The organism is Alphaproteobacteria bacterium (assembly GCA_026400645.1).
Classification (GTDB): Bacteria; Pseudomonadota; Alphaproteobacteria; order Paracaedibacterales; family CAIULA01; genus JAPLOP01.
Genome location: JAPLOP010000009.1, coordinates 57,672 through 115,342, shown reverse-complemented (window position 1 = coordinate 115,342; position 57,671 = coordinate 57,672). Strand labels below are relative to the sequence as shown.

The window sequence follows — 57,671 nt, the reverse complement described above, 5'->3', positions numbered from 1 at the left end:
GCTGGTACATAAATGGCCTGAACGCTGGTGATCGACCCTTTGAGGGTTGTCGTGATGCGTTCCTGCAGTTGTCCCATTTCCGTAGCCAACGTTGGCTGGTATCCAACTGCTGACGGAATCCGCCCCAGCAATGCCGATACCTCGGCCCCGGCTTGCGTAAACCGGAAAATATTATCGATAAAGAACAGCACATCCATCCCGGCCACATCCCGAAAATATTCGGCCACCGTCAAACCAGTCAGGGCAACACGGGCACGGGCCCCAGGGGGTTCGTTCATTTGTCCATAAACAAGGGCGGCTTTTGATCCGTCCCCGTCCAGCTTATTAACCCCGGATTCAGCCATTTCTTTGTACAGGTCGTTACCTTCGCGGGTGCGTTCCCCAACGCCAGCAAAAACGGAATACCCACCATGTTCCTTGGCGATATTGTTAATAAGTTCCATGATCAAAACGGTCTTGCCAACGCCGGCCCCACCAAAAAGGCCGATCTTGCCCCCGCGCGGATACGGTGTTAATAAATCAACAATTTTAATGCCGGTACTTAATGGTTCAGTGACCGGGGATTGTTCAATAAATTCAGGGGGCGATCGGTGAATGGACATGTAGGTATCAGTTATAATGGGACCACGTTCGTCGACGGGTTCCCCAACGACATTCATCACGCGCCCAAGTGTACCGGGCCCAACCGGCACCGTAATTGGCCGACCTGTGTCATATACATGCACACCGCGCGACAACCCATTTGTGGAATCCATGGCGATCGTACGGACGATATTTTCACCCAGATGTTGTGCAACCTCTAGGACCAATGGTGATACCCCTTCGTCCTTGGATGGAATCATCAATGCATTCAAAATCGAGGGAATGTTTTTTTCAAAATAAACATCAACAATGGCCCCAATAACCTGGGAAACAATACCATATTCCGAGGGGTCGTTTATTTTGTTTTTCTGGGATAGCTCTGTTGTCATAACGTCTCCTATATGTTCTTGCTTATGATGTCTCTGCGCCCGATATGATTTCCATCAATTCGTTCGTGATGCGGGCTTGTCGCGTTCGATTATAAAACAGCCTAAGTTTTTGGGCCATCTTATCTGCATTTCTTGTGGCACTGTCCATGGCTGTCATGCGCGCCGCTTGTTCGCAGGCGGCGTTCTCTAGTAGGGCTTGGTAAATTTGCGTTGTTAGATTATGAATCAGAACGCTTTGTATCAAATCGGATGTTTTTGGTTCCAGGATGATATAATCGGAATTTTGTGGATGATTTTCCCTGTCTGAGGACACAAACGGAACCAAAGGAACCTCCGTAACCTTTTGAACCATCGTGTTGACCAGCTGCGCCCCAATGATCGATGCTGACCCTATGGCGCCCTGATCCAGCAAATCAATCAATTTTTCTGCCAATCTTTTCGCTAAACACAGGGTGAAATCCCCCTTGGTTACGGGGCTATCGTCAAACAGATTCATCATTAACGGGGCATAGTCGCGCTTTAGAATCGTAAAGACCTTGTGACCAATAAAGGAAAGACAAAAAGGTTTGTCATCATCAACAAGATCCTGGGCGGTTTTTCGAACCTTTTTTGCAATCGATGAATTGTATCCACCGCACAATCCCCTGTCGGAGCTAATGATCAAAATCAGGTGCTTGCCCTTTCCGCCAACATGCAATACGGATTGGATTTCTGTGTCAATTTCCTGGGAAAGCAGATCATCAACCATTTGGACCGACTTTGCCGCATATGGGCGAATCATGTTTACGCGGACATAATTTTTCCGGAATTTTACCGCCGCCACCATTTTCATGGCAGAGGTCACCTTTTGTGTTGTGTGGACAACCTTAATTTGATCCCGAAGCGCTTTTAAGCTTTTCATGTTATGCCCTTATTTTTAATTCTGGCGTCTTTCCAATTTCTTAACCCCGCCCATGTACGGCACCAAAACATCCGGAATCGCAATCGATCCATCGGATTCCTGGTAATTTTCCATAATCGCGACAAGGGCGCGCCCCACAGCAACGCCGGATCCATTAAGCGTGTGAACAAACTGTGGCTTGTTGTCACCCCCCCCTGGACGGTACCGCGCATTCATTCGACGTGCCTGAAACGTATGACACCGTGAACAACTGGAAATCTCGCGGTACGCATTTTGTCCCGGCAACCAAACGTCCAAATCATATGTTTTCTCTGCGCAAAATCCAATGTCCCCCGTGCACAGGGCAACAACCCGGTATGGCAACCCTAAACGCTGTAATACTGTTTCGGCCGCGGTTGTCATGCGTTCATGTTCAGCCACGGATTGTTCTGGTGTTGTGATACTGACCATTTCAACCTTGCCGAACTGATGTTGGCGAATCATCCCACGCGTGTCACGCCCGGCGGCGCCGGCTTCCGCCCTAAAACACGGGGTATAGGCCGTATATCGCAGGGGCAATTCAGCCTCCGACAAAATCTCACCAGCGACTAAATTGGTCAAGGCAACCTCTGATGTTGGGATCAGCCAATGCCCAGATGCGCTTTCCCCAATCATGGTCTGGAACAGATCATCCTGAAACTTGGGCAGCTGCCCGGTTCCAAATAGGGCAGCATCCTTAACCAACAGAGGCACGTAAACTTCCTGATAGCCAAATTCAGTTGTGTGAATGTCCAACATAAACGTCGCAAGCGCCCGTTCCAATCGCGCAAGACCATCGTACAGCACAACAAAACGCGCGCCCGACAATTTGGCCGCCCGTTCAAAATCCATCAACCCTAGGGATTCGCCCAATTCATCGTGGTTCAGGGGCGTAAACGCAAATTGACGCGGGGTCCCAATACGGCGAATTTCAATATTGTCATCCTCTGACTTTCCATCAGGGCAATCAAGGGCGGGCGTATTGGGCAATTCGGACAGAATCGTGTGTAATTCCCCTTCTAGCGATTGGACAAGACCCTCCAGTTCGGAAATTTTTTCTTTTATTTCCTCGCTCTGTTCAGTTAGGGCGGATACATCCCCCCCTTCCCGCTTTGTCTTTCCAAAATCCTTGGCCAGCTGATTGCGACAGGCTTGCAAGGTTTGAAGCCCTGTCAAAAAGGTGCGATGTTGTTCATCAAGCTCAAGGATAGACGCCGATAAAGGCTGCTGGCCACGTCGCACCAAGCCCGCATCAAACAAGTCAGGAGAGTTCCGGATAAATCGCAAGTCAAACATCGTTCATTGTCTTTCGTAATCGATAATTTTCTAAAGCCCTGATCATTATAATGGACAAACCGTAAAGAATAATCAATGGCAACGCTAACCCCAACATACTTAAAATATCAGGTGGTGTAATAAAGGCTGCAATGACAAAGATCACAACGACTGCAATTCGCCACCGTTGGATCAGGCTTTGATGACTAACGACGCCAATGCTGGCCATCAAGGTTAGGATAACGGGCAGCTCAAAACAAATTCCAAATGCAAAAATCAACCGCATGACAAACGACAGGTATTCATTGACTTTGGCCTCTAATTCAATGGGTAGACTTCCATTGATGCCGGGTGATTCAAAGCTCAGGAAAAATTGATACGCTGTTGGAAAAATCACAAAATACGCAAATGCTGCTCCCAAGAAAAACAAAAGCGGGGTGGCCGCCAAAAGGCTAACGAATATTTTTTTTTCATTTTGATAAAGACCAGGCGCCACAAACAACCAAACTTGCGTGGCAATCACCGGAAAGGAAACAAATGCCGCAGAGAAAGCCGCCACCTTGATATAGGTCAAAAAAGCCTCCGTCAGGCCTGTGTAAATCAGGCGCCGGCTACCCCCCTTTGATTGGAGGATGTTTGCCAAAGGGTGAACCAAGAACTGAAAAATCGCCTCAGAAAAATAATAACATACCGCAAACATCAAAAAAAACCCACACAGGGCATAGATAAGCCTTTGCCTAAGCTCGATCAGGTGATCCATCAGCGGTTGCGGTTCATCGTTCATAACATTTTTTTCGTTTTTATGGATCATGTTAACGGTAAATTAAGAAACAATGGGTATCATTTAAGTATAGGACCTCAATTTTATAGTAAAATTATGGATTTTTTAAATGCAAATTCTCATCGCAGTGATTTAAATTATGTTCGTACTTTTATGAATATGCCCTTTCTTGAGAGAGAGAAAGAGCAAGAGCTTGCCTATGCGTGGAAAGAGGACAGAGATGAAAAAGCACGTCATGAATTGATCTGTTCCTATATGCGGTTGGTTATTAGCACGGCCATTCGGTATCGACATTATGGTCTACCATTAAGCGATTTAATCCAAGAAGGCAACATGGGATTAATGCATGCCGCCGAAAGGTTCGAGCCGGTTCGCGAAGTTCGATTTTCAACCTATGCCAAATGGTGGATACGCGCCAGCATTCAGGAATTTATTCTGCGCAATTGGTCAATTGTCAGGGCGGGCACCACAAGCGCCCACAAGGCCCTTTTTTTTAATCTGAACCGCCTGCGTGCACAATTATCCCAAACAACAGCGGATCCAATGAATCACGATGAACGGTGTGAAATTGCCGATCTGTTGCAAGTCTCCATCCAGGATGTGGAAATTATGGGAAATCGTCTATCCGGGCATGATTTATCCCTCAGCAATCCGATAAGTGAATTTGGGGATGATGATTGGCAGGCCCAAATTTCCGATACGCGACCAACCCCAGAGGAAGCCAGCATGGAGGAGGATGATACCCAATCCCGTCGGTCATGGATTACGGGTGCAATGCAGTGCTTGGATGATCGCGAGACATATATCATTTCAAAACGACGATTGATAGATCCCCCAAAAACACTGGAAAGTATTGGAAAAAAACTATCCATCACAAAAGAAAGGGCCCGCCAAATCGAAGCAAAAGCGTTGCGCAAGATGAAGTATTATTTATTGGAAAGCATCCATGATGTGAAATATATCATCAAGCGATAAAAAAACAGTGGCTTTTCACTTTTATAGGTAGTATAGTTCCCGCGAAACTAACTCCCCTCTAGGAGAGTACCATGCGTTTTATAAAAAACAGCTTTTGCTGTGTTGCGTTTAATGTGAATGAGTTTTTAAAAACCCCCTTGTTTTCACCCACAATGTCATCGATCATCCCGGCGTCCAAGTCAGAGAGGGTATCATGAATAAGCTGACCCGCGAACAAAAGGAGGCAATTGGCCTTTTGCAAATCGGGACATTCCTTGAATATTTCGATTTTATGTTATATGTGCACATGGCTGTGTTGCTGAATGAGCTCTTTTTTCCACCAACCGATCCTCATACGGCTTCCTTACTAACCGCCCTTGCGTTTTGTTCCACGTGGGTGTTTCGTCCATTTGGGGCCTTAATTTTTGGATACATTGGTGATAATATTGGTCGAAAAACAACGGTTATTATTACAACCGTGATGATGGCCATATCCTGCATTGTCATGGCCAACTTGCCCACTTACGCACAAATAGGGATCGGCGCGGCATGGATTGTTACAATTTGCCGCATTGTGCAGGGGTTTTCGTCCATGGGAGAGATTATAGGGGCGCGAATCTATGTTGCCGAGATCACAAAACCACCCGTTGCCTACCCTGCAGTTTCTTCTATAGGAGTCGCTGCGGCCTTTGGATCAATGGCTTCCGTTGGTGTTGCAGCGCTAACAACGTCCTATGGGTTTAATTGGCGAATGGCCTTTTGGATTGGAGCGTGCATTGCTGTTGTTGGATCTGTGGCCAGAACACGCCTACGAGAAACTCCCGAATTCGTAAATATGAAACTTAAATTAAATCTACTAATCGAAAAATATGAAAAAACAAATTCCGGAAAAGCGGAAAAATTATCGCTAGATGTTCATAAATTCCATAAAGAAAAAATCGCACGACCAACGATCTTTAGTTACTTCCTTCTTCAGTGTGGTTGGCCAATTTCGTTTTATCTGGCATATATGTACTGCAACCCTTTTCTAAAAAGCGTTTGTCATTATTCATCAAGCGATATCATCTTTCATAATTTCATGCTAACCATCGTACAGACTCTGCAGGCCTTTATATGGTGCGTCGTCAGCTATTATATTCACCCTTTAAAAATTATACGCGCAAAAGGTTTGGTTTTTTTGGGGCTGGCCTTTCTTTTACCTGTTTGTTTGTTTTATCAAGTAAGCGCATTATCGGTGTTTTTGGTACAAGCTCTTATTATGTTATTTAATATCGGCGAAGGTCCCGCTCAATATATTATATTGAAGCAACTGCCTGTTTACAAACGCTTTACCGCTAGTGGGTTTATCTATGCATTAGGGAGGGCTGTGACTTATATTATCACGTCATTCGGGTTTGTTTACTTGACGAAATGGTTCAATGCCTGGGGAACCCTTGTTATTACATTGCCATTTTGTCTAGGTTTTTTCTGGAGTGTGCGTCACTTTGAAAAACTAGAAAACCTTAGGCCCAATGAACACCTTCTAAGGCCAACAAACCATGCCGAACACAGTCACGCAGCTTGAGATATACCCCCATTTCCGATGATTTTCCACGGAACAACCCTCCCGTCCTCCCGTGGCTTGACCACGGGGTCCATATGTGTGGATCCCGCGATCAAGTCGCGGGAGGACGTGTGGGGGAAATCGTTGAAAATGAGTGTATACCTCTCCCAATCATAAAGCATAACTCAATGCTTCCTGGATGGCCACGCTTCACTCCGTTCGCTCGCCATGACGTCATAGCGAGAAGGACGAAGTCCGACGCGGCTATCCAGAAATTGAACGATCGATTCATGGTTTATGAAAATGGCACAAGGAAAATCCATTGCCACAACCCCGCATTCGCAACACTTAGCCACAATAATTTCTATCTAAATATCTTGTCCCATGATAAATTATTCGTGAATTTACACTACTAGGTCAGGTGATGCCATGCCCCATTTAGAAAAAGGAAAGCGATATCCCGTCCTTCCCCTGCGCGATATCGTTATATTTCCCCAAATGATTGTTCCCCTATTTGTGGGGCGGGAAAAATCCGTCAGCGCCCTAGAGGAAGTTATGCATACGGACCAAAAGCAAATCCTGCTGGTGACGCAAAAAAATGCGGCCCATGATGCCCCAGAACCGGACGATCTGTACCGGATTGGGACCATCGGTACGATTTTACAAATACTCAAGCTTCCCGATGGAACAGTCAAAGTTCTGGTCGAGGGGGGTCCCCGCGCACGAATTGTGGATTTTTATGGGGACGTAGATTATCTGGTGGCAACGGCCGAAGAAATCAAGGACACCACCCGAAAACCAGACGAGCTAGAGGCATTAAGCCGAACGGTTGTGTCGCAGTTCGAAAACTATATCAAGCTCAACAAAAAGATCCCCCCTGACGTTTTGATTTCTATCAATCAAATCGAGGAGCCAACGAAACTGGCGGACACGATCGCATCTTATTTCACGTTAAAGATCCCTGAAAAGCAGGCTCTGTTGGAAATGGGGAACGTCAATGACCGATTGAAAAAAATTCTGACATTTATTGAAACGGAAAATAATGTTCTGCAGGTTGAAAAGCGCATTAAAACGCGCGTCAAAAAACAGATGGAAAAGACCCAGCGTGACTATTATTTAAATGAACAATTAAAGGCAATTCACAAGGAACTTGGCGAGGGCGAAGACGGCAAGGATGAGCTTACCCTGCTTGAGGATAAAATTAAAAAACTGAAACTACCCAAAGAAGCAAAAGAAAAAGCAAACGCAGAAATTAAAAAACTTCGGGCGATGAATCCAACCTCGGCAGAGGCGACAGTTGTCAAAACGTACCTTGACTGGCTGCTGTCTGTTCCCTGGTACGCGCGGTCCAAGACCAAAATAGATCTACAGAAAGCAGCCGATATCCTGAACAAAGATCACTATGGATTGGAAAAAGTCAAAGAACGGATCCTTGAGTATCTGGCTGTGCAATCCCGTGTGGGCAAGGTCAGGGGGCAGATCCTGTGCTTAGTCGGCCCGCCCGGAGTTGGAAAAACATCGCTTGGCAAATCAATAGCCGAAGCCACAAGTCGGAATTTCGTTCGTGTGTCCCTGGGCGGGGTTCGCGATGAATCAGAAATCCGGGGACACCGGCGAACCTATATCGGATCCATGCCGGGTCGTATCATTCAGGGTATGAAAAAAGCCAAAACATCAAATCCACTTTTTCTGTTGGATGAAATCGATAAACTTGGCAGCGACTGGCGCGGGGATCCATCATCTGCATTGCTGGAGGTTTTAGACCCCGAACAAAACTCCACGTTTAACGATCATTATCTAGAGGTTGATTATGATTTGTCGGATGTTATGTTTGTGACGACGGCCAACACCCTGAAAATGCCGCAACCTTTGTTGGATCGTATGGAAATCATTCGAATCCCAGGCTACACAGAGGATGAGAAGCTAGTCATTGCCCGGCAGTATTTGACGCCAAAACAAAAAACCCTGCATGGCCTAAAGGATGATGAATTGTCGATCAATGACGATGCGATCACCGTTCTGATTCGAAATTACACCAGGGAGGCGGGCGTTAGAAACCTTGAGCGGGAAATCGCAAATTTGTGCCGCAAAGCAATTAAGGAAATCCTGACAACTCAGGTTTCGTCGATTTCTGTGACGGCGGAGACCGTTGGAAAATATGCGGGCATCCCCCGATATCAATATGGCCAGGTGGAATCCGATGATGCCATTGGTGTCACAACGGGCCTTGCCTGGACAGAGGTTGGCGGTGAATTGTTATCCATAGAGGCGGTCGTTTTGCCCGGTAAAGGAAAACCCCTGTTTACGGGAAAACTGGGTGATGTGATGCAGGAATCAATTCAGGCAGCCTTAAGTTATGTTCGAACGCGGGCTTTTCAGTTTGGTTTAAAACCCAGCATTTTCGAAAAGCGCGACATTCATATTCACGTACCAGAGGGCGCCACTCCAAAGGATGGCCCATCGGCTGGTGTTGCGATGTGCACGTCAATCGTTTCGGCCTTTACAGGGATTCCCATAAAGCGCGATGTTGCCATGACGGGGGAAATCACCCTACGGGGGCATGTTCTGGCAATTGGCGGATTAAAGGAAAAGTTATTGGCGGCCCACCGTGGTGGCATCAAAATCGTCATTATTCCCTATGATAATGAAAAAGATTTGGCCGAAATCCCGGATAACGTCAAAGCGGGCCTGACCATTATTCCGGTTCGAACCGTTGATGATGTTTTAAAAATTGCATTGACGCGGCAACCCGTCCCAATCCCGTGCGATGACATGGACGAATCTATCCCCGGCAGCGTGTTCGAAAGGGCGCAGGGCGATGATAGGATTATGTCTGTTATGTAAAAGAATGATAGGTGCGTGACGTGCTTTTTTACAATGAAACACAATTTAAAGGATTACGATTTACATGAAATTAACAGTTGAAAAAGGGCCATTTTTAAAGGCCTTATCACACGGGCAAAGCGTTGTTGAAAAACGGACAACCGTCCCCATCCTGAGTCATGTTCTGGTGTCTGCCTCTGCCGAGGGGTTGTCGTTAACGTCGACCGACATGGATATGGCCCTAATCGAAACAATCCCAGCCCAGGTCGAAGAATCGTCAACCACGTGTGTTCAGGCCCATTTACTGCACGAGGTTGTCCGAAAACTAAGCGATCGCACGCCAATCAGCCTGGTCGTTGATCATGAAAAAGGGCACATGGTGATCACATCGGGACGGTCCCGGTTCGAGCTTCCCTGTCTGGATCCGACAGACTTCCCCCAAATCACACAAAGCGAACTGTCGCATTACTTTCCCCTGCCGGCACCGGTTCTAAAGCTCCTTATCGACAAAACAAAATTTTCCATGTCCGGGGAGGAAGCACGATTCCATCTAAATGGGATTCATTTCCATCAGTTGAAATCGGATGATGGGCGGGAAATTCTGCGCACCGTTGCAACTGATATGCATCGCCTGGCTTGCGTTGATTGCGACAGTCCAGAGGCTGCCATTGGTATGCCCGGCGTTATTGTGGGGCGCAAAACAATCACCGAAGTCCGCAAATTATTGGATGAAGCCAACAAACCCATTACCGTCGGATTATCAAATGCGCGTATCGAATTCGCGATCGAGGGCGATGGAACGCGGTCCGTGCTCAGCTCGCGCTTGGTTGATGGCACATTCCCCGACTATCAGGGTGCCATAACGGTCGAAAATGACAAAAGCCTGATTGTGCACACAAAAGCATTCGCAGAGGCCGTAGACCGTGTTGGAACCGTGGTCAATGATAAAGTACGCGCGATCAAGGCAAGGGTGACAGAAAATCAGGTGTTGATATCAGCCGTCAGTAATGAATTGGGCAGCGCCACAGAGGAATTAGACGTTGATTTTGCATACGAAGAACCCATCGAAGTTTGTTTTAATGTGCGGTATCTAATGGATATTGCACAACAAATTGAAACCGAAGAAATGGAGATTTTATTGGCTGACGGAGATTCGCTAGCGTTAATTCGCGCTGCGGGCAAGAATGCGGCTGAGAATAATAATGCAACGTTTGTATTGATGCCGATGCGAGTGTAGGAGGCACGTAACCATGGTTTCTTGATCTCATTCCAGTTTCCCTATGGCTTGGCCATAGGGTCCAGAACGTCGTATATGTAACCAGAGTTCGACGTAAGAGCCGTATCAAGCAGCGCCCACCGTAGTTTTCCTTCGGCTTGACCGGAGGATCCAGTTGATAAAGATCAATTTCTTTCTCTGGATCCTATGGTCAAGCCATGGGGGAAACTTGATTTTGTCTGGATTTTATTAGCTTGTTACGTCGAACTCAGGTTAGCTAGGATGTCGCGCTCACTATCTCAGAGTTTATTCAGATTAAGTATTTTTATGTATAAATTAATTATTTATTAATGTGTGTGTGTCCTATATTAGTAAGTGTACAATTGGACTTAAAAAGGATTGTAATAATGAAAAATAAATTATTAATGACAACGCTGATACTTGGCCTGTCTGGCACAGCATTGTATGCCGCAGGCGATCTTTCTGAAATGCAGACAGGAACAGCGCCATTACAGGGGAATGCTAATCATCCTCTGGCCGCACCAAACGCAGATATGCTACTGTCGTTCCCGTGTAGGCGGTGGGTCATTGATCACCTCCTGCTCGAGGTGACAGTCATTTTGGACGCAGCCCCCTCAAAATAACACAGCACTAACAAAGGTCCATGCAAAACGCGGTTTCTTATTTATCACTTTATAATTTTCGAAGTTACTCATCGCTATCCCTATCGATAACGCCGGATCCCGTTGTGTTCGTGGGGGCAAATGGGGCGGGTAAAACGAATCTGCTAGAAGCACTTTCTTTGCTCGCGCCGGGTCGGGGGTTGCGGGGGGTAAAATCGGATGAAATCGCCCTGAATGGGTCACCTACCGCCCCAACAAATCCGTTGCGATGGGCGGCCGCCGTTACCTTGTTAAACGATGTTCATCTTTCAACGGGGCTGGAGCTCACCCCCCATGGGACAGAAAAAAGACTGTATAAAATTCAACACGAACCAGTCAAATCCCAGGCTGCCATCGCGGAATGGTTAACCGTATTTTGGTTGACGCCCGAAACCGATCGATTGTTTTTGGAATCCCCATCAGTCAGGCGAAAATTCATTGATCGCCTGGTTTACGCAAATGACCCCCTGCATGCAACACGGTTAACGCGTTATGACCATGCCCTGAAAGAACGTCTGCAAGTCCTGCGCCAAGGGGGTGACCCGATTTGGTTGACGTCCCTCGAGGAAAATCTGGCCAATTACGGCGTTGCGATTGCTGCCGCCCGTCTGGAACTGATGAAAAAACTCAATCGCGGCCAGGATCACCTGCATCCGTTATTTCCCCGATTTGTCAGCTCAATAAACGGCGACGTCGAAAACTGGCTTTTGGCTGATTATGCGGTCACGGTCGAATCACAAATAAAAGAAAAGTTACATCAAAATCGGATGATTGACCGGGAATCCGGCATGACACGCCTTGGCCCCCACCGAAGCGATTGGAATCTTGTGCATCTGAAAAACAACAGAAGCGCCAACCAATGTTCCACTGGGGAACAAAAAATTCTGATCTTGGCGGCCTTGCTATCGTTCCTTCATGATCATTCCAAAAATGGGGATACCCAAAATCGCGAAAAATTAACAGTTTTATTGCTGGATGACGTTGTTGCCCATTTAGATTTTCATCACCGTATGGTATTGTTTGAACAAATTGGGATTTTGCAAAATAACAGGAAAGAAGACACCCATGAAGATCCGCGCGGAAGTTCGGTTCATACATGGTTAACGGGAACAGATCCACTGCTATTTGAACATCTTACGGGTCACGCCCAGTTCTTTAACGTGCATCAATCAACAGTCACCTTATCTTAAAAAATAATTTACTTAAAAGTAATTGTGAGAATTATGACCACCCCTATACCAGACAATAGTTATAACGCCGATTCTATTAAAGTATTAAAAGGGCTTGATGCTGTCCGCAAACGCCCGGGCATGTATATTGGCGACACAGAGGATGGAACGGGCCTTCATCATTTGGTGTATGAGGTTGTTGATAACGCGATCGACGAAGCCCTGGCCGGGCATTGCGACCTTGTGACCGTTACATTGGAATCTGACGGATCGGTTTCCGTTGCCGACAATGGACGCGGGATCCCTGTGGATATTCACACAGAAATGGGCGTTTCCGCAGCCGAAGTCATTATGACTCAGCTTCATGCGGGTGGTAAGTTTGATCAAAATTCGTACAAAATTTCAGGCGGCCTCCACGGTGTTGGGGTGTCGGTCGTTAACGCGTTGTCGGAAATTCTGGACCTAGAAGTTTGGCGCGGTGGCAAGCATTATCAAATGCGTTTCCGTCATGGCGTTCCGGATGCACCCCTGGCCATGATAGGCGATGCAGATGGGAAAAAGGGCACCCGCGTTCGTTTTTTGCCAGCGATTGAAACATTCAAGGATATCACGTTTGACCGCGCCACAATTGAACACCGCCTTAGGGAGCTTGCCTTTTTGAATTCTGGTGTTCGCATTCTGTTAAAAGATGAACGGCCTGATTCGGTTGATGAAATTATCCTTCATTACGAGGGCGGTTTGGCAGAATTCACCAAATATCTGGACCGGGCAAAGACCCCACTTCATACTCCGCCCATAACGGCCAAAATCACGATTGATGCCATCACCGTGGAAATGGCTTTGGAATGGACGGACAGCTATCATGAAACAATGTTATGCTTTACCAACAACATTCCACAACGGGATGGCGGTACCCATCTGGCCGGATTCAGGGGCGCGCTAACCCGAACGGTTGGGGCCTATGTGGCAGATTCAGCCCAAGGGAAACGCGATGTTGGGAAACGGGGATCTGACAAAAAAGACACAGCCAGAAAAGATTCAAAACTGACATTAACTGGCGATGATGCCCGCGAAGGATTAACCTGCGTTTTGTCCGTAAAAGTACCGGACCCCAAGTTTTCGTCCCAAACAAAGGACAAGCTGGTTTCATCCGAAGTTCGTCCCGTGGTAGAGGCCGCCGTCAGTCAGGCTTTGGACCAATGGTTCGAGGAACACCCGGCCCAGGCCAAAATTATTGTCGCAAAAGTATTGGAGGCCGCATCCGCACGCGAAGCTGCCAAGCGGGCCCGTGAATTAACGCGCCGCAAGGGTGTGTTGGATTTTGCATCATTACCTGGAAAACTGGCAGACTGCCAAGAACGCGATCCAACAGCCAGTGAGATTTTCATTGTCGAGGGGGAATCCGCTGGTGGTTCTGCAAAGCAAGCCCGTGATCGTAAATTTCAGGCGATCCTTCCGATCAAGGGTAAGATATTGAATGTGGAGCGTGCGCGTTTTGATAAAATGTTGGCATCAGCCGAAATTGGGACGCTGATCACAGCCCTTGGGACCGGAATCGGACAAGAAGAATTCGCGGTCGACAAAATTCGATACCACAAAGTCATCATAATGACCGACGCTGACGTTGATGGCAGCCACATTCGGACCTTGCTGTTGACATTTTTCTATCGCCAAATGCGACCCCTGATTGAGCGTGGGTATTTGTATATCGCCCAACCCCCTTTGTACAGGGTTAAACGCGGCCAATCAGAAGTATACCTAAAAGATGAAAAGTCGATGGAAACGTATCTGTTGGATGCGGCAACGATCGATGGACGATTGGTTTTGGGGAACGGCAGCGTGATGGTCGGTCAAGATTTACGGTCGTTTGCCGATTTGATTATAAAGGCGATGCATACGATTTTGGCGCTATCCAGACGTTTGAATAATTTTTATGTACTGGAACAGCTGTTGTTTTCGGGATATTTGGATGATCCAACCATGGTAACAGAGGAGGCAATTCAGGCGCGTCTGCAAAAGAATGAACTGACTTCGGCACGATGGTCCATCATAAAGGGCGATCAAACAACAACGATAAAACGGACCCAATCGGGCGTTAGCGAAAGCTGGGTTATCGATCAGACATTGCTGCAGATGCCAGAAATCAAGGCGCTGATCAGCCTAAAGCCACGCCTGATGGAGGTTTTTGAGGAATCTTGTCAATACCAAGCCAGCAACAGCAAGGGCGAAAAACTTCAAACCATCAACAGCGTGACGCAGCTTGGGGAATTGTTGCTGGAATTCGGCCGCAAGGGAATTGTTGTCAACCGGTACAAAGGTTTGGGAGAAATGAACCCCGATCAGCTTTGGCAGACGACACTTGATCCCCAGGTCCGCACATTGCTGCAGGTTAAATTGAGTCATATAGAAGAAGCAGAAAAAATATTCTCGACCTTAATGGGTGACGTTGTGGAGCCCCGCCGTGAATTTATCCAGACAAACGCCCTGAAGGTTGTCAATTTGGATGCATAATAATCGCATATTAATTGATCTTCCAGAGTTTATAGAGACACCCAGGTTGAAGTTGCAAATGCCCTGCGCAGATTTTGGCAAAAAATTACACGACGCTATTTGCGATGGTTATGATGATTATGTCAAATGGCTGAATTGGCCCATGAATCCCCCAACGCCAGGAATGGTCGAGGAGGATTGTCGAAAACATCATGCTGATTTTATACTACGGGATTTTATTCGTTATCTTATTATCGATAAATCCACAAACGATGTTGTTGGGCGGTGTGCGTTTGTCGCCTCTCAGGCTCTCTGGAAAATTCCACAATTTGGGATTGCCTATTTTGTGCGTAGAAGTCAAAGATCAAAAGGATATGCGAGCGAAGCTGCCCATGCCATGACTGCTCTTGCCTTTCAAATTTTAAAGGCCAAAAAAGTAGAAATTCATTGTGATGCCGAAAATATAGCGTCCGCAAAAGTTCCGCAAAAATTAGGCTTTAAATTGGAATGCACACAAAGGGGTGGCTGGCCCAGACACGATGGGGAACTTGCAGAATTGCAAATCTATTCCATTTTTTCTGAAAGAGATCTTTTGGATTGGAATGAAACGTTATATCTGATGAAAAGCCCGACGAATCATTCTAGGCTGATGCAATCAATTGAAAATGTGAGAAAAAGCAAGGCTCAGGAAAGAGATTTAGGTTCTGTCCCTAAGCCCCACATCACACAAGATCATTCCCCGTCATCCCGTGGCTTGACCACGGGATCTATAACGGAATACATGGATCCCGTGGTCAAGCCACGGGATGACGGGGTAATTCTTATAAACCGACAAGAAAAAGACTTAATAGACGAAAATAACCAAGGATAAAAAAGAGTGATCGTTGGATTGGCGTTATGAAATTATATGCAGGCGAAAAAGAAGGGGGGCATCACCCCCATCAACAGAAACCCCCCTCAAAGACAAAAGCAAAAACAAAGAAAACGCGGAAAAAGACAGCCAAACGATCGTCGTTTTTATGGACACTCGCCAGGACCTGCTTGATGTTGGGCATCTGGGGATTAATGGCCCTTGGGTTGCTTGTTCTATGGTTTAGCCATGATTTGCCAGATTTAAAAAACCTGCAGGGAAGCACGCGAAAACCCAGTGTCGTGATACAAACTTATGATGGGGCAATCCTCAAATCATATGGTGATTTATACGAAGACATGGTCAAGGTCCAGGAATTGCCCCCTTATGTCCCGCAGGCCCTGATGGCAGTGGAGGATCGACGTTTTTATCACCATTTTGGTGTGGACGTCATTGGGTTGCTTCGTGCAGCCTATACGAACTATCGCGCCCAACGGGTAGTTCAGGGGGGGTCAACGCTGACCCAGCAATTGGCAAAAAATATCCTATTCACCCAAGGAAGTTTTGATACCCGGGATCGATCATTCAAACGAAAAATTCAAGAGGTGATTCTTTCCCTTTGGCTGGAATGGAATTTCACAAAAGATCAAATCCTGACCATGTATCTCAACCGCGTTTATTTTGGTGCCGGAACCTATGGAATTGATGCGGCCGCCCGGCGGTATTTCAATAAATCAGCCCGAAATTTAACGGTATTCGAATCTGCAGTTATTGCTGGTTTGCTGAAAGCACCATCCAAATATTCGCCGGCCCATAATCCAAAACTTGCAAAAAAACGGGCAAAGCTTGTTTTGGAATTGATGGTAGAGGCTGGGTTTTTAAAAGAATTCCAATCGTACCTGGATCAGGGGGAAAAAGAACTCTCTGATGCCTCCGCGGAAAAAGACCAAGGCATGCGCTATTTTGCGGATTGGGTCTATGAGCAGGTTCCAACGATTGTTGGGGAAACTGACAAGGACCTGATTGTTATTACAACGTTTGATCAGACCATGCAAAAGCAAGCCGAAAAATCCTGTACAGACCTTATGGAAACGATGGGTAAGCAGCTAAAAGCATCCGAAGTCGCCTTTGTTGCCATGACGCCCGATGGGGCCGTTAAGGCAATGGTTGGCGGCCAAAACTATGGTGTGAGTCAGTTTAATCGGGTAACGCAAGCCCTGCGTCAACCAGGGTCAGCATTCAAAACATTTATTTATTTAGCGGCGCTTGAATCCGGTTTAACGCCAGAAAGCATGATGGATGATTCGCCTGTCGTTATTGGGGATTGGCGTCCGGGTAACTATAAGTGGCAAAGTCGGGGCATGATATCCCTTAAAGAAGGGTTAACCTATTCCGTTAATAGCGTGTCGATCCGATTGACACAACTTGTGGGCCCCGCAAAGGTGGCCGAGGTTGCAAAACGATTGGGGATCACCAGCACCCTTAATAATGACCTAAGTATTTCTTTGGGGACTGGGGAGACAACCTTGTTAGAAATGACGACATCCTATGCAACCTTTGCCAACCAGGGCCGGGCTGTATGGCCCTATGGTATTTTGGAAATCCGCGATAAAGATGGGGCCATTCTATATAGTCATTCAGCGGAGCCTGGTAAGGTTATTGTGAATGCAACCACCCTGCATGGTATACGTGGAATGTTACGCAATGTTATCGAAAATGGCACTGGGCGCGCCGCAAACGTTGACCCAACTGTATCCGGAAAAACGGGTAGTAACGCGGATAAGGATGCCTGGTTTTTTGCTTATCGCGAGCCAGAGGCCAATGGAACAGACAGCGATGGAGTTGTCGTTGGGGTGTGGGCCGGTAATGATAACAACAAACCAATGGCCAAAGCATCCACCGGTGGGAGAATGCCAGCACGAATTGCTGCGGCTTTCTTTAAGTCAGTGGGTGCTATCCAATCATCAGATACTGGTGCTGCACAGACACAATCGTATCCGACAATGACCTTTGGTGACCCCCCAAAGGAGGCCGCAAAGGATTCAGGCTTGAATGCTTATTTAAAGAAGCTTTAACCATCAATGTTGCCCTTACATCACTTTCATAAATTATTGACCGGTGTTTCTTGGATGGCCACGCTCGCTTCGCTCACTCGCCATGACGTCATGGCGAGGAGGGTGAAACCCGACGTGGCCATCCACCAGGACTTGAACGATTAATTGCTCATGAAAACAGTATTACACATCCACAAAATCACTCACCCCTTTATTCCGATGACAAGGGGCGCCCCACTCTCGATAGATCTGCTGGCTGGGCAAATGCTTGTTATAACGGGGGGGAATGGATCGGGCAAATCCACACTGCTTAAAATCATTGCGGGAATATTAGCCCCCCTTTCCGGAAAGATAGAGGCTTCTGATTTGTTTTACTGCGGCCACGAAACCGGATTGAAACAAAACTTAACGGTGATGGATAATCTGTTCTTTCGTCAGGCAGTCTATGGATTAAATAGGGATAAAAAATCGGTTCAAAATGCCCTGGATTCTTTTAATATGGGTTCGTTTGAACAAAGGGCAATCAACACCCTGTCAAAGGGGCAACAACAAAAGATTGCCCTGGCATCCGCGATCTTATCACCCCATCCTCTTTGGGTATTGGATGAACCGACAGCCAATCTGGATGCAGCATCCGTTTTGACGGCAGAAAGCATTTTTCAAACCCATCTGGAAAACGGGGGTGCGATTATCAAATCATCTCACAATGAAGCGTCCCTATTCCTCCATAATCTCCGTTTGGAATCCCCCACTCATTAACGATTGACAGATTGTGATGGCATGTTCGCAGTTTCGAGTTTCAACAACAGCATCAAGATATGCCGTCTTAGTGGCGATATTATTGAACAACCGTTGATGGCTAATCTCAAAAATATTGCCGCCTGCTTTTCCAATGATTTGTGTTAAGTGACCCAAAATACCGGGCGCATCATCGATTTGAATTTTAAAGCGAACCAACTTCCCATTCTGTACCATCCCCCGAAGCAAAAGATTGGACAGCACGCGTGAATCAATATTTCCCCCACCAATGATCGTTCCAACCTTTCGTCCCTGAAAAATTCCCGGGGTACTAAGGATGGCGGCAACACCAATCGCGCCAGCCCCCTCGACAACAATTTTATTATGCACAACAAGGCGTTCTATTGCTGTTTCAATAAAATGTTCCTCCACAATCAAGAAATCATCCAGATGATCTTTCAGGATCGACAGGTTAAGTGTTCCCGGATATTTAACCGCGATTCCATCGGCAATGGTTTGGTCGGACCTTAGGCATGTTTGAACAACGGTGTTTGGAAACAAAATCTCTGCCATTGATTGACAAGCGGCCGATTGCACGCCGATGATTTGAATCTTGGGATTGATGGCCTTTGCGGCTATACAAATGCCAGCTGCCAATCCCCCGCCACCGACAGGCACAATCAGGACGTCCAGATCTGGCACATCCGCAAGCATTTCAAGGCCAATTGTCCCCTGCCCTGCAATAATGCAAGGATCATCAAAGGGATGAACCATCGTGTATCCATGCTTTTTAATCAACTGCATGGCAAAATCGCGGGATTCGATTATGGTGTTTCCATGTAAAATAACTGATGCGCCATAATGGCGTGTGCTTTCCACCTTGGAGATTGGTGTGTTTTCCGGCATCACAATGGTCGCCGGTATACCCATTTTTTGTGCATTATAAGCAACACCCTGGGCATGATTGCTGGCAGACATTGCAATGACACCTTTGGATCTTTCGTCCGGCGTAAGGCTATTTAATTTAATATAAGCCCCCCTTGGCTTAAATGAGCCTGTGACTTGTATATTTTCAAGCTTAAGGTACACCTGGCCCTTGATTTTTGAATTCAGCCAGAAACTTTCAACCATGGGGGTGCGTTTAACGATCCCTTTAAGCTGACGGGCGGCATCCTCTATCGTTTCCTTTGTGATGGAATAGGATGTGTTTTGCCCTGATATGCCAATAAGGTTAAATCTTTCCTCTGACACGCCACTTTTAAGGATATTCCCCGAAACCATACTTTTAACCATTACCATTGATCTGTCTTTTTATAAAATTTTAACTAATTCAAAGCAAGGTTTATTTTTGCACGGTTCCTATGGACACAAAAATTTGGTAGTCTTTAAAGAAAACTGAAAGAAATTTTCCTAGCATGACTATCACCAAAAAACTCGTTCTCTGCATCCTGGATGGATGCGGCATTAGCCCCGAAAAAACGAACAATGGCCTGTCCGAGGCTGTCAATCTGGACAGACTGACCCAGCAGTACCCCTCTGCCACCATACAGGCATCGGAACAGTTTGTTGGCTTACCAAAAGGTCAGATGGGCAATTCAGAGGTCGGCCACATGTCGATCGGCCTTGGGCGGCTTATTATGCAGGACTTGCCACGAATTGACCAAGCAATTCAAAATGGTGACCTTGAAACCAATCCCAAAGTTAGGACATTGATTGAAAAGATAAAAGCAACCGGCGGGGCCTGTCATTTGCTTGCGCTTTTGTCCCCGGGCGGCGTTCATTCCCACCAGGATCATCTTTTTGCCATTGCGCGTTTTTTGGCCACCAAGGAAATCCCGGTCAAGATTCATGTTTTCCTGGATGGTAGAGACACCCCCCCACAAAGTGCTTTGGATTATTGCGCAGAGCTTCAAGAGCTCACGAATGCCGTTGCCACCATTGGGGGGCGTTATTTTGCGATGGATCGGGACAAACGCTGGGAACGGGTTTTGCCCGCATACGATGCGATGGTTTTGGGGAAATCCCCCCATCATTTCTCAACACCAGAATCGGCCATTAAGTTTTTTTATGACACGGGTATTACAGATGAATTTATTCCATCGTCACTCATCGGGTTGTATTCGGGCATGAACGATGGCGATGCCCTGTGGATGATTAACTTTCGGGCCGATCGTGCGCGGCAAATATTGACATCGCTCTTGTGTGATGATTTTGGCGAATTCAAACGGGAACGGATCGTTCAATTTTCAGCAACCTTGGGAATGGCTGAATATGCAGCATCATTAACGCCATTGATCCCGTCTGTTTTTGACAAGGTACCCCTTTGCAATGGATTGGGCGAAATTATTGCACAGCACGGTGGGTGTCAACTGCGCCTTGCTGAAACGGAGAAATACGCCCACGTCACGTTCTTTTTTAATGGTGGACGGGAATTGCCCTTTGACGGGGAAGATCGCATCTTAATACCATCGCCAAAGGTTGCCACATATGATCTGTGTCCGCCCATGTCAGCAGACAAGGTCACGGAACAGCTTTTGAAAGCCATGAATGATTCAGAACATCAATTGATCGTTGTGAACTATGCAAACCTTGATATGGTGGGACATACAGGGATCCAGCCTGCGATTATGGGGGCTGCACACACGATTGATTCGATCTTGGCAATACTCGAAGAAACGGCACTAGCAAAGGATTGGACCCTGATTGTTACGGCTGATCACGGGAATGCCGAACAAATGGTTGATGAGTTAGGGCGCCCACACACTGCTCACACCTGCAACCCGGTCCCCTTTATCATTATCAATGCACCCCATAAAATATCACTGACAGCGGGCGGAACCTTATGTGACATCGCACCAACTGTTTTAACCCTGCTTGATTTACCGATCCCACCAGAAATGGATGGCCGATCATTGGTGGTAATGGCGTGAAAAGAATCCTATGTTTTGTTTGGATTGTTGTGCTGTATGGCCCGGCGGTGGCAGCCGAATCGGTTGGCGTGGATCTGGTGGCAACAACCAAGCAATTACAGGACCTAGAAGACTCACTAACCAAAACAGAGGCTGTCTTGTTGGATCTGGTTCAACGGGAACATCTGTTGTTGGAAAGGGCAATGATACAACAACATCGCATGATGGCAACGCTTCGCAATCTAAAGCATTGGACCGAATATTCCCCCATATTGATTTTGTTGTCTTATTTTTCGTTGCAGGACGTTGTGCACTGTTCCCTGTTGTTGCAAGCGCTGTCACCGGTACTGCAGGATCAAAAAAAATATGCCCTGGATTTTGCCAAGACAATTGACACCATCCGACAAACTATCAAGGGGGAGGAAAAACACATTTTCGAAACCAAATGTCGTTATCAGGCTTTATTGATGGATCAATCCCGTTTGTTTGAAAAAAAATACGCCCTGACCGGTCATACGATTCAGCCGGAAAACAACACCCAATCCTTAACTATCGAAAAAGCTATTGAAACTATTTTGAAACCCCTTCCGGGTAAAATCCCTCAACCGACGAATCGAGATCAGAAAAGTTTGGTTTTGCAATTACCGGCCGTTGGTGAAATTGCTCCCCCTCAACAGGGGAAAGATTTATCCCTGAAAATAACAACGCGATCCGAAGCCCAAGTCGTCAGCCCATGGCATGGTTCGGTCGTTTATAGTGGAATGATAAAAGAGTACGGCCAAACGGTTATTTTGCAACAAGATGATTTTTTGGTAATTTTGGGCAATCTTGGCAGTATTTGTTGCCATCCGGGGGATACCTTATTACCTGGGGAGCCAATTGGGTGTGCAGTGCAGACGGACCCCGCTGCTGCAAAGCCGGATTTGCGTGTGGAGCTAAGACTAGGATGGCAACAACTTGACCCACGTCCCTATCTAGCATCAGGATCAAAAAAATGAAACGTTTATGGATCGCGATTTTTATTTTATGTCTTTTAATTGGAATAAAGGTAATTTTGTTTTCAGAGCCATCAAAAACGAAAGACCAAAAACCAGAGGCCTTTCCCATTGAATTTGCATCCAGCACGCGGTATGTAAGGGGAGGTAAAAGCTTTGGAAAACCAAAAATTCAAATCATTGTTCATAATTCTGGATCCACCGCCCTTGCGCAAACGGTTTTGGAGAGTTTGCCCAGCGATGCAGCAATTGTTGTTGAATCCATCGATTTGGATACTATAAAGCGTATCAAGGACCAGGGAAATGCATTATTATTATCTCTGCCAAATGGGTCAGACATATCAGAAAAACAGTTGAGGGAATGGTATCAGGACCTCAGGGGTTCCTTATTTGGCTTTATGATCGCGGGGCCGTTTTTGCGGGATGCAGCCACTCTTCAAAAGATTACTTTGTTTTGCAAGCAGAATGGTTTGGCTTTGTTCTTTTCGGAACCTGGGCGTCAGATGTCTTTGTTTTGTCATGATAACGGTATCCGGTGCTATGGTGGGGATATGGCTATCAATCCAACCGATACCCTAGAGATCGCCAAAAAGAAACTGGGCGCCACCGTGGACCTTGCCCAAAAACAAGGTTACAGCGTTATAACGATTTCCATCCTGACGAAAGAATTTTCCACTCTTTTTTTCGGGTGGCTAGGCAGTTTAAATGGAAAGGGGGTTGAATTGATTTCCTTTAAAAATACACAAGGTGAAATAAAGTGACAAAAGATAAAATAACAGATAAAAAAGAACGTTTAATTGTTGGATTAATGATTGTCAACGCAGATAAGCATGTTTTCGTTGGCAGACGGTTCGATTGCAAGGATACAAAATTTGATTCCTGGCAAATGCCACAAGGGGGGATCGACCCCGGTGAAATACCCAGCGAGACTGCCTTTAGGGAAATGAAGGAAGAAATCGGATGTAACAATGCGGATATCATCGCAGAATCCACCGAATGGTATTCGTATCAGTTTCCAAAAGAATTACAATCCAAACTATGGAATGGACATTTTGATGGGAACAAACAACGCTGGTTTCTAATGCGGTTCCGGGGTCAAGATGCCGATATTAATCTGAACCTCACGGACCACCCCGAATTCATCGAATGGAAATGGGTACATTATTCATTACTGACAGAACTTATTGTGCCATTCAAACGCGAAGTTTATACGCAGGCTGTCCAAGAATTTTCTTGGTATTTCGAATCTTGATCATCAGAACAAAGGGATTAATCCATCAATGGCGGGTGGGTGCTCTGCCCACAGGCTAATCACACTGCCGCCAAGCCCAGCGCCCGTTGGTTTAATGGCTAATGGCGAATGCCCCCTTAGGGCCTGCATAGCATCATAAAGGGGTTGATTAACCAATCCCCAATCATAAAAACAATCACACGCCTGGTTCAGGGACGCTGCCAAAAGGGGTAGGCCATCCTGTTTATCTAAGGACAAAGCATCTTTTGCCATGTCGGTTGCATGGTGCATTTTATGATCGATTTGCTGACCCAAGGTCGGATTTTGTTCGTTCAGGTGTCGGACGATTTCAATGGCTTTCGACGTATCCTTTGGTACCGACAGCAGCGAAAGACAAATCAAGGGTTTCCAGGTTTGTTGGATTGGGGTCGGATCGCGGTCATGTTGGTAATAGACTCCGGTAGTTGAAAATGACCCCAGGATATCAAGACCACTACTACATCCATGAAAGACATCCTCTAATCGGCAACAAAATTCAAAAAGCTGTTCGCGCTGCACCCATCCCTTGTAAAGGAACCATTGCCCAACCACATGACACAGGGCGGCCGATGACCCAAGGCCAAAGCCCAATGGAATATTCCCTTCGATCAAAAAATCCCCCGTGATCGCATTTAGTGATTTTCCAAGGATGGCACACCCTTTCATGAGCGTGTTTTTTAACGGTTTAATCAGGGAATCCCCCAACAATGCCAGGCCAGAATCAGTGTACGATAATTTGACATAAAAATGAGGAAGTGGAAAAACAATCGCTGGATGCCCCCTTAGGACGGCATGCTCCCCCGTCAAAATCCATTTTCCTGATGCCAGAAATTCCATCACGTGACCCTTATATGGGGTGATGCCAAAACCTGAAACTTTGTGCGCAAATCAGTAAAAACAGTTTGGGCGAATTCAACCTGATCAGGGCGCCACAAAAGATGAACATTGGGCCCGGCATCCATTGTGGCCAGCGGACCATCGCCGTGCATTTCCCAAATTTCGCGCACCTTCATCAAAATTTCAATGGACTGGGGCGTAAAGTACCCAAAGGCTGGATTGGAGGTTTCAAACAAACAATGCATATCCCAAAAATCACCCCACACAAGATGAAATGCATCCTGCCAATTTTGGGCATTCAGGGCGTTGATCAGGTCGCGCAGGCCATTTTTCGCCCTATCGGCACGGGTAGAAAACAACGGGCTGGTCAAGACACGTTGATGCGCTGCGCTTGAGGATACTTTTTTCTGTGCCTGGCAAATAATAACTGCCATATGAATTAAATCATCATAAGGGAAATTAATGGGCGATACATGATCCCCCTCCCACATAACAAACGGCCCCATGAACGACCGACAGGATGATCCTGATCCCTTGGCGGACAAAAGCGGCATGGTATCGAGGCTTAAAAGCGCGTCAGGGGCAAAAAGGTCTGCCAACGCCATCAATGTACAGTGCGTCAATGCGGCAAAGCTGCTGGCTGAACTGGCCAATCCACAATCGGATGGAAAATTATTGGCTGATCGAACCGTAAAGTACGGCGTATGCTCCCCGTCCATTGCGTATTGACACAGAAATGAAATATGATTCAAAAATCGTTCTTTTTGTACAGGGGTCAAATCCGGAACGAATGGAAAATCTGGATCAATCAGCGGTTCCCAAACGTTTTGCTTTCGATCCGAAGAATAGTCAAGCTCCACCTTGGTTCTGCAATGATCAAGCGTGAATGAAAGCGATGGGTTGGTTGGTTTTCCACTGCCGATCTTGCCCATATATTTAATAAGCGCCAAGTTTGCAGGTGCCGATGTCGTCCATTTCATAACGCGTTACTCTTTTTCAATGACGACCCCACATTCCTTAAATCCAAAACCACCAGCCGCAACAACGGTTAATTTTTCCTGGTGAAGGTATTTTTCTACCGCATTTCTTTGGTGTGTTTCAACCAAAATCATCATCGTATCAGCGCCCATGGCTCCGCACCCCTTTGCCGCCACAACCCCGGGATGCTGACGGATTTCTTGGGCGAGGTCATAAACATCCAAAAGGGACAAATCCTGTTTCATCAATAAATGTGAGTATTCGGTGAATGACCGTACAAATTCCGCCGCATCTCCGTTGTGAACAGCAGCCAGAGCGTTCGCTGCAACGGAGGCCAAATCGGGATAGGCGGTCGCAACACGCTTGGCCAGACTATCATCCGCAAGGTGGTCATGCGTTGGAACCTTGTGGGGTGTTTTCAGTATAATAAAGTCAATATCCTGAAAGGGCCACGCGTGGGACTGAGTCATAGATTCATGACTTGCCACAAGCCCACCCTGGATTTGCGCCACAAAATCGGCCCCACTTGGGGAAATTCCACGCCCATCCCAAGCATACTTTTTATAATCCCCAAGGACCTGATGCATGTCCAAAATCGGCAAAGATCGTTTGTGTTTCCACAGATAAGCCGCAATAAATTCCGCTGTCGACGACCCAAACCCCCCTTTGGTACCATGCGGGTCATTCCAATAAAAACGATCTTGTTCAAAAAATTCGGGGTGGTGTGCACAAAATTTTCCGGCGGGGCTTTTGGGATGAAATGGGATGTCGGTAGGATTGGATTGTTTTTTGACCTGAATAACAAATCGTGGCCCCGTTGTTAAAACAAGACTATCCCCGCCCAATAAAGCACTATATTCTCCTATACAGAAAGTTTTACTGGGTACAGTGATTATCCACATAAGGATTTATACTCATTTAGTTTTGGTTTTGAAAAAAATTATGACGTCTTAACCCCATATTAACCATTATATGGTTTAATTAACACTGTAACCAGTTAACGCCTTCATTATTTTTTAAAAGGAATATCCCATGAAATTCGGAAAAAAGATTCTAATCGACACCATTAAGGTTGCATTATTATCAGCATCTTGTTTGACAGTGTCGCAACAGTTTTCCATTGCAGCAGATGACACAACAGAAGAGTCTGAGGAAAAAGGAAAGCATAAAGACAAGCCAGGTACAATCGTTGAACACTGCAAAAAGTTTGTAAAAAAAGAATTGGACACAGCAAGACCTAAAAAAGATCAAGAAGAATTCAAGTCCATACAAAGTCATTGCGGTAATATAATATCTGATTATAAAGACATTGCCGAAAAACATAAAGATGATGCTGATGAGAAAAAATCTACAAAGTCCGATGATGCTGATGAGAAAAAATCTACAAAGTCCGATGATGCTGAGGAGGATACCGAAAAGAAATCCAAGAAATCCGCCACTAAAGACAAAGATTAATACGATCATTATTGCGATCTAGCATCATTTTTGCATGATTTTCCACAAAACAAACCCCCGTCACCCCGTGGCTTGACCACGGGGTCCATGTGGATCCCGCGATCAAGTCTCGGGAGGACGTGTGGAAGAATGATTGGGAAGGGATATATTTTGCCGTCTATGGCATTGCTATATAAGGACAATCTTATTAGAATGTAAGAAAAATTGTATAGGTCCTGCAATGTCTGATCATTCCACAAAACCCCCTGCCCCTGATGAGGGCGCTTGCGATTCAGCAAATCCAACACGGCGTGATTTTCTGACACTGACTGCCTGTGCCGTTGGGGCCGTTGGTGTTGGTGCGACAGCCCTTCCCTTTATTGGCAGCATGAATCCAGCCGCGGACGTTTTGGCGTTAGCATCGATTGATGTTCCCTTATCAGATATTAAACCCGGGCAAAGCCTAACCCTTATGTGGCGCGGAAAGCCCGTCTTTATCCGCCACAGAACAGCCGCCGACATAAAAACTGCCAATGAAACACCGCTGAAATCCTTGCCAGATCCAGAAACCGACCAGGAACGATTTACAAAAGATCCAAAATGGCTGGTCGTTGTCGGGGTTTGTACGCACCTGGGCTGTGTGCCGACCGAGGTTAAAGCCCCCTCCCTCGATTCTGCCACCGGTGCGTGGATTTGTCCCTGTCATGGATCACGGTATGATATTTCTGGCCGCGTGATCAGTGGGCCTGCTCCAAAAAATCTGGAAATCCCCCCCTATCAATTTATTAATAATGGTTCTGTTCTGCGTATTGGATAATAATAATGACCATAACAAAGTGGATTGATGATCGCTTACCCGTATTTACATTCATAAAAAAAGGACTGGGGGATTATCCAACACCAAAGAATTTAAATTATTTGTGGAATTTTGGATCCCTGGCTGGGATTACCCTGGTCATTATGATCATCAGCGGCATATTCCTGGCGATGCATTATGTGCCCCATGTTGACAACGCATTCGATAGTGTCGAACGGATCATGCGCGATGTGAACGGGGGATGGTTAATTCGATACATCCATATGAACGGTGCATCGATGTTTTTCATTGTCGTTTACATCCATATGCTAAGGGGGCTTTATTATGGATCCTACAAATCCCCGCGTGAATTACTGTGGATATTGGGGGTCGTGATTCTTTTGTTGATGATGGCAACAGCCTTTATGGGATACGTCCTTCCCTGGGGACAGATGAGCTTTTGGGGCGCCACTGTAATCACTAATTTATTCTCAGCCCTCCCATTTGGGGATTCGATCGTCCATTGGTTATTGGGCGGCTTTTCTGTTGGCAATCCAACGCTGAATCGTTTTTTTGCCCTGCATTATTTATTTCCATTTATCATTGTTGCTGTAAGCTGCCTTCATATGGTCGCATTACACCAATTCGGATCCAATAATCCGGTCGGTATTGATCGACAAAAACCCAACGACAGCATCCCCTTTCACCCCTATTACACGATTAAGGACTTGTTTGGATTGGGTGTATATTTGTGTATCTATGCCTTTTTTGTTTTTTTTGCCCCTAATTTTTTTGGGGAACCTGACAACTATATCATGGCTAACCCGTTGATGACGCCGCCCCATATTGTGCCAGAATGGTATTTTCTGCCTTTTTATGCAATCTTACGATCAATCCCCAGCAAGCTGGGTGGCGTTTTGGCAATGTTCGGGGCTGTCTTTGTGCTTTTTATCCTTCCCTGGTTGGATACCAATCCCATCCGGAGCGCGCGATTCCGCCCCATATACAAGCATTTATTTTGGGTCTTTGTCGTGAATTGTTTCGTGTTGGGATGGATCGGCGCAAAACCCCCTGAAGGGATCTACCTAACCATTGGGCGCCTTGCAACGGCTTATTATTTCATCCACTTTTTGATTTTATTACCCCTGTTGGGAAAAATAGAGCCAAGACCAACCCTTCCCACAAGTTTGGATTAAATCATGCCCTATATCATCGCCATCCTCATTGCAGGATGCTTCGCCGCCCTTGCCGAAACGCCAACATCTGCACCACCCAAGCAGGCCTGGACGTTTACTGGTCCATTTGGCACCTTTAAAAAAGAGTCACTGCAGCGCGGGTTCCAGGTTTACAAAGAAGTTTGCTCATCCTGCCACAGCCTGAAACGAATTCATTACCGTGATTTATCGGCCCTAGGGTTTAAAGAAGGCGAAATCAAAGCAATCGCCGCCGATTATGATGTGATGGATGGCCCCAATGCCGAGGGAAATCCTTTTAAAAGAAAGGCCCTGCCAGCAGATGCATTTCCGTCACCCTACCCCAACGATAACGCCGCGCGAACAGCAAACAATGGGGCATTACCCCCTGATTTATCCTTGATTATAAAGGCTAGAAAAAACGGAGCTGACTATATTCATGCACTGCTAACGGGGTATGCAACCCCCCCATTGGGTGTTACTGTTGAACCTGGACATCACTATAACCCCTATTTCCCCGGGGGTCAGATCGCAATGACGCCCCCCCTGACTGATGGACAGGTGGCGTATGCCGACAATACAAAGGCGATCGTGGATCAAATGGCCCATGATGTCGTAACGTTCCTGGCATGGGCGGCGGAGCCTGAAATGGAGCACCGCAAACAACTGGGGGTCAAAGCTTTGTTGTACCTGGCCTTTATGACCCTGATTTTTTATGCCACCATGCGCAAAATCTGGAAAGAGGTTAAATAAAGACATCCGCTCAAAATCAAATCAACCCCCGTTAACGTTAAATTAATAATTCCTTTCTATTTCTAGTGTTAAGTATCTGATGATAATAGCCTTCATCGGATAATCACCGCTAGTAATAGAAAGGTAAAAATCATGAATGCATTCATACGATTGACAAGCATGATGCTAATCACGGGCGAAATCGTTTACGCAGCAGATGATTCCCTAAGCCCGAACCCATTCAGTGAAAAATTACTATCATCCTCAACCCTTCTTTCCCCTATTGCCATCAGACCCCCAATCGATACCGAACAAGAAACAGATCAAAATAATCATCACCGTCATGTAAAAAAGGAGGATGAAAATCCGTTGACCTATATGGTGGAGGCTCGTGAAGCCCAAAAAAACGGGCAACCAGATGAAGCCATCAAATTGTACCAACGGGCCGCCAAGCTCTTTGAAAGAAAGTCCATGATAACCGACAACATCTTGTATCTACACCATGCTGCCGATGCATCCCGATATGCCGGATACGAGTTGTTAAAAAAAGCCGCACGTCAAGATGTGGAGACCAATAAAAACGAGACTGCTGGCCTGGGTGGGAGGCTTTTTCTGGGAAAATCATCCCATCCAAGTCTTTTTGATCTGGCAGCAGAAGATTACCGCCGAGCCGGGGACGAACCCATGGCAAAGCTCATGGATGAGCAAGCAAAAAGCATGCGTACAAAAACAAGCACTAGCAAACAGTCAAAATAAAATCTTTATAGAAAGGTTATGTTTATGAAACATTTAACAAAAATGGTGAGTATCCTTTTTCTTGTAAATGATTCCGGATATGCCTCGGATGATTCCCCCTCCTCTTCGTTTAGTAACGAGTCATCCTTTTCAAGGTCGAGCAGCGCGTCCCTTGTTCCGTTTGGTCCATTGGACGAAGACATAAGGGAAAAAGGTGCCAGAGATTACATGATGGATGCCTACAAGGCGCAAAAAGAAAACAACAAAGCCGAGGCGAAAGCATTCTTAATAAAGGCCGGAAAGCTATACGAAGAAGAAGCACAAAAAAGCGGGGGGAGGATCTTTCATTGGCAATGTGCCGCCAATGCATACAGAGAAGCCGGACAAGAAGGAAAGGCCATAAGATTATTACAAAAAGCAGGCGACCTGTATATCGAAGACGCGAATATAACAAGCGACCCCATCATCAGGGCAAATCTACTTATGACCGCAGGCGAATTATATGCCGATACCCACGATGAGGAGGAGGCCACAAAAACATTTACCCTGGCAGCAGAATTATATGCGTCCGAAGCCAAAGAAAGCCGAGAATGGCACCTGTATGAAAATGCTGCAAATGCTTACAAAAAAGCAGGAAGGGATTCCTTGGCGAAATCGATGAATGACCTGTTAGAGATTGCCAGTGTTTCCATTTTGGTGGGATATAATACAGAATATAATGTATCATATTGGTTTCTTTAAAGGATTCGATCCAAATGCCCAACCCCAGTAAAAAATCAGCAATCACAGACTGTTTCAAGGGCTTATCCCTGTTAACGCCCCAGGAACGCCTGGACCGACTTGTTCAAGGTGGATTTCTGAACGACGTCGATGGGGGCTATTTTTTAAAAACAGTGTCCCCCGATCTTTTGGAGCTTTTCGATCATTTCATTGAGAATAGCATCGGTGGCTTTACGTTGCCATTGGGATTTGCGCCGTATTTCCGCATTGATAATAAGGACTATGTCATTCCCATGGCTGTTGAGGAAACATCCGTGATTGCTGCCGCCTCTAAAACGGCGAAATGGATTCGTCAACACGGACACATCACAACAGCAAGTCTGGGCAATGAAATCGTTGGTCAGATTCAAATTGCCCGTGTCCAAAATGCTGAATCCTTGTCCGGCGCCATTGAAACCAATAAAAATATGTTGATCGAATTGGCGCATCAACATGTCCTGGGGAGTCTGGTCAAGCGTGGGGGCGGTATCCGGGATATACATCTTCGGAAAATTCAGCGCCCCGATGGTGATGTGATGGCGGTTATTCATGTGCATTTGGACCCCTGTGATGCGATGGGGGCCAACCTTATCACCCAAGCTTGCGAATATTTAGCCGGGCCCATTCACGACTTGACTGGCGAGGATGTTTCTATTTGTATTTTATCAAATCTGTCGATGCACAAACGTGTTAAGGTGCAAATTATTTTGCCCTCTATCGACCGGGATTTGGCCTGTAAATTGGAAGAACTATCTCTGTTTGCGGAGCTTGACCCCTATCGTGCAGTCACCCATAACAAGGGGATCATGAATGGAATTGATGCCGTTCTGATCGCCACTGGAAATGATTGGCGCGCTGTTGAGGGTGGTCTTCACGCCTTTGCCGCGCACAATGGATCATACAAACCATTAACCCGCTGGACACGCGTTGGGGCAGAGCTGATTGGTGAATTCGATGGCCCCATTATGGTTGGGACAGTGGGTGGTGTTACAAACCTTCACCCAACAGCCCGTGCGTGTTTACGTCTTTTGGGAATTACAAAATCCCAGGAACTGGCCCGGATTGTGGCCGCCGTTGGCTTGGTGCAAAACCTGGGAGCCATGATGGCCCTTGTTAACGGGGGCATTATGCGGGGGCACATGCGATTGCATATACAGAATATCATTCTTGGCACAGATGCGACCCCTGATGAAAAACCTTTGTTAAAAAATAAACTTAAACAAAAATTAAAAGAACTAGGTAGGCTCTCAAACACTGATGCGCAAATAATTTTAGCCGAGATGCGAGGAGTGTGAGCCCTAATAATAGCCAGAATGCGGTCCTTATTTCTGGTTCCAGGGCATTTTCGTCAAAACCATCCCAAGGCCACACCACCCCGTAAAGCCAGCGATAATCAGTCCGATTCCCGGCATTGCCGTCACTAAATAGAAATAGGATGAAACGCCATATCCCAACAACAGGGTCAAAAGTATAAAAAGACCAGCCCCAATCTGAACCTGTTGGTCTAATGGCAAAACAGGAGAGGATGATTTTGTCGTGGGAAGCTCCGCCGCCCGCCAAGCCAGGATCCCACCCGCTAGATTACAAACCTCCAGCATTGGATCGTCGTCTAATAATTTTTCGCACGCAGAATAGCTTCGTTTTCCCGAATGACAATGAATGACGATTTTCCGACCTTTTATAGAGGGAAGATTTGTCATGGAAATTTGCGACAACGGAATGTGGTGAGATCCTGGAATCCGTTCTGCATTATATTCCGCCAGTTCACGCACATCAATCAGAACGGCAGCATTAGACTCCAACCATTTACGGACAGAATGCGGATCAATTTGCTTGATATCGTAAGCCATTATACGTGATTTTCCAATCTTTCTTTGGTTCGTTCATATCCCAAAAGTGGCAACAAATCCTTCATCTCTGGCCCATGATCCATGCCGGTCAAGGCTTGGCGCAGGGGCATATACAGGGCCTTTCCCTTGCGACCTGTTTCCGCCTTTATCGTATTTGTCCAAGTAAGCCACGTTTCAGTTGACCAAGGCGCAATGGGAAGGGATGCCAGAGCAACCCGCATGAAATCTTGGTCGCTATCGGTTATTACCAGGGACAAATTGCCATACAAAACCCCCTCCCAAACCAATACATCCTGAAGAGTTTGTATATTCCCCCGAATGACAATCCAGACATCCCCTGTAATATGAATCGCTCCCAGGTTTTTCAAACGATCCTGCACAAAATCATATGGCATTAGTTGCAATAGCTTGTGATCGAGAACTTTTAAATCATCTTCGTTAAAATGGGGTGGCGTTCTGCTAAATGTGCCCAAATCAAAATCGGCGGCCAAGGCATCAAGATCCAAAACAGGCTCCACCGGCAATGATGTCCCCAATCGTGCCAGCAAACTGTTAATCGCCATGGGTTCGATACCCGATTCTCTGAGCGTCCCAAGGCTAAGGCTGCCTAGCCGTTTTGATAACGCATGTCCTTGGGCATCCATCAAAAGCGTCGTGTGACCAAACGTTATAGTGACGGGCTGATCATTATTCAGCGCTTGAAATAATTGAATCTGGACGGCTGCATTTGTAACGTGATCCTCGCCCCGTAAAATATGGGTGATTGCAAAATCCAGATCATCCACAACCGATGTCAGCGTATAAAGGAATGCCCCATCGGCACGCACCAAAACAGGGTCGCTCAGGCGGTCGCCATGAAATTCCACGGGGCCACGAACCAGATCATGCCATTGGATCGGTCCGGGATTCAGCTGAAAGCGCCAATGCGGTTGAATTCCCTGGTTGACCGCGGTCGCTTTTTGTTCAGCCGTCAGGTGCAGCGCCGCCCGGTCGTAAATTGGGGGCTCGCCTTTTGCCAGCTGACGCTTTCGTTTGTAATCCAATTCTTCTGGTGTTTCATAACAGGGGTACAAACGCCCCGTATCAATCAGGCTTTGCATGGCTTGTTGATATCGGTCAAAGCGCTTTGATTGCTGGGCGAATTCGTGATGGTGCAGGCCAAGCCATGCTAAATCCTCCGCAATTGCTTGGGCATATCGATCCTCTGACCGGTCAAGGTCGGTGTCATCCAACCGCAACATAAAAACACCCTGGTGTTTTTTGGCAAACAACCAGTTAATCAGGGCAGCCCGTGCATTGCCAATATGAAGCAATCCTGTTGGGCTGGGAGCAAAGCGGACACGAACAGACATAAAATTCCATTATTTTTTTATTGAGTTTGGATATAACTATAATACGGCGCAGGACAAGCGTCAATCAATGGACGTTGGCTTGAGCCCTAATCCTTCCCAGAAAACTCGCGAATAAATACGGCTATTCGGGGCTGAATTTCCGTTCGCCACCGCTTTCCATTGAATATTCCATAATGACCCGCCTCGCTTTGCACATAGGATCGTTTGCGCGTTTGGGGAATTCCGGAACACAAATCATGTGCGGCGTATGTTTGACCAACATTGGAGATATCATCACGTTCCCCCTCCACCGTCATAAGGGCTGTTTTGGTGATCAGGGCTGGATCAACCAAACCTCCTCCCCACTGCATTATACCACGGGGCAAAGAATGATCATGAAACACATGATGAATGCAATCCAGATAATATTCGGCCGGCACATCCATAACAGATCGATATTCGTTATAAAAGGCACGTTGTTTGTCGGCGCTTTCGATATCGTTCTTAACAAGATTTACGAATAAATTGTATTGCGCCTCTTGATGGCGGTCTATATTCATAGACATAAAACCACTGAGCATAATAAAGCCCGGACAAACAAGTCGTCCATATCCCAAATGTCCAAAGGGCACATCCGTTACCAGATTGCGGCGGAACCAATCCAAATCATGTTCCTTTGCAAATTTACAGACAACACCCGGATTGATTCTGGTGTCAATCGGCCCTCCCATCAAAATCATAGATGCCGGCTGAGCCGAATTTTTTTGTTTGGCCAAAATTGAAACGGCAGCTAAAACCGGTACCGTTGATTGGCAGACAGCCAGTATATGAAGCCCATTGCCCAACCTGACAATTACATCCAAAAGATAGTCAATATATGTCTGTAAATCAAACCTTCCCTCTGACAGGGGAACACGGGATGCATCTTGCCAATCTGTGATATAGACATTGTGATCAGCGATCATCGCATCGACTGTATCTCGCAAAAGGGTCGTATAATGCCCGGATAGGGGGGCAACAATCAATACATTTGGTTCATCAGCGCCAATGATTTGTCCGTCTGTTGAGAATCGAATGAATTGTTTTATTTTGCAAAATGGTTTATCGATGATGGTTTTTTCCAGAATTTCGACGCCTTGTCCCGCCTTGGTTTTTGTATCAATACCAAACTCAGGACGACCAAATGAACGCGTCGATCGTTCCAGAATTTCATTAGAGGCCAACAAAAGCCGACCAAAAAATTCGTCCTTAAAAGGTAGGTGCTTTAAAAAAATCCCAGTTGCCTTGCTCCAAACATGGGCGGGCCATTGCGCAGCCTTTTTGAATTCATAAAGATGATATAACATAAATGTCCGTCTTTTACCTCAAGCCTCCCTATTAGGATATCAGATGAATCCTTAATAATTTATTTATTTTGATCTTTAAAAATGATATAGTCAATTCACACTAAAGATAGGAATCAATATGAACAAAGCATTTATTTTTTTCTTGGCCAAGATCGCAATAATCGCGATCATTGCTTATTTTTTATTAAATAATTTAAATATAGACCATGTCCGACAGGCATTAAAAAATGTTTCCTGGCAGACGATATGCTTTTGTTTTGTTCTTTTTTGGACTCAGGGCTTTCTGATGTCAAAGCGCTGGCAAAAAATTGTTTCAGCAAAATATGATGCACCCCCCATTCAAACAATGTGGCGCCTTAACTTGATTAGCTTCTTTGTGAATCAAGTCTTTCCAGGGTCGATTGGTGGAGACGTTTATCGCGGAATTATCCTAAAAAAATTCAATATTCCAACCTATTGGGCTGTTACAACCGTATTGATGGAACGATTTTACGGAATAACTGGATTCTGTATTTTGGTTTTTTTGTGCTTACCGTTTGAATGGCAAACCATGAACCAAACATACTTGGGTTCAATTGTTGTTCTAAGTATGGGTGGGGTTGCTGGATTAATCGCTGTAATACTGACGATCTCTCGATTACCATTCAAGCTACCAAAACAAGCAGACTATATTATTAATTTTTCCAATGATTTGTGGGATATCATTCATCAAACAAAAAACAATGCCCAAATTTTGGCTTATTCCACACTCTCCACCATTGTATATGCATTAGCTCCTTATCTTTTGGCACTGGATATGGGACTGAATATCACCTATCCGCAACTTTTGGTGGCCATGATCATATCAAGCATCGTGGAAACCATCCCCGTTTCCTTTGCTGGATGGGGAGTCCGAGAAGGGGCCCTGGTTGCAATTTTTGCCACCTATGGTATCTCCAAAGAACACAGCCTGTCTTTGTCGTTAATGCATGGTGTGATCTTTCTTTTGGCAACAACGCCGGGTTTGTTTTTATGGATTTTCGAAAAGAAAGACTTGATCATGGGCAAACAAGCCGACTAAATTTTTTTTATCCTCGTCTGGGGAATTCCAAAGCAGTCTTAATCAGCGCAAGCACAAGGTCCAGCGTGATGCCATCTTGGTCCTTGTCTGGATTAAACTCCGTTATTTCTAATGCTAAACAGTTGGGATCATGGGCAATCCCCTTGATTAGAGGGATAAGATCCGCCAGGTGAATGCCGTCAGGCTCCACAGTCCCTGTGCCGGGTGCCTCTGATGGGTCAAACGCATCAACATCAATACTGACCCCATAAAACGGTGTTGCTTTGGTTATATGCTGAAAGGCGTCGCGGTATGCTTTTTCTAGCCCCACAGTTTTCAGGTCTTTTTGAAAAAAGATTTTCACCTGTTGTTGATCCAAAAATTTCTTTTCTTTAGATTCAAAGCAACGGATCCCAAGTTGGGCAATCTGGTGAGGGTGAATTTTGGGTGAGCATTCCCCAAGATGTGTCCATTCTTTGGGTCCATGTCCCAACAATACTGCCAATGGCATTCCATGTGGATGCTGAGTGAAACTGGTTTCATGGGTGTGCGCATCCATGTGGGCATCAAACCATAACAGGCCGAAATCTTGCGCTGGCGATGCCATCTTAACACCGCTCCATGTACCCATAGCGATGGAATGGTCGCCGCCAATAATGATGGGAAAATAGTCGTTACGAATAAGCGTTTGAACAAGATCACACAGGCGCGTAGCAACATCAGTCACGTGTTCGCGCCGTTCCTTCAATTGATTTTTTGGTATTTTCTTTGTAACACTCAGGGTATCCGGATCGTTATCAACGGTGTAAAAAGCGGCGACTCCCTCGTTCTTGAAAAGTTCCGCTAGAAATGGACTAACACAGGCGGGACCATTGGCCGTACGCATGTCGGGCGCCCCCCAGCCACTGCTTACATATACAAACGCAATTTGTCGATTTATCATAAGACGCCTCTCGCCCTTTTTGGGGGTACTACAGGGTTGGTACCTTATGATTGGACCACAAAAGTCTTAAGAAAGGGTTAATGGGCGCGGTTAGATTTATAAATTTCTTTGAATCAGGGCATCCATCAACAACGTTTCCGGCGTAGCCCTGCCCTGCTTTAATTTGATTTCAGCACGAATCGTTTTTAAGAATTTTTTTTGTGCAACCACCGATGAAATCGACCGCACATATTGCCCCATTAAAATGCGAAGATAATAAACGCTTTCACTGCGTAAATTTGATTTATCCAGGCCAGCCATTAACGTTAAATTGGGCATGGGTTTATGGGCGGCTGATTTTGTAAAAACTGGCGCCGATTCTTTGTTACCCGGCGCTTTATCGCCAAATAAACTTTTTTGCACCGCTATAATCGTCATATTTGCGCCCTTACCAATGAATTAATCCGTCTGTAATGTGCATGACAAATCGCAGCCGCCAGTGCATCGGCGGCATCAGATCGCATGTCATCCCGCTTCATGCAGGGCAAAAGCCGTTGAACCATCAACAAAACCTGATTCTTGTCGGCATGCCCAACACCAACCACAGACTTTTTAATACGATTAGCCGAATATTCAAATACGGGCAACCCCTTTGATGCGGGGACCAACAAAACAACACCCCTGGCCATTCCAAGCTTTAGTGTTGATGCGGGATTCTTGTTGACAAATGTTTCCTCTACCACCGCCTCGCATGGCGCATAGTCATCGATCACAGCGGACAATCCCTGGTACAGGCAATTAAGGCGTTCGGCCAACGTCAGTTTGGTTGGGGTGTTCACAACGCCATGGCCGACGTGCGTCATCGTGTTGTCCACCATTTGGATGATCCCCCATCCCGTGTGGCGCAGCCCCGGATCGAGGCCAAGGATAAGGACGCGTGCTGGTGAATTTTTCATATTGCTGTTTTTGGTACATCCCTATCAACCTCTGTCAGGACCCCACCCCGAAGCTGAACGATTCGATCCATTCGCGATGCGATTTCCATATTGTGCGTTGCAATTAGGGCCGCCAAGCCATCTTGTTTCACAAGGTTCAACATTTCCCCAAAAACAGATTGGGACGTTTCGTCATCCAAATTTCCCGTAGGCTCATCCGCCAGCAACAATTTCGGCTTGTGCACCAAAGCCCGAGCAATGGCAACGCGCTGCTGCTCTCCACCGGATAGTTTTTTTGGACGATGAAAAAGGCGATGTCCAAGGCCCAGTTTTTCCAAAAATAGCTGAGCTTTTTCTTTGGATTCTTTCTTGCTGTTTCCAGCGATTAGCAGCGGCATCATAACATTTTCCAACGCAGAAAACTCTGGCAACAAATGATGATACTGGTAAACAAATCCAATACAATCACGACGGAGGTTTGTTCGCGTTTGTTCGCTTAAATCCTTGGAAATCTTAGAATCGATCTGAACCACACCCTCGTCCGGCATTTCCAACAAACCGGCCAACTGAAGCAGCGTGGATTTACCGGCCCCGCTGGCCCCAACCAAGGCGACAGATTCCCCCCTTTTTACGGTTAGGTTAACCTGTCGCAAGACGTGAATTTCCTGCCCCCCCTGCACAAAGGAACGCGAGACATTAATCAATTCCAGAACGGGCAAAGACTGCATTATGCGGCAACCTCTTGTCCATTGGCGATTGCCGACAGGGTTCGGGCAATCACGCGAATTTCATTTTTAATTTCGTGTGTTGTGCGATTGCGCCCATCGATCATTTCCTCTAGCATTTTTGTTGTCATCATTTCCAAGGATCGTAAATGATTCTTGAGTAACTCATCCCCCGCTGGATGTTTATTAATTCTGGCCAATTCCAAAATCGTTTCTTGTATATCAATTTGATTTTGGGCAATCTTTTTAATAACTGATTGATTGATAACCATTTGGTCAGCCATCTGCGATAATTTCTCGCTAAGCGTTTGCATGGCCTTGACAACGCTGACTCGGTTGTCTTCGCCCCGCCTGACTTGGGTTTGCAAGCTCGCCATGGTTTCTATGGTTTGTTCCAATAGCCCCATGCTGTATGCGGGGCCGCTGCCGCCGCTGCTTTCCGAAATTTCACCACCACCAGATGCCATTCGTGTATCCACGGCCAGGCGATCCTCTAATCGCTGATAAAATGCATTGTTCGCTTTTGAGTTTTGCAGATCAAGAAAACTAACGATAAGGGAACTGGCCAATCCAAACATGGACGAACTAAATGCAATACCCATACCCGACAGCGGGGATTGTAATCCTGCCTTTAAATTCTGAAAGGAATCTTTTACATCACCAACACTAAGGTCAATGCTGTTGATAACGCCTGCGATGGCACCGATTGTCTCGGATAGGCCCCAAAACGTCCCAAGCAACCCCAAAAAAACAAGCAGCCCCACCAGATATCGGTTTATATCCCGCGTTTCCTCAAGCCGACCATCAACGCTGGCTAAAACGGAACGACAGGCAAGGGTTGAAAGGCTTCCTTTGTAATGAGGGTCGCTCAGTAAAATAGCCAGAGATGCCAATATTTTTGCCTTGGGCGTATCGGGAAATTGTTCCTTGCCGTAATCATAACTTTCTAGCCACTTTTGTTCTTTTCGTAAACGAAATAGATTGGAAAAACCCAAAAAGACCCCAAGGGCCAAGCACGACATAATGACGCAGTTCAGACCAAGGTTATAAAGAAATATACGCCACAATGATTCATGCAGAAAAATAACTGCCGACGCAAGCAACATAACGCTTATGAACATCCGGGCAAAGTACTGATAGATATAGGCCATAGGAACCCCTTGTAATTTTTTTGTAGACACCTTTTGGGTGCGCTATCAGATTAACGTAGAACGACTGCAACCTAAACCCTTTTTTATTTGGCTCTACCTAAGTAAGGGTGGGTAATCCTGTCTTTACGGCTAGGGCATGCAATTCCTGCCCCACGATCCCTTTTAGCGCTGCATAAACCATTTGATGTTGTTGAACCCTGGTCTTTCCCAAAAAAACATCCGACAGAACGGTTGCCTGATAATGATCCCCATCCCCAACCAAATCGCGCACGTCTATTTCCGCCCCCGGGAAAGATTGGCGAAGCAAACTCTCGAGCTCTTCAATGTGTATTGCCATATGTTACTCTGCAACCTCTTGATACAAATCAGGTGGTCCCCCAGCGGTTAAAATACCAAACCGGCGTGCAATTTCCTGATAGGCTGCGCGTCCATAATAACACACCCCAATGTCCGATGGATCGTCATTCACAACAAAGCGTTTGCTTGTTTTAATGTCCAAAATATGGCATGTATCGGCACTGATCTCGTCAATCAGGATCAATTCAGCATCCTCCATATATTCAGACATATAAACCCGTCCAAATTCCAAATCATAATGCATGATTCGCATACCTAGCGCCAGGAATTGACCCCACAAAAAGTCATTGATACGCTGGGCCATGTCGAGTATTACTTTTATCTCTTCCTTGTCTGCCCAACCCAAGGCAGTAATATGATGGGCTGAAATTATGGATCCCTGGATTGATTCCTGAACGCCCTTAAGCCTAAATTCCGGTATGGGTTCTGGCAGGGCCATCCCCTCGTCAAGGCCAAGGCGTTTTGCAAAATCACCAACGGCAATGTTGTTCATTGTCAGCACAAACGGCAACGGATCGGTGGCCTTTACCAGCTGTTCACACATATTAAGCCGGCGAAGATAATGATTTTCGACCCCAATTTCATCCAAACGCGACATAAACATTTCGGAAAGACGGTTATTAATGGCGCCCTTTCCAATGATTTTTCCGGTTCCAATAATTTCCTTGGGTGTGATTTTTTCATCGAGCACAAGGGGATCTGTCTCTATTCCGGAGCCTTGGCAATCATCTTTAAAATAAAGAACATACGTTCCGGGCTCTGGCCCGTCACACAATATCTTTGTTTTACCCTCAAAAAGATGTCGGCGACGTGGCTGAATTTTTTCACCAGGAGAACGAGGCCTGAACTTAATCGACATGGATCAAACCCTTTGTAAATGTTAACATCTTTTTTAATAATCTTTTGTGGGCACAAATTCAGTGTATATTATGCCCTATCTCTCACATAAAGGCAAACTTAGCTAATGTCAAGGTCACAAACATCCAAATTTAAAACATTTACCAAGCTTTGGCCCTATCTTTGGCCTGAAAATATGCCCGAAGCGCGGCTTAAATTTATTCAGGCATCTTGTGCTCTGATCGCATCCAAAGTCTGCATCTTGATTGTCCCCTTTATTTTTAAATACAGCATCGACGTTTTGGAAAATTCCAAATCCCTTTTCTGGCCGCTTATGCTCATGGGGGCCTATGGCGCCGCCAGAATGTCATCCTCTCTATTTTCAGAATTACGTGATGTCACATTTGCGCGTGTGTCCCAGCGAGCTTTATACCAATTGGGATTGAAAGTTTTTGATCATCTGCATAATTTAAGCTTACGATTCCATTTGGGGCGCCAAACCGGCGGGTTAACGCGCATCGTAGAACGTGGTGTCAAATCAATCGAAACCCTTTTAACATTCCTAACATTTAGCCTTGTCCCTATATTTATTGAAATAGGCCTTGTGGCGCTGGCTTTGTGGATCTTTTATGGGGTGACATTGGCTGTCATTACCCTTGTGACCATGATTTGTTACATTCTCTATACCTTAAAACTAACGGAATGGCGTATCAGTTTTGTGCGCCAGATGAATGCAACCGATAACGAGGCGCAGACAAAAGCGATCGATAGCCTGTTAAATTATGAAACCGTTAAGTATTTTGGTAACGAACCATACGAACAAAAACAGTATGGTGATGCCCTTAAGCAATACGAGAAATCAGCCCTTCAAAGCAAGGTGAGTCTTTCTTATCTGAATATTGGACAAGTCGTTATTTTGTCGATTGGCCTTGTCCTTGTAATGATGGTGGCAGCCACCAGCGTTATGAAACGCCAGATCACGATTGGTGATTTTGTTGCTATTCATACATTTCTAATTCAATTATATATTCCGTTGTTTAATCTGGGTTTCGCCTATCGCGAGGTAAAACTTTCCCTGGTTAACCTAGAGGAGTTGTTTGGGGTTCTAGATGAATCACGGGAAATCCAAGACAGTCCCGATTCCCAACCCCTTTTGGTGGCAAATGGTGAGATTGTATTTAAGGATGTTTGTTTCGATTATCAACCTGAACGGGAAATTATCAAGGGAATATCATTTACCATTCCAGCAGGTAAAACATTGGCCATCGTCGGATCCAGCGGCGCTGGCAAATCAACGATTGCGCGACTTTTGTTCCGTTTTTATGATCCAACCAGTGGTTCCATTTCCATTGATGGGCAGGATGTTCGAGCTGTTACCCAAAAAAGCCTGCGTGCCTGCATAGGGGTTGTTCCGCAAGACACAGTTTTGTTCAACAATACGCTTTATTATAATATTGCCTATGGATGCCCCGATGCTAACCCGGAGGAGGTCGATGAAGCCGCACGTCAAGCCCAGATTTACGATTTTATTCAATCCCTGCCCGATGGATACAATACCCAGGTTGGTGAAAGGGGATTAAAACTTTCTGGTGGTGAAAAACAGCGCGTTGCAATCGCCAGAACGATTTTGAAAAAACCAAGTATTTTCCTGTTTGACGAGGCGACGTCATCGCTTGATACACGGACAGAAAAGAAAATTCAAGAAAATTTACAGACAATATCCGCCAATCACACAACCATCATTGTTGCCCACCGTTTATCAACGATCGTTAATGCCGATCAAATCATTGTTTTGGAAAAGGGAGTCATTGTTGAACGGGGCACGCACCAGGATCTGTTAAGTCAAAAAGGCGTTTATACAAAGATGTGGCAACGTCAAACAAGGAAAGCCGGCTGATGTTGTTGGGTGAGCTTGCCGCAGATCTTTGCCAGGCTGGGATCGAATCACCGTCGCGGGAACTGCGTTTGTTGGTGGCACATGTCCTTGAAAAACGGTATGAAGATGTGTTTTTTGCGACAGACCTTCGGTTATCAGAGGGCCAAACAGAACATCTTGCAAGGTTAGTTCAACGGCGCTGTGCAGGGGAACCTTTGGCCAAAATTATCGGTCACAAAGAATTTTGGGGGCTTGATTTTATAGTCACATCAGACACCCTTGACCCGCGCCCTGACAGCGAAACACTGATACAGGCCGTTCTTGGGTGCGTTTGCGATAAAAACAGCCCATTAACAATCATTGATTTTGGAACGGGAACGGGGTGTTTGATGATCAGCCTGTTATCAGAATTTCCAAATGCCCATGGTTTTGGCGTCGATAAAAGCGAAAATGCCATCACGGTTGCGCGCAAAAATGCAGATCGGCTTGGTTTTTTAAACCGTGCAGCTTTTCTGGTGGGCGATTGGGCCACAGCTGTCCGGGGAACGTTTGACATTGTCATCAGTAATCCCCCCTATATTGGCCTGAACGAACCCCTGGATCGATCGGTTAGCGATTATGACCCCCACCAGGCTTTGTATGGCGGCAAGGATGGCCTGGCATGCTATGAATCGCTTTTGCCCCAAATCCACACCCTTTGTCACCAGGGTAGCAAAATTTTTCTGGAAATCGGCCAAGGACAAGGGGCTGCTGTTCGGACCCTGGCAAAGCATAATGGACTAGCTTTTGCACGATCCCACCCCGACCTTGCTGGAATCGAACGGATTTTGGAATTTAGGATGTATGCTCGCTTCAAATGATTCCCCGGGAAGCGCCCCGTTGTCATCCTCGGGCTTGACCCAAGGATGACAAACGTGGAAAATCATGCGAAAGGAATATGGATGATTTTTGATAGTGTTATGAAATTTCGTACCCAAGGTTCGAGTTTTCATGATATACCTAAGAAAAATATTTTATGGATTTTCTTGTGAGCACTCATACACTCATACAACGCGACACCTATCTGGGGTCTATCCGTAATTACTTTAACAGTCATCCAATTGTTGCCCTTGTTGGACCACGCCAATGTGGCAAAACAACCTTGGCACGTCAATTTGCCAAACAATCAACCGAGGTCCATTTTTTTGACTTGGAAGACAGTCGTGATCAGGCCGCCCTAAAGAATCCTCACCTAGCCTTTGGGGACCTAAGCGGCCTTATCATTATTGATGAAATTCAACGCTTACCCGAATTATTCCCAACCTTACGCGTACTAGTAGACGAGAGAAGAGACAGAAGATTTCTCATACTAGGAAGCGCATCACGTGACCTAATAAAACAATCTTCTGAGACGTTGGCAGGTAGAATTGCCTATATTGAAGTTCACCCATTTTCCTTGCTAGAGGTACCCAATATCACACAACTTCATTTGCTTGGGGGATTTCCGAGTAGTTATCTTTACCCTGAAACTGCCTTTCGGTGGCTAGAACAATACATCAGGACCTTTCTGGAGCAAGATATTCCAAATCTAGGGTTTTCCATACCAGCCGTTACAATGCGTAGGTTTTGGACAATGCTTGCCCATTACCATGCCAACACATTTAATGCGTCAGAAATAGGTCGCTCGCTTGGAATCAGTGACCACACAGTCAAAAATTATTTGGATATTCTTTCTGGAACATTTATGGTTCGTCAGCTTTATCCTTGGTTTGCGAATATTGGAAAACGTCAAACAAAAAAACCCAAAATTTATTTTTGTGATTCCGGAATATTCCACCACCTTATGGATATTCATTCCCATGAGCAATTATTAAAGAATCCAAAATTTGGAGCTAGCTTTGAAGGGTTTGCCCTGGAACAGGTTATTCGAATTTTTGATAAAAGGACTGAGGACTGCTATTATTGGGGCATTCATCAAGAGGGCGAGCTCGACTTGTTAATTTTTCATCAGGGCCAAAAAATTGGCTTTGAGTTTAAAGTCAATGATGCCCCAAGCGCAACCTCATCCATGTATAAAGCTATTGAATATCTAAACCTTGACAAATTGTATGTTATTTATCCAGGGATTAAGACATATAAACTTTCTGAACATATCGAAGTGCTTCCCCTTAAAAATTTAGCAAGCATAGCTGGCACCAAGAAAATAACTTCTTGACTTGTGTCTTCCCCGGGCATTCATTACTCTTTAAAAGGAAAAGAATTACAGGATACCTTTATGTTCACAAACTCTCGTCGGAACCGTCATACGCCAATGGATATTTGGCCTGGATTTGTGGATGCGTTGGCCACACTTTTGATGGTTATTATTTTTGTGTTGATGGCGTTTTTGGTGGCCCAGCTTTATTTAGCAGATGCGCTAAGCGGTCGGGATGCATCGTTGGCCAGCATGACACAAAAGATGGAAAGCTTGACGCAATCCCTTCGTGATGAAAAACATGAACACAGGAAATATGAAACAAAAAGCAAAGAATTAGAGGAATTATTGGTGGTTGTAAATAAACAATTGACTGCCCTTGGGGTTGATTTATCCACAGAAAAACTTCAAACAAAACAGGCTGCCGAACACAATGAATCCCTACAAAGCCAAATCGCCCTGTTGTCTGCTCAATTGAAAGACCTGGGCGATGCGCTGACCACAAGTGAATCCAAAACAAAAAATCAAAATGAACAAATTGCCGATTTAAAAACCAAACTGGACACAGCTGTAGCTGAAAAATTGGCAGAATTAAAACAACTTAAGGGCGCGCAAACTGAATTGGAATCAGAAAACGCAAAAAATAAAGCCACCAAACGCCTTGGGGAATATCGATCTGAATTCTTTTCAAAGTTGCAAAAGGCCGTGGGAAATCGTTCCGATATGCGAGTTGTTGGCGATCGTTTTGTGTTCCAGTCAGAGGTTTTGTTTGCGCAATCCTCCCCAGAATTAGAGGGGGAAGGCAAGAAAAAGCTGGATCAATTGGCGGATGCCCTCAAAGAAATCAGTCAAAAAATCCCAACGGATCTTAAATGGGTTTTGCGTATTGATGGGCACACGGACAAGCTTCCTATTCATACGTCGCAGTTTCCATCCAACTGGGAGCTATCTTCGGCACGCGCGATATCAGTTGTGAAATACCTGATTGAAAAAGGGGTGAATCCAAAGAATCTTGTGGCGGCAGGGTTTGGGGAACATCAACCGCTGATCGAGGGTGGCGATACACAGGAATTGGCCCGCAACCGACGCATCGAATTTAAATTGGACCAACGCTAATGCATATTATTCTTTTGGAAACGCAGCTTGCTGAAAACCTGGGGGCCGTGGCGCGGGCAATGGGCAATTTTGGGTTAACCAGCCTTCGATTAGTCAATCCAAGGGTATCCCCAGCTGATCCAAAAGCGATCGCAATGGCTGTTGGGGCCGACGCTATTCTGTCGAACGCACCAATTTATTCATGTTTATCAGATGCAACCGCTGACCTAACTTCGCTTTTTGGGACAACGGCAATTGAACGGGAAATGATCAAACGGTATTATTCCCCCCGGCGTTTTGCCGAATGGAGCCAGCAACAAGAAAGCAATCATCCCCGCATAGGACTGTTATTTGGGCCAGAAAGAACGGGCCTTAGTAATGATGACTTGGCAAAATGCAACGGCGTGATCCACATTCCGGTTTGCCCGGAATTTTCATCGCTCAACCTGGGACAGGCGGTCGTCGTCATCGGATATGAATGGTTTTGTGCCCACAGCCATTGCCACCATGAGGATAGCCATCTTCACCTGGGCGACACTAGCCTTGCAACCCATCAACAGGTGGCCTTTTTTCTGAACGCCCTCGAACAAAAACTGGACACCGCCCGGTTTTGGCGGGTTGCCCATAAAAAGCCCATCATGTGGCGAACGATCCAAAATATCTTCCAGCGTACCGATTTAACAGAACAAGAAGTCAGAACATTGCACGGTATCGTTGACGCCTTAACCAAACAAACCTAACATCTAGCGTGTCAAAAGACCCGTCCAGAACGTCTCTAGTTTCCTGAGGATTTTGCAAAACGCGCCCATTTCATCCCGCTGAACGGATCCCTTTTCAAGGATAGTTGAATGGTCTGCCAAAACAATATCCAACCGCGCATAAAGATCCAATCCCTTTTGCGATAATTTCACGTGGCTTGATCGTTTATCATGGGGGGATGGAATTTGCACAACGTATTTATTTTGAACCATTTTCCGTAAATTATAGGAAACATTTGACCCCAAATAATATCCACGGTTTGTTAGTTCCCCAACGGTTAATTGGTTTTTTCCGATGTTGTACAAAACAAGCGCCTGAACGTTATTAATGTCACGTGTTTCAAAACGTTCCAGTTCAATTTTAATCACCTCCAGAAATAATCTGTGGAGACGTTCAATCATTACGACTGATTCAAAGTAAGATTCTTTCATCATGGACCTGTAAAGTTATCTGTTTACTTAATATTAAATCTACAGACAATTCGTTAAAAAGCATTTAATATTTGGATTAATTATGGGTGTTTTTTTTGGACTTTTTGATTTTTTTGCCTAAAATCATCATTTTTTGGGATTATACCCAATTCACCACAGCATCGCGAATATAAACTGATTTAATTTTTCCCTTTCCCATGACCTGATCAGCTACACGCTGAACACGTTCCTTGATAACTGATTGATCTGGATCTCCGGCGCCCTGCCACAAGGTTCCAAGGGCCGCATATAAATCCGCAAATACCCCATCAATCAATTTAACTAAACTAACTTTTGCCTCGCTGAATACCGCAAGGGATGATGCTTCCATTTCCATCCTTACAAAATAATAGGCGACAACCTCACCCTGTTTTACAATAGGAACGATCAATGGGGGAAGCCTAAAAAATGGTGGAGACAAAAAATATTCCCCATCCTTTTTTTGTATATGGGCTTCTATTGCATGAAGCTCCGTTGGATCAATGGCAGTACGAAGCGCGAAAATGGTATTGTAAAAGGCACCAAAAGAGAGTACCCCCAATACAATAGCTCCCATAAGAAATTTTATAAGGATCATCATATTTGTTTAACTGTGTCCTGAAATCAAATCTCACGAACTTTTTTAGAGATCACATCCAGGATACCATTGACAAAAGACGATTCGGTATCTGGAAAAAAATCTTTGGTGATTTCTATGTATTCATTGATGATCACCGGCGTTGGCACAAGGGATTCATATTTTAATTCAAAGCAAGCCGCCCTTAAAAGATTGAGCATAACATTGGGAAGTCGCTCTAGACGCCAGTTCTGCATCAGATTGCTTTCGATAAGCTCATCAATTTCTTTCAGGTTGCCTGTTACACCATTAGTCAAGGACTTAAAAAGTTCAACATCCGGTTTAAAATAATGAAAATCGCCCTCACGTTTATTGGGGAATCGATAGGTAATAAATTCAGCAACTATTTTATTAAGCTGATCTTGGCTTTGGTCCAGCTGATATAAAGCTTGAACGGCTGCCAAACGAGCCGACCGTCTTGGGGAAAATGAACTTTTTGACGATGTCATACTATTTTAGAACTCTCAGGATGATTGTGATTTCAAGGAACGGCTCGAACTTTGTCCCACTGTATCTTGTGCCTTTTTGCCTGTCAAATAATACCGCTGTTTTAAAAAAAGTCTTTGACCAAACGTCCTCTTCTTGGTAGTTTCTAGGCGAACCTACAAATTCTTTGGAGAGTTAAATGCAAGGGACAATAAAATGAAAAAAATGCTGAGCGTTTTTATTTTGATGACTTTAGCGTTAATTGCTTATTGTTACTATCCATTCTACCAAACACCAGAAATTCGTTTTCGGTATTCTTTGAGGGGGGATTTGGGACAAGCTTTAGAGGAGATTGTTAATGATTTCAATCGTGATCACCCACAGTACAAAGTTGTTCTTGAATATGGCGGCAGCTATACTGACAGTTTCGTTAAAACATGTCAGGAAAAACGGTCACAAAGACCCCAGCTGTTAATGGTCGCCGAATTTAATACTGTTACCCTAAAAAAACAGGAAAAAGATTATATTCCCCTTTGTCATTTAATTGATATCAATACGTCTGATTTTGTTCCGGTTGTCAAAGAATCTTGTACATTTAGAGATAAAGATGGAAAAAAGATACTGCATTCGTTGCCATTTAATTGTTCGACGGCAATTTTATACTACAATAGGGATATATTCAAAAAAGTTGGCCTTCCTGATCGGGCACCAGAAACCTGGGAGGAAATGGAGCAGTATGCGAAAAAACTAAAGGACAGCGGATATACGGCATTCACAACCACATGGCCAGCTGCTTATTTGTTGGAACATTTTAGTGTTACCCATGATATTCCCTATGCAACACAGAAAAATGGGTATGAAGGGGATAACCCCAAGCTGTTACTGAACACAAAACCATTTGTCGAACAACTTGAACACTTTGCTGATTGGCAGAAAAAAGGATTTTACATTTACGGAACACGCAACGTTGAGACGGCTGAAGATAAATTTATTAAGCAGGAATGTGCCATGTTGTTACAAGGGCAACATCGTCTTGTTTTCCTGAAAGACAAAGGCGGATTTGATGTTGGCGTTGGTACATATCCCTATTGGAAAAAACTCACCCCCAAGGGCCCCTATGCATTAAACATCGGGGGAACATCGATTTGGGCACTGAGAGAACAGCCTTCGCTTGAGGGAACCAAGGCGTTTTTGACATATCTTGCAAGCGAGAAAATCCAAACCTTTTGGCATAAGCGTACAGGATATCTGCCAATTACGCTTCCGGCCTATGAAAAAACAAAGACCTCTAGTTTTTATGGCACCAATCCTGCTGCCTATATGGCTGTAAAACAAGTCATTGAGCGCCAAAACCAGAATTTACCCAACGGTATCCATATACAAAATTATGCAAATCTGCGGGATAAAGTCATGGATGCGATTGAAGATGTTTTATTAAAAGACAAACCTGCGCAAGAAACCCTTGATAAGCTTGTTGCCGATCAATCACATTAAAGCCAACACGAAAGTAAAACGATGAAATTTCTGGACGAGGCAAAAATATACATCCAATCTGGTGACGGTGGTGCCGGAAGTATGAGTTTTCGCCGGGAAAAATTTATAGAATACGGCGGCCCAGATGGGGGTGATGGCGGCAAAGGGGGCAGCGTGTATGCTCTGGCTGTTGATAACCTCAACACGCTGATTGATTACCGGTACCAGCAACATTTCCGGGGCCAAATGGGACGTGGTGGCGCAGGGCGTAACCGAACAGGTGCCCATGGCGAGGATGTTATTCTAAAGGTCCCCGTTGGAACCCAGATCTTTGACGAAGACAAAGAAACGCTAATCATTGATATGGTCGAACCGGGGCAAAAATTTTTGCTTTTGCGTGGTGGCGATGGCGGATTTGGTAACAGCCATTACAAAACATCAACCAATCAAACCCCAAAGCGTGCGAACCCTGGTTGGCCGGGTGCAGAACGGTGGACATGGCTTCGTCTTAAATTAATTGCAGATGCGGGTCTTATTGGGCTGCCCAATGCTGGAAAATCCACGTTTTTGTCCGTTGTTACGCGGGCAAAGCCCAAGATCGCTGACTACCCCTTTACCACCCTCCACCCCCAGCTGGGTGTTGTCTATTGCGCAGGCGAGGAATTTGTTTTAGCAGATTTGCCCGGGCTTATTGAAAATGCCCACCAGGGAACCGGTTTGGGGCATCGTTTCCTGGGGCACGTGGAACGGTGCGGCGTGCTGCTGCATTTGATCGACGGAACCCAGGAAGATGTTGGCTTGGCCTATACAACGATTCGCCGGGAATTAGAGCTGTACCACCCTGACCTTCCTAAAAAAGCAGAGGTGATCGCCCTCAATAAATGTGATAGTCTGACTGATGAAGAGATCAAAGAAAAAACGGATATATTGCGATCCTTGAGTCAAAAAGATTCCGGCAACACAAAGATTTTTCAGATTTCCGCGATTGCCCAAAAAGGCGTTTCGGAAGTTTTGAAAGAGCTTCTAACGTTTATCCATAACAGCAAGGTTGATCATGCCTCTATCTCCTGACCAAAAACAAGAAATCGATGATCTGCAAGCAGAACAATCCTTTACAAGGCGTGCCACTGTTCCGGAAATGGAGCAAATCTTGTACCAAGCCTTTCCCGTGCTGGATCATGGCTTTATCCGTGTTGTCGATTACATGGGGGATGATGCCGCCATTGTTCAGGCTGCGCGCGTTTCCTATGGTCGGGGTACGAAAAAAATCACTGAAGATCGCGGATTGATCAATTATTTGATGCGTCACCGGCATTCCACCCCGTTCGAGATGTGCGAAATTAAATTGCATGTCAAGCTACCCATGTTCGTGGCGCGACAATGGATTCGCCATCGCACAGCAAATGTAAACGAATATTCAGCGCGGTATTCGATTATGGACAGGGAATTTTATATCCCCGCACCCGAACATTTGGCGGCCCAATCCACAACAAATAACCAGGGCCGCGGTCAGATTTTATCGGGCGACCATGCGGAAAAGGTTCTGGATATTTTGCGGGATGATGCAACGCGTGCGTATGATCATTATGAATATTTTCTAAATGATGGGGAATCGGACCAAGGTCGCCCGGGGTTGGCGCGTGAATTAGCCCGCATGAACCTGCCGGTGAATTTTTATACCCAATGGTACTGGAAAATCGACCTTCATAACTTTATGCATTTTTTGAGCCTGCGGGCTGACGAACATGCGCAATATGAAATCCGTGCCTATGCGATTATTATGCTTGATATCCTGAAACGGTGGGTTCCGTTGACATATCAGGCATTCATGGATTACCGGGTGGGCGGCGTTCATCTGTCAGCCAAAGCCATGGAGGTTGTTCGATGCAAATTGCGGGGCGAAAACATTGATCAAGCCACAAGTGGTCTGGGGCAACGTGAATGGCAAGAATTGCTTCTTGCATTAGAAAAATAGAGGGTAATTCGCTTTTTCTATTGTTTTCTTGTGTAAAATGCGATAGAAAAAGCAGACTCTTTGCAATTCCTGGTGGAAATGGCAGGGGAATAACAAAGGCAACTCTGGAATTTATTTCATGAAAAAAACATCTGCGATAATTGTTTTTTTGTTTGCCTGTCTATTTTTTACGATTATTTATTCAACAAAAAATAAACCAGAAACACACCCCCATCTTTTGGAGCTTTTTTCTGTCTTGGGCATTTCCCATGATGGAACTGTTCCTGACATCACGCAACTTTGCCAGAAACTATTTCGTCGAAAGCCAGGGCAAGAGCGTTGGCAGATGGAGGAGATTTATTCCGATAAAAGAGAGAAGCTCCTACCCATTTTGCAGAAATTGGGTGTCCTTGACGAGATTCGACCTTTTTTGAATCAGTACGATACCATTCTTATTAATGGGGGTCTGGTTTCGCGTATGCGGGTACGACTCAAATTTCTTGATGAGCAGTGGGCAAAACAGGTCCGGGCAAAACACATCGTCTTTCTGGTCAGCGACAGGCCGCTTGATCCCATAAAGGAATCCATTGAAGTCATTAATAACCCCCAAAATTCCACCATCCCATTTAGACCAGGCTGGTCAGCAGCTGTGGCATCGGTTACCCCTAAAACAGAAGCCGACGCTGCCAAAATAGTTTGGGATCAAATCATAACCCAACCCGGACTTAGGCGTACCAAAGTCCACTATGTTCGTGCCCCAATGATCATGGATGAAAAAACACAAATTGTAAAACGCCCAGGCACAATTGACACAATGAATGCTTGGCTAGACACAAAACCAACCCCCGGAAAATATCTTGTTATTTCCAACAATCCCTTTATCCTATACCAATGTCAGGTGATTAAAAATGCCCTGAAAAAACGTGGTTATAGCGGTAATGGTGCATACCTAGAGGCAACCGGCCCCGCTGCCGACAAGGACACCCCGATAAGTGTTCATATGGATAACATTGCCCTATGGTTAGAAGCAAAAGCAGACGAACAAAAAGAGTAAAAAAAATTAACAGGTTAAGCCAGAATGATTGAGCTGACATGATTGAACTAGGCCTAAAAATTGACGTTGATACAGAACGGGGAACCCGCATTGGGGTTCCAAGGTTACTATCCCTGTTTAAGGATTTTGGGATTAAGGCGACTTTTCTGTTTTCCCTTGGCCCCGACAACACAGGCCGGGCCATTAAGCGGATCTTTAGGCCAGGATTTTTTGCAAAAGTCAGCCGCACAAGCGTTTTGAAAGTCTATGGCATTAGAACGCTATGTAATGGTGTGCTGTGGCCCGGACCCCATATCGCGAACAAACATGCATCCATTATGAAGCGCGCCCAAGACGAGGGTCATGAGGTTGGAATCCACTGCTACGATCATATTCGCTGGCAGGATCATCTGCATGCTATGACGACATCCGAAGTCGCCGAAGAAGTCAACAAAGCCCACCGGACATTTCTGGATGTTTTTGGTTTCAAGGCTCAAACGATGGGTGCGGCCGGATGGCAGACATCAAAACATAGCTTGGTGGCATACGATCAGCATGATTTGCTGTATGCAAGTGATGCCCGAGGAGAAAAGGCTTTTTTTCCTAGGGTTGATGATCACGTTTTTAAAACACTACAGATCCCAACCACGCTACCCACGTTGGACGAATTGATTGGCAGACCAGACTATCCAACCAATTGCCTTGTGGATCATTATCGATCCCTGATGAAGCCCCAGCAATTGAATACGTTTACCCTGCATGCGGAACTAGAGGGGATGGCCTATTTTGATTGGTTTCAATCTTTTTTGAAACGATGCCAGGTGGATACTGTTTCAATGGGACCCCTCGCTCCCATGGTGGAACAATTGTTGCGTCAAAAAGATAAAATTCCTGTATTGCCCCTGGTTCAGGGAACGGTTGATGGGCGCTCTGGATTGCTTGCGACCCATGGATCTTTGGCTAGATGAAAATCATGACCGATCAATACGAAAAAACTCCACCGGATGAAACATGGAAAATTCTGATTCGTGATTTGACCGTGCGTGCCCGCGTTGGAATTTATGCGCATGAAATGGACATAGAACAGGACCTGTTGATTAATTTAACCTGTGATTACAGGGCACCAGCGCCAAAAACCACTGGCGATCACCGCACAGATGTTTCGCAAGTTTTTTGTTATGATCAGTTGATTCAAAAAATAAAGGCAATCTTACGGCAAGATCATATTTATTTTCTCGAAACCCTGGCTCAAATGATAACCAAGGAATGTTTACGGGATCCCCGTGCGCAAGCCGTCACCGTGCGCATAGAAAAACCAGATGCCCTACCCAACACAAAATATGTTGGTGTGGAGATTCAACGATTTTCATCATAAAATTCCCACTCGCTCGGCTGAATGCTCTTGCAACAGCAATTGCCACAAAGAATACATACCCAATAAGTCGTGAAACCAGCATCAAGAAACAGAACAACAGGGGAATATCTTTGACAACAAGCCGGCTTCCCAGTGCACAAACTCCTCAATAAGCGCAGCTAATTCGCTGCTGTTCAGATTTTTGGCCTCGTTTTTAACCCACATAAGAACATCTGCTTTTGCTTCTGATGATAAATTTGCAAATCCCGTTTTTACCCAATCCAATACCTCCCTTCGTAGATTATATTGCGACGTATCAAATCGCGCCTCTATACGGTTCAGGTTTTCATAAATACCACCAATATTCGTATATTTTTTCAAATACGGGGGTATTTCAATTGTATATTCGGCTGGATCCCTGGGATTGCTGACTTTATTTCCGGCCTGTTCGGCATATAAGGTTGCCAATATGGTATCATCTGGATTTGTAAGCACAGTCATAAAGTTTCGCTGAGGGATAAAACTTCCGTGTTGCCCCGTTGTCGCATTCGACCATGGGATCATGCGTCCAAACGTATCCTGGCCGATCAAGGAATTCTCTAGGTGGGCAGCAAAAGACAACCCATAACAACCGGCCGCTGATGCCGGCACATTCCCAACAGCTGCACTGGTCAACTGAACCATAAATCTTGGGTCATCAATAAGGTGCATTTTGGCTGATGAACGAAAGAATCCAGCAGACGGCGTATGGGTATCGCCAGACATGAATGTCACGCGCAATCCCCGTGATTCCGCTATCCGTTGAAGTGTTTGAATAACATAATTTCGTTCAGCCAAATGCCATTGATTATTCCACCCATCCCCAATATCATCTGCGAAAAGCGTTGTGCCCAGCGGCGTCGAAAGACCTAGACGATCCTTTGCCACATGAAGAATACCATTCAGGACCTTTGACTTTTGATCTGGCTCGAATAATTCGATCACCTTCTGAATCTTGCCTTCTTTTGGAAAAGCAACAGGCAAACCCAACATCACAAACAAATGCTTACAATCAGCCCCTAAACTCGCTGCTTCTTTAAAAGCCATGTCCCACGATTCGGTGGACAGAGTTTCTTTTTTGTTCCGCTCTGAACGATTATCAACGGCTAGAATTGCTGTTTTTCCAAGGTTCTTTATAAAGGAATAACTGCTTTTTCCAAAATATCCCAATCCGGATGACTCCTCTGCTGTTGTGTGTTGCTGGAATAATAAAAAGAATCGCTGGGCTATTTTAAAGATTCCCTGCATCACTGGGGAATTATGAATTGCATCCGAGTATGATCCCCATCCGTTGAAAATATCATGATCGTCCCACATAAAAAGGCTTGGGTGGCTAGCAAGATAGTCCTTGAAATACAATTCATTAAAATGATTCATATATCTTTGTTTGTAATATTCGGTTACTTCATGCCTCATAGTGTCAGTAAATGGAACAGTCACAAGCTGTTCGTGATCATCTTTAAATTTTAAAAATCCATCCGCTATACTGGGCATCGTAAAAACAGCATCAAAATATCCTTGGTCCCCTCCGCCAAACTGGATGTGTGCATCATCGCCCTTATCGACAACATTTTTCCAAAAATCCTTGATCCCCCCTGTAACATCGTAATCCGCCTGATTCATGTGACCATTACAGGCATGATAAAGGATCTTTGGATTCTCTGTAAGGGCAGGAATATTAACAGAATAAGATGTTTGTGTATCGCTGATCACAGTATAGGCACCCCTGTACGATACCTCTGTTAGTAGCGGGAATTTCAATAAATATCGCCAAACAGAAATATCATCAAATGCAGTTACAAGTTTTTTCTCAACCTCCCGTCCCTTCATATCTAATAGTCTTGGGAGTGCCCTTCCTGTCTTTGATGCAATAAGGGCGCTGACATTCCATGTTTTATCGGACGTATCTCTGTTAACAAATTTCAGTATCGGCCCCATGGAAATAGCTGAATTTTGTACAAGTGGATCGATTGGCGTAAAAAGTGAAGCTTTGAGCGCTTTTTCGAAGGGTACTTGATCCAAGCTTGCCGCCGTTGCGATGGTGACTGCAAAAGCTGTGCTTGCCAACAAAGCAAGGAATGAGAATCGTTTTTTTAACACTTAAATGTTCCATGGATAGAATTGATTTAAGTATGAGTATTAACGAAAATGATTAAAAAACGATTAATATCAGAATTTTTCCGTTAGTCCATTTCAATTCGGTCAGCCTATACATCTTTAGATAGTGGACGAATTTATGGTAATGCGTGGACGAATTTATGATTATCCTTTCTAGCGTCTTTATCTAGTACCCTTTTCAATAAATCTTCATGAACTCTGGGCGATTTCTGGATTGCTTTGTCAGGGGGCGCTGCGCCCTCCGCGCAATGACGTACGGCATGGCGAGCCGACGAAGGCGACGTGACCATCCGGGAAACTCACTAATAATTTGTGAAAATGGTACAATGAGGTTTAACCTCCCCTTTACCGAAAGGGGGGTTCGTCAAATCCCCTTAACTTTCGCGAATGCAATTGGTCCACGCCACCCTCTCGCAACAGGCGAACGGCTTCCAACCCAATTTCCAAATGCTGACTGACGCGCTGACGATAAAAGGCGTTAGCCATACCCTGGAGCTTAATTTCCCCATGGATTGGTTTATCGGAAACGCACAGCAATGTGCCATAGGGTACCCGAAATCGAAAACCATTGGCAGCAACAGTTGCGGATTCCATGTCAACGGCAATCGCCCTGCTTTGGATAAAACGTTCATACAATTCGTGGGATCTTAGTTCCCAGTTGCGATTATCAGTCGTCAAAACGGTTCCTGTACGCATGTGGGATTTCAAC

56 protein-coding genes (2 of these 56 cut by a window edge) are annotated in these 57,671 nt (G+C 45.5%); 33 read left to right on the top strand and 23 right to left on the bottom strand.

Annotated elements, in window-relative coordinates:
- The 4 genes in view from atpD to tatC are tightly spaced (at most 22 nt apart) and all read right to left on the bottom strand, a layout consistent with a single transcriptional unit that may run on beyond the window.
- A protein-coding gene (gene atpD / locus NTX76_01545; GenBank protein ID MCX7337954.1) for a F0F1 ATP synthase subunit beta crosses the window boundary here: on the bottom strand, window positions 1-971 show its 5' portion. 493 nt of this gene lie to the left of the window's left edge; only the first 971 of its 1,464 coding nucleotides appear in the window; it begins with the start codon at window positions 969-971; its stop codon lies beyond the left edge, outside the window.
- Window positions 972-993: 22 nt separating this feature from the next.
- Window positions 994-1,872: an ATP synthase F1 subunit gamma gene (gene atpG, locus NTX76_01540; protein ID MCX7337953.1), complete on the bottom strand. Its 879-nt coding sequence runs from the start codon at window positions 1,870-1,872 to the stop codon at window positions 994-996.
- Between the two features lie 15 nt (window positions 1,873-1,887).
- Complete coding sequence (gene serS / locus NTX76_01535) at window positions 1,888-3,186, bottom strand: serine--tRNA ligase (GenBank protein ID MCX7337952.1); 1,299 nt, start codon at window positions 3,184-3,186, stop codon at window positions 1,888-1,890.
- Window positions 3,179-3,949: a twin-arginine translocase subunit TatC gene (tatC, locus tag NTX76_01530; GenBank protein ID MCX7337951.1), complete on the bottom strand. Its 771-nt coding sequence runs from the start codon at window positions 3,947-3,949 to the stop codon at window positions 3,179-3,181. Before tatC ends, serS begins: the two co-directional genes overlap by 8 nt.
- A gap of 93 nt (window positions 3,950-4,042) precedes the next feature.
- On the opposite strand from tatC, the gene NTX76_01525 reads away from it, so the two are divergent.
- From NTX76_01525 to ccmA, 10 genes are all read left to right on the top strand, one after another.
- A complete protein-coding gene (locus NTX76_01525; GenBank protein ID MCX7337950.1) occupies window positions 4,043-4,921 on the top strand; it encodes an RNA polymerase factor sigma-32 in 879 nt (292 codons plus the stop codon).
- A gap of 193 nt (window positions 4,922-5,114) precedes the next feature.
- The gene (locus NTX76_01520) at window positions 5,115-6,464 is read left to right on the top strand and encodes an MFS transporter (protein MCX7337949.1); all 1,350 of its coding nucleotides are present in this window, start codon (window positions 5,115-5,117) and stop codon (window positions 6,462-6,464) included.
- A gap of 408 nt (window positions 6,465-6,872) precedes the next feature.
- Window positions 6,873-9,287 carry an endopeptidase La gene (gene lon / locus NTX76_01515; protein ID MCX7337948.1) on the top strand — a complete coding sequence of 805 codons (2,415 nt, stop codon included), beginning with the start codon at window positions 6,873-6,875 and terminating at the stop codon, window positions 9,285-9,287.
- 64 nt (window positions 9,288-9,351) lie between these two features.
- Window positions 9,352-10,503 (top strand): DNA polymerase III subunit beta, encoded by a 1,152-nt coding sequence (dnaN, locus tag NTX76_01510; GenBank protein ID MCX7337947.1) that lies wholly within the window; start codon window positions 9,352-9,354, stop codon window positions 10,501-10,503.
- Window positions 10,504-10,889: 386 nt separating this feature from the next.
- Window positions 10,890-11,126, top strand: a complete 237-nt coding sequence (locus tag NTX76_01505) for a hypothetical protein (protein MCX7337946.1) — start codon at window positions 10,890-10,892, stop codon at window positions 11,124-11,126.
- 20 nt (window positions 11,127-11,146) lie between these two features.
- Entirely contained in the window at window positions 11,147-12,334 is a 1,188-nt protein-coding gene (recF, locus tag NTX76_01500; GenBank protein MCX7337945.1) for a DNA replication/repair protein RecF, read from the top strand.
- A gap of 33 nt (window positions 12,335-12,367) precedes the next feature.
- Window positions 12,368-14,824 (top strand): DNA topoisomerase (ATP-hydrolyzing) subunit B, encoded by a 2,457-nt coding sequence (gene gyrB, locus NTX76_01495; GenBank protein MCX7337944.1) that lies wholly within the window; start codon window positions 12,368-12,370, stop codon window positions 14,822-14,824.
- A 58-nt stretch (window positions 14,825-14,882) separates the two neighbouring features.
- Window positions 14,883-15,674 (top strand): GNAT family N-acetyltransferase, encoded by a 792-nt coding sequence (locus tag NTX76_01490; GenBank protein ID MCX7337943.1) that lies wholly within the window; start codon window positions 14,883-14,885, stop codon window positions 15,672-15,674.
- A 26-nt stretch (window positions 15,675-15,700) separates the two neighbouring features.
- Window positions 15,701-17,728, top strand: a complete 2,028-nt coding sequence (locus tag NTX76_01485; GenBank protein ID MCX7337942.1) for a PBP1A family penicillin-binding protein — start codon at window positions 15,701-15,703, stop codon at window positions 17,726-17,728.
- A 150-nt stretch (window positions 17,729-17,878) separates the two neighbouring features.
- Window positions 17,879-18,466 (top strand): heme ABC exporter ATP-binding protein CcmA, encoded by a 588-nt coding sequence (ccmA, locus tag NTX76_01480; protein ID MCX7337941.1) that lies wholly within the window; start codon window positions 17,879-17,881, stop codon window positions 18,464-18,466.
- On the opposite strand, the gene NTX76_01475 is transcribed toward ccmA, so the two are convergent.
- Window positions 18,425-19,738 (bottom strand): threonine ammonia-lyase, encoded by a 1,314-nt coding sequence (locus tag NTX76_01475; protein MCX7337940.1) that lies wholly within the window; start codon window positions 19,736-19,738, stop codon window positions 18,425-18,427. The two genes, ccmA and NTX76_01475, sit on opposite strands and share 42 nt — an antisense overlap.
- 122 nt (window positions 19,739-19,860) lie before the next feature.
- On the opposite strand from NTX76_01475, the gene gpmI reads away from it, so the two are divergent.
- Genes gpmI through NTX76_01455 form a run of 4 tightly spaced genes read left to right on the top strand, consistent with a single transcriptional unit; the run spans window position 19,861 to window position 23,601 of the window.
- Window positions 19,861-21,375: a 2,3-bisphosphoglycerate-independent phosphoglycerate mutase gene (gpmI, locus tag NTX76_01470; protein ID MCX7337939.1), complete on the top strand. Its 1,515-nt coding sequence runs from the start codon at window positions 19,861-19,863 to the stop codon at window positions 21,373-21,375.
- On the top strand, window positions 21,372-22,352 hold the full coding sequence (locus tag NTX76_01465; GenBank protein MCX7337938.1) for a peptidoglycan DD-metalloendopeptidase family protein: 981 nt from the start codon (window positions 21,372-21,374) through the stop codon (window positions 22,350-22,352). Before gpmI ends, NTX76_01465 begins: the two co-directional genes overlap by 4 nt.
- A complete protein-coding gene (locus tag NTX76_01460; GenBank protein MCX7337937.1) occupies window positions 22,349-23,110 on the top strand; it encodes a hypothetical protein in 762 nt (253 codons plus the stop codon). The genes NTX76_01465 and NTX76_01460 overlap by 4 nt, the downstream gene beginning before the upstream one ends.
- Entirely contained in the window at window positions 23,107-23,601 is a 495-nt protein-coding gene (locus NTX76_01455; GenBank protein MCX7337936.1) for an RNA pyrophosphohydrolase, read from the top strand. Before NTX76_01460 ends, NTX76_01455 begins: the two co-directional genes overlap by 4 nt.
- Window positions 23,602-23,604: 3 nt before the next feature.
- On the opposite strand, the gene NTX76_01450 is transcribed toward NTX76_01455, so the two are convergent.
- The 3 genes from NTX76_01450 to NTX76_01440 are packed head-to-tail and all read right to left on the bottom strand — an operon-like array spanning window position 23,605 to window position 26,336.
- Entirely contained in the window at window positions 23,605-24,456 is an 852-nt protein-coding gene (locus NTX76_01450) for a mevalonate kinase (protein MCX7337935.1), read from the bottom strand.
- Window positions 24,456-25,436, bottom strand: a complete 981-nt coding sequence (locus tag NTX76_01445; protein ID MCX7337934.1) for a diphosphomevalonate decarboxylase — start codon at window positions 25,434-25,436, stop codon at window positions 24,456-24,458. The genes NTX76_01450 and NTX76_01445 overlap by 1 nt, the downstream gene beginning before the upstream one ends.
- A gap of 6 nt (window positions 25,437-25,442) precedes the next feature.
- Entirely contained in the window at window positions 25,443-26,336 is an 894-nt protein-coding gene (locus NTX76_01440; protein ID MCX7337933.1) for a hypothetical protein, read from the bottom strand.
- A gap of 130 nt (window positions 26,337-26,466) precedes the next feature.
- Here NTX76_01440 and NTX76_01435 point away from each other — a divergent pair, with 130 nt between their 5' ends.
- From NTX76_01435 to NTX76_01405, 7 genes are all read left to right on the top strand, one after another.
- Entirely contained in the window at window positions 26,467-26,889 is a 423-nt protein-coding gene (locus NTX76_01435) for a hypothetical protein (GenBank protein MCX7337932.1), read from the top strand.
- A 220-nt stretch (window positions 26,890-27,109) separates the two neighbouring features.
- The gene (petA, locus tag NTX76_01430) at window positions 27,110-27,685 is read left to right on the top strand and encodes a ubiquinol-cytochrome c reductase iron-sulfur subunit (GenBank protein ID MCX7337931.1); all 576 of its coding nucleotides are present in this window, start codon (window positions 27,110-27,112) and stop codon (window positions 27,683-27,685) included.
- A 5-nt stretch (window positions 27,686-27,690) separates the two neighbouring features.
- A complete protein-coding gene (locus NTX76_01425) occupies window positions 27,691-28,860 on the top strand; it encodes a cytochrome b/b6 (GenBank protein MCX7337930.1) in 1,170 nt (389 codons plus the stop codon).
- Window positions 28,861-28,863: 3 nt separating this feature from the next.
- The gene (locus NTX76_01420; protein MCX7337929.1) at window positions 28,864-29,610 is read left to right on the top strand and encodes a cytochrome c1; all 747 of its coding nucleotides are present in this window, start codon (window positions 28,864-28,866) and stop codon (window positions 29,608-29,610) included.
- Window positions 29,611-29,742: 132 nt separating this feature from the next.
- Complete coding sequence (locus tag NTX76_01415) at window positions 29,743-30,345, top strand: hypothetical protein (GenBank protein MCX7337928.1); 603 nt, start codon at window positions 29,743-29,745, stop codon at window positions 30,343-30,345.
- A 24-nt stretch (window positions 30,346-30,369) separates the two neighbouring features.
- On the top strand, window positions 30,370-31,065 hold the full coding sequence (locus NTX76_01410) for a hypothetical protein (GenBank protein ID MCX7337927.1): 696 nt from the start codon (window positions 30,370-30,372) through the stop codon (window positions 31,063-31,065).
- A 14-nt stretch (window positions 31,066-31,079) separates the two neighbouring features.
- Window positions 31,080-32,378 carry a hydroxymethylglutaryl-CoA reductase, degradative gene (locus NTX76_01405; GenBank protein MCX7337926.1) on the top strand — a complete coding sequence of 433 codons (1,299 nt, stop codon included), beginning with the start codon at window positions 31,080-31,082 and terminating at the stop codon, window positions 32,376-32,378.
- Between the two features lie 27 nt (window positions 32,379-32,405).
- Here NTX76_01405 and NTX76_01400 read toward each other — a convergent pair whose 3' ends face one another.
- The 3 genes from NTX76_01400 to phaZ all read right to left on the bottom strand — a co-directional run bounded on the left by NTX76_01400 (window position 32,406) and on the right by phaZ (window position 35,610).
- Window positions 32,406-32,933 carry a rhodanese-like domain-containing protein gene (locus tag NTX76_01400; protein ID MCX7337925.1) on the bottom strand — a complete coding sequence of 176 codons (528 nt, stop codon included), beginning with the start codon at window positions 32,931-32,933 and terminating at the stop codon, window positions 32,406-32,408.
- Window positions 32,933-34,285 carry a glutamate--tRNA ligase gene (gene gltX / locus NTX76_01395; GenBank protein MCX7337924.1) on the bottom strand — a complete coding sequence of 451 codons (1,353 nt, stop codon included), beginning with the start codon at window positions 34,283-34,285 and terminating at the stop codon, window positions 32,933-32,935. The genes NTX76_01400 and gltX overlap by 1 nt, the downstream gene beginning before the upstream one ends.
- Before the next feature lie 86 nt (window positions 34,286-34,371).
- Entirely contained in the window at window positions 34,372-35,610 is a 1,239-nt protein-coding gene (gene phaZ, locus NTX76_01390) for a polyhydroxyalkanoate depolymerase (protein MCX7337923.1), read from the bottom strand.
- 118 nt (window positions 35,611-35,728) lie between these two features.
- On the opposite strand from phaZ, the gene NTX76_01385 reads away from it, so the two are divergent.
- Window positions 35,729-36,670 (top strand): lysylphosphatidylglycerol synthase transmembrane domain-containing protein, encoded by a 942-nt coding sequence (locus tag NTX76_01385; GenBank protein MCX7337922.1) that lies wholly within the window; start codon window positions 35,729-35,731, stop codon window positions 36,668-36,670.
- Window positions 36,671-36,677: 7 nt separating this feature from the next.
- On the opposite strand, the gene NTX76_01380 is transcribed toward NTX76_01385, so the two are convergent.
- From NTX76_01380 to NTX76_01350, 7 genes are all read right to left on the bottom strand, one after another.
- Window positions 36,678-37,592 (bottom strand): arginase, encoded by a 915-nt coding sequence (locus NTX76_01380; GenBank protein ID MCX7337921.1) that lies wholly within the window; start codon window positions 37,590-37,592, stop codon window positions 36,678-36,680.
- A gap of 96 nt (window positions 37,593-37,688) precedes the next feature.
- On the bottom strand, window positions 37,689-38,009 hold the full coding sequence (locus NTX76_01375; GenBank protein ID MCX7337920.1) for a hypothetical protein: 321 nt from the start codon (window positions 38,007-38,009) through the stop codon (window positions 37,689-37,691).
- On the bottom strand, window positions 38,006-38,527 hold the full coding sequence (gene ruvC / locus NTX76_01370) for a crossover junction endodeoxyribonuclease RuvC (protein ID MCX7337919.1): 522 nt from the start codon (window positions 38,525-38,527) through the stop codon (window positions 38,006-38,008). The genes NTX76_01375 and ruvC overlap by 4 nt, the downstream gene beginning before the upstream one ends.
- The gene (locus NTX76_01365) at window positions 38,524-39,234 is read right to left on the bottom strand and encodes an ABC transporter ATP-binding protein (GenBank protein ID MCX7337918.1); all 711 of its coding nucleotides are present in this window, start codon (window positions 39,232-39,234) and stop codon (window positions 38,524-38,526) included. The genes ruvC and NTX76_01365 overlap by 4 nt, the downstream gene beginning before the upstream one ends.
- Window positions 39,234-40,412 carry a flagellar motor protein MotA gene (locus tag NTX76_01360; protein ID MCX7337917.1) on the bottom strand — a complete coding sequence of 393 codons (1,179 nt, stop codon included), beginning with the start codon at window positions 40,410-40,412 and terminating at the stop codon, window positions 39,234-39,236. Before NTX76_01360 ends, NTX76_01365 begins: the two co-directional genes overlap by 1 nt.
- A gap of 67 nt (window positions 40,413-40,479) precedes the next feature.
- Window positions 40,480-40,719, bottom strand: a complete 240-nt coding sequence (locus NTX76_01355; protein MCX7337916.1) for a BolA/IbaG family iron-sulfur metabolism protein — start codon at window positions 40,717-40,719, stop codon at window positions 40,480-40,482.
- Between the two features lie 3 nt (window positions 40,720-40,722).
- Window positions 40,723-41,598 carry a phosphoribosylaminoimidazolesuccinocarboxamide synthase gene (locus NTX76_01350; GenBank protein MCX7337915.1) on the bottom strand — a complete coding sequence of 292 codons (876 nt, stop codon included), beginning with the start codon at window positions 41,596-41,598 and terminating at the stop codon, window positions 40,723-40,725.
- 105 nt (window positions 41,599-41,703) lie between these two features.
- Between NTX76_01350 and NTX76_01345 the strand changes: the two genes are divergently transcribed.
- The 5 genes from NTX76_01345 (at window position 41,704) to NTX76_01325 (ending at window position 47,460) form a co-directional block, all read left to right on the top strand.
- A complete protein-coding gene (locus NTX76_01345; GenBank protein MCX7337914.1) occupies window positions 41,704-43,473 on the top strand; it encodes an ABC transporter ATP-binding protein/permease in 1,770 nt (589 codons plus the stop codon).
- A complete protein-coding gene (prmC, locus tag NTX76_01340; protein MCX7337913.1) occupies window positions 43,443-44,312 on the top strand; it encodes a peptide chain release factor N(5)-glutamine methyltransferase in 870 nt (289 codons plus the stop codon). Before NTX76_01345 ends, prmC begins: the two co-directional genes overlap by 31 nt.
- 185 nt (window positions 44,313-44,497) lie before the next feature.
- Window positions 44,498-45,646 carry an ATP-binding protein gene (locus NTX76_01335; protein MCX7337912.1) on the top strand — a complete coding sequence of 383 codons (1,149 nt, stop codon included), beginning with the start codon at window positions 44,498-44,500 and terminating at the stop codon, window positions 45,644-45,646.
- Window positions 45,647-45,706: 60 nt separating this feature from the next.
- Entirely contained in the window at window positions 45,707-46,741 is a 1,035-nt protein-coding gene (locus NTX76_01330) for a peptidoglycan-binding protein (protein ID MCX7337911.1), read from the top strand.
- Window positions 46,741-47,460: an RNA methyltransferase gene (locus NTX76_01325; protein MCX7337910.1), complete on the top strand. Its 720-nt coding sequence runs from the start codon at window positions 46,741-46,743 to the stop codon at window positions 47,458-47,460. The genes NTX76_01330 and NTX76_01325 overlap by 1 nt, the downstream gene beginning before the upstream one ends.
- A gap of 3 nt (window positions 47,461-47,463) precedes the next feature.
- On the opposite strand, the gene NTX76_01320 is transcribed toward NTX76_01325, so the two are convergent.
- From NTX76_01320 to nusB, 3 genes are all read right to left on the bottom strand, one after another.
- Window positions 47,464-47,910 carry a MarR family transcriptional regulator gene (locus tag NTX76_01320; GenBank protein ID MCX7337909.1) on the bottom strand — a complete coding sequence of 149 codons (447 nt, stop codon included), beginning with the start codon at window positions 47,908-47,910 and terminating at the stop codon, window positions 47,464-47,466.
- Window positions 47,911-48,049: 139 nt separating this feature from the next.
- Entirely contained in the window at window positions 48,050-48,529 is a 480-nt protein-coding gene (locus tag NTX76_01315) for a hypothetical protein (protein MCX7337908.1), read from the bottom strand.
- Window positions 48,530-48,552: 23 nt separating this feature from the next.
- Entirely contained in the window at window positions 48,553-49,014 is a 462-nt protein-coding gene (nusB, locus tag NTX76_01310; GenBank protein MCX7337907.1) for a transcription antitermination factor NusB, read from the bottom strand.
- A gap of 193 nt (window positions 49,015-49,207) precedes the next feature.
- Between nusB and NTX76_01305 the strand changes: the two genes are divergently transcribed.
- The 6 genes from NTX76_01305 to NTX76_01280 all read left to right on the top strand — a co-directional run bounded on the left by NTX76_01305 (window position 49,208) and on the right by NTX76_01280 (window position 54,826).
- The gene (locus NTX76_01305) at window positions 49,208-50,485 is read left to right on the top strand and encodes an extracellular solute-binding protein (protein ID MCX7337906.1); all 1,278 of its coding nucleotides are present in this window, start codon (window positions 49,208-49,210) and stop codon (window positions 50,483-50,485) included.
- 21 nt (window positions 50,486-50,506) lie between these two features.
- The gene (gene obgE / locus NTX76_01300) at window positions 50,507-51,535 is read left to right on the top strand and encodes a GTPase ObgE (GenBank protein MCX7337905.1); all 1,029 of its coding nucleotides are present in this window, start codon (window positions 50,507-50,509) and stop codon (window positions 51,533-51,535) included.
- A complete protein-coding gene (thyX, locus tag NTX76_01295; protein ID MCX7337904.1) occupies window positions 51,519-52,439 on the top strand; it encodes an FAD-dependent thymidylate synthase in 921 nt (306 codons plus the stop codon). The genes obgE and thyX overlap by 17 nt, the downstream gene beginning before the upstream one ends.
- Window positions 52,440-52,557: 118 nt before the next feature.
- A complete protein-coding gene (locus tag NTX76_01290) occupies window positions 52,558-53,472 on the top strand; it encodes a hypothetical protein (GenBank protein ID MCX7337903.1) in 915 nt (304 codons plus the stop codon).
- Window positions 53,473-53,510: 38 nt separating this feature from the next.
- Window positions 53,511-54,419 carry a polysaccharide deacetylase family protein gene (locus NTX76_01285; GenBank protein ID MCX7337902.1) on the top strand — a complete coding sequence of 303 codons (909 nt, stop codon included), beginning with the start codon at window positions 53,511-53,513 and terminating at the stop codon, window positions 54,417-54,419.
- A complete protein-coding gene (locus NTX76_01280; GenBank protein MCX7337901.1) occupies window positions 54,416-54,826 on the top strand; it encodes a dihydroneopterin aldolase in 411 nt (136 codons plus the stop codon). Before NTX76_01285 ends, NTX76_01280 begins: the two co-directional genes overlap by 4 nt.
- An 81-nt stretch (window positions 54,827-54,907) precedes the next feature.
- On the opposite strand, the gene NTX76_01275 is transcribed toward NTX76_01280, so the two are convergent.
- Together NTX76_01275 and NTX76_01270 are read right to left on the bottom strand one after the other, a co-directional pair.
- Window positions 54,908-56,944 (bottom strand): hypothetical protein, encoded by a 2,037-nt coding sequence (locus NTX76_01275; GenBank protein ID MCX7337900.1) that lies wholly within the window; start codon window positions 56,942-56,944, stop codon window positions 54,908-54,910.
- Between the two features lie 363 nt (window positions 56,945-57,307).
- Window positions 57,308-57,671: the final stretch of an AMP nucleosidase gene (locus NTX76_01270; GenBank protein MCX7337899.1), read on the bottom strand. The gene runs 1,100 nt beyond the window's last position; 364 of the gene's 1,464 nt are visible here — the last part of the coding sequence; its start codon lies beyond the right edge, outside the window; the stop codon is at window positions 57,308-57,310.

Bases quoted from the DNA above. Each gene is read 5' to 3' on its own strand.
- NTX76_01320 (MCX7337909.1), bottom strand. From the start codon at position 47,910: ATGAAAGAATCTTACTTTGAATCAGTCGTAATGATTGAACGTCTCCAC.
- NTX76_01305 (MCX7337906.1), top strand. From the start codon at position 49,208: ATGAAAAAAATGCTGAGCGTTTTTATTTTGATGACTTTAGCGTTAATT.
- NTX76_01435 (MCX7337932.1), top strand. From the start codon at position 26,467: ATGAAATTCGGAAAAAAGATTCTAATCGACACCATTAAGGTTGCATTA.
- atpG (MCX7337953.1), bottom strand. From the start codon at position 1,872: ATGAAAAGCTTAAAAGCGCTTCGGGATCAAATTAAGGTTGTCCACACA.
- NTX76_01505 (MCX7337946.1), top strand. From the start codon at position 10,890: ATGAAAAATAAATTATTAATGACAACGCTGATACTTGGCCTGTCTGGC.
- NTX76_01405 (MCX7337926.1), top strand. From the start codon at position 31,080: ATGCCCAACCCCAGTAAAAAATCAGCAATCACAGACTGTTTCAAGGGC.
- NTX76_01450 (MCX7337935.1), bottom strand. From the start codon at position 24,456: ATGGAATTTCTGGCATCAGGAAAATGGATTTTGACGGGGGAGCATGCC.
- ruvC (MCX7337919.1), bottom strand. From the start codon at position 38,527: ATGAAAAATTCACCAGCACGCGTCCTTATCCTTGGCCTCGATCCGGGG.
- NTX76_01525 (MCX7337950.1), top strand. From the start codon at position 4,043: ATGGATTTTTTAAATGCAAATTCTCATCGCAGTGATTTAAATTATGTT.
- recF (MCX7337945.1), top strand. From the start codon at position 11,147: ATGCAAAACGCGGTTTCTTATTTATCACTTTATAATTTTCGAAGTTAC.
- nusB (MCX7337907.1), bottom strand. From the start codon at position 49,014: ATGACATCGTCAAAAAGTTCATTTTCCCCAAGACGGTCGGCTCGTTTG.
- NTX76_01330 (MCX7337911.1), top strand. From the start codon at position 45,707: ATGTTCACAAACTCTCGTCGGAACCGTCATACGCCAATGGATATTTGG.
- NTX76_01315 (MCX7337908.1), bottom strand. From the start codon at position 48,529: ATGATGATCCTTATAAAATTTCTTATGGGAGCTATTGTATTGGGGGTA.
- NTX76_01280 (MCX7337901.1), top strand. From the start codon at position 54,416: ATGAAAATCATGACCGATCAATACGAAAAAACTCCACCGGATGAAACA.
- NTX76_01445 (MCX7337934.1), bottom strand. From the start codon at position 25,436: ATGAAATGGACGACATCGGCACCTGCAAACTTGGCGCTTATTAAATAT.
- NTX76_01415 (MCX7337928.1), top strand. From the start codon at position 29,743: ATGAATGCATTCATACGATTGACAAGCATGATGCTAATCACGGGCGAA.
- thyX (MCX7337904.1), top strand. From the start codon at position 51,519: ATGCCTCTATCTCCTGACCAAAAACAAGAAATCGATGATCTGCAAGCA.
- NTX76_01290 (MCX7337903.1), top strand. From the start codon at position 52,558: ATGAAAAAAACATCTGCGATAATTGTTTTTTTGTTTGCCTGTCTATTT.
- gpmI (MCX7337939.1), top strand. From the start codon at position 19,861: ATGACTATCACCAAAAAACTCGTTCTCTGCATCCTGGATGGATGCGGC.
- lon (MCX7337948.1), top strand. From the start codon at position 6,873: ATGCCCCATTTAGAAAAAGGAAAGCGATATCCCGTCCTTCCCCTGCGC.
- NTX76_01345 (MCX7337914.1), top strand. From the start codon at position 41,704: ATGTCAAGGTCACAAACATCCAAATTTAAAACATTTACCAAGCTTTGG.
- NTX76_01350 (MCX7337915.1), bottom strand. From the start codon at position 41,598: ATGTCGATTAAGTTCAGGCCTCGTTCTCCTGGTGAAAAAATTCAGCCA.
- NTX76_01420 (MCX7337929.1), top strand. From the start codon at position 28,864: ATGCCCTATATCATCGCCATCCTCATTGCAGGATGCTTCGCCGCCCTT.
- NTX76_01460 (MCX7337937.1), top strand. From the start codon at position 22,349: ATGAAACGTTTATGGATCGCGATTTTTATTTTATGTCTTTTAATTGGA.
- obgE (MCX7337905.1), top strand. From the start codon at position 50,507: ATGAAATTTCTGGACGAGGCAAAAATATACATCCAATCTGGTGACGGT.
- NTX76_01520 (MCX7337949.1), top strand. From the start codon at position 5,115: ATGAATAAGCTGACCCGCGAACAAAAGGAGGCAATTGGCCTTTTGCAA.
- tatC (MCX7337951.1), bottom strand. From the start codon at position 3,949: ATGAACGATGAACCGCAACCGCTGATGGATCACCTGATCGAGCTTAGG.
- NTX76_01355 (MCX7337916.1), bottom strand. From the start codon at position 40,719: ATGGCAATACACATTGAAGAGCTCGAGAGTTTGCTTCGCCAATCTTTC.
- dnaN (MCX7337947.1), top strand. From the start codon at position 9,352: ATGAAATTAACAGTTGAAAAAGGGCCATTTTTAAAGGCCTTATCACAC.
- NTX76_01380 (MCX7337921.1), bottom strand. From the start codon at position 37,592: ATGATAAATCGACAAATTGCGTTTGTATATGTAAGCAGTGGCTGGGGG.
- NTX76_01365 (MCX7337918.1), bottom strand. From the start codon at position 39,234: ATGCAGTCTTTGCCCGTTCTGGAATTGATTAATGTCTCGCGTTCCTTT.
- ccmA (MCX7337941.1), top strand. From the start codon at position 17,879: ATGAAAACAGTATTACACATCCACAAAATCACTCACCCCTTTATTCCG.
- NTX76_01375 (MCX7337920.1), bottom strand. From the start codon at position 38,009: ATGACGATTATAGCGGTGCAAAAAAGTTTATTTGGCGATAAAGCGCCG.
- serS (MCX7337952.1), bottom strand. From the start codon at position 3,186: ATGTTTGACTTGCGATTTATCCGGAACTCTCCTGACTTGTTTGATGCG.
- NTX76_01285 (MCX7337902.1), top strand. From the start codon at position 53,511: ATGATTGAACTAGGCCTAAAAATTGACGTTGATACAGAACGGGGAACC.
- gltX (MCX7337924.1), bottom strand. From the start codon at position 34,285: ATGTCTGTTCGTGTCCGCTTTGCTCCCAGCCCAACAGGATTGCTTCAT.
- NTX76_01325 (MCX7337910.1), top strand. From the start codon at position 46,741: ATGCATATTATTCTTTTGGAAACGCAGCTTGCTGAAAACCTGGGGGCC.
- NTX76_01385 (MCX7337922.1), top strand. From the start codon at position 35,729: ATGAACAAAGCATTTATTTTTTTCTTGGCCAAGATCGCAATAATCGCG.
- NTX76_01475 (MCX7337940.1), bottom strand. From the start codon at position 19,738: ATGGTTAAAAGTATGGTTTCGGGGAATATCCTTAAAAGTGGCGTGTCA.
- NTX76_01490 (MCX7337943.1), top strand. From the start codon at position 14,883: ATGCCCTGCGCAGATTTTGGCAAAAAATTACACGACGCTATTTGCGAT.
- petA (MCX7337931.1), top strand. From the start codon at position 27,110: ATGTCTGATCATTCCACAAAACCCCCTGCCCCTGATGAGGGCGCTTGC.
- NTX76_01425 (MCX7337930.1), top strand. From the start codon at position 27,691: ATGACCATAACAAAGTGGATTGATGATCGCTTACCCGTATTTACATTC.
- NTX76_01410 (MCX7337927.1), top strand. From the start codon at position 30,370: ATGAAACATTTAACAAAAATGGTGAGTATCCTTTTTCTTGTAAATGAT.
- NTX76_01485 (MCX7337942.1), top strand. From the start codon at position 15,701: ATGAAATTATATGCAGGCGAAAAAGAAGGGGGGCATCACCCCCATCAA.
- NTX76_01400 (MCX7337925.1), bottom strand. From the start codon at position 32,933: ATGGCTTACGATATCAAGCAAATTGATCCGCATTCTGTCCGTAAATGG.
- gyrB (MCX7337944.1), top strand. From the start codon at position 12,368: ATGACCACCCCTATACCAGACAATAGTTATAACGCCGATTCTATTAAA.
- phaZ (MCX7337923.1), bottom strand. From the start codon at position 35,610: ATGTTATATCATCTTTATGAATTCAAAAAGGCTGCGCAATGGCCCGCC.
- NTX76_01440 (MCX7337933.1), bottom strand. From the start codon at position 26,336: ATGTGGATAATCACTGTACCCAGTAAAACTTTCTGTATAGGAGAATAT.